We start from the raw sequence: 57671 nt of genomic DNA on the forward strand, positions 1-57671 counted from the left end.
CGCCGGGAGCGGCGCGGCGGCTCGGGCGGGCGGTAGCTGTCGAAGTCGGAGACGGTCACCCGCGGCCTCCCGTCAGGAAGGCGGCCGTGGCCGCGGCCAACATGCCGGCCGCGGCGATGCCGGCCCGTTTGAACATGCGCGGCAGGTCCGCCGTGGGCACGCGCGGGTCCGGCGGCAGCCCGTACACCTCCGGTTCGTCGAGCAGCAGGAACACGGAACCGGTGCCGCCCACGCCGTCGGCATCGTTGGCCCCGTAGAGGCGTGCCTCGGTCAGCCCCTGCGAGTGGAGTTCTGCTACCCGCTGCTTCGCGGTGGCCACCATTTCCTCGCGCTCGCCGTACTTGATCGACGTCGTGGGGCACGCCTGGGCGCAGGCCGGCGTCTGGCCGTCGGTGATCCGGTCGTAGCACAGCGTGCACTTCTGGGCGACACCGACGTTGCGGGTCGGGGCCTGTTCCCCCGGGGTGAAGTCGCGCTGTGTCTTCGGTCCTGCCGTGCCGTCGCTGCGCCGTTCGATCACGCCGAACGGGCATCCCGCGACGCAGGTGCCGCAACCGTTGCAGACGTCGTCCTGCACCACCACGGTGCCGTGCTCGGTGCGGAACAGCGCACCGGTGGGGCACACGTCCAGGCACCCGGCGTTGGTGCAGTGCTTGCACACATCCGAGGACATCAGCCAGCGGAAATCAGGCGTATCGGGGGGCGTGGTATCCACCCCCGGAGGCTTCCCTGCTGCAGCCGCGCTTCCCGGCGGGCCGATGCCTGGCATGCCGAGGCTGACGAGTGCGCGCCCGGAGTCGCGCGCCTTTTCGATCCGCCCGCGGTCCTGCTCGACGAAGGCGACGTGGCGCCACGTGTCGGCTCCCAGCGAGCCGGTGTTGTCGTAGGAGGACTGCAGCAGCTCGTGCTGCGGGTCGGCGGGATTGCGGTTCCATTCCTTGCAGGCCACCTCGCACGCCTTGCAGCCGATGCAGATCGAGGTGTCCGTGAAGAAGCCCTTGCGCGGGTGTCCGGTGTGCGGAATGTCCCCGGGCGCTTCGGTCAGCCGGTTCATGAGCCTTCCCTCGTGGTGTCATCGCCCGGCACGGGGCCGGGGTGGGTGATCTTGTCGCTGCCGGTCTCGGGTGTCACCCCGGCGCGGGCCTGGTATTCGGCGACCAGGGCGAGCAGTTCCGGGCCCCGGGGACGGCGGCCCGGGAGGATGTCGCACGATCCGGCCTTGGATTCCTGGATCTGCACGTTGGGGTCGAGGGTCACGCCCAGCAGATCGTTGGCTGCGTCCCCGCTGATGACCGCTTCCTGTCCGACGCCCCAGTGGTAGGGCACCCCGATTTGGTGCACCGTGCGCCCGCCGATGACCAGCGGCTTCATCCGTTCGGTCACGAGCACCTTGGCCTCGATGGCTGCCCGCGGCGAGACGATTGTCGCCCAGCCGTAGGGTTCCAGGCCGCGTTCCGCCGCCAGTTCCGGCGACACTTCGCAGAACATTTCCGGCTGCAGCTCCGAGAGGTACGGCAGCCACCGGCTCATCCCGCCGGCCGTGTGGTGTTCGGTCAAGCGGTACGTGGTGAACACAAAGGGGTAGATGTCCGCACCGGGCACGTTGGCACTCGGGGCGCTGAGATTGTCTGCGCGCGGGAAGGTGAGCCGGGCGGGATTCTGCTGCTGCCCGTAGAGCGGGTTGGCGACCGGAGATTCCTGCGGCTCGTAGTGGGTCGGCAGCGGCCCGTCCACCATGCCCTTGGGCGCGAACAGCCACCCCTTGCCGTCGGCCTGCATGATGAACGGGTCGTCGCCGGCCAGCCCGGCGGCGCCGCCGGCCGTCGGATCCGGCCTGCTCCCGGGAGCGCGGTCCAGCGGGAAATCGGGGACGTCCTCCCCGGTCCACCGGTTCTGCTCCGGGTCCCACCAGACGTACTTCTTGCGTTCGCTCCAGGGCTTGCCGTCGGGGTCCGCCGACGCGCGGTTGTAAAGGATCCGCCGGTTCGCCGGCCAGGCCCAGCCCCACTCGGAGGCGACCGGCCCTTGTTCCTGGCCGGGCTTGCGGTCGGCGGCGTGGTTGATGCCGTCGGCATACACGCCCGTATAGATCCAGCATCCTCCCGAGGTCGAGCCGTCGGGGCGCATCTCGGTGTACGACGAGAGGGGCATGCCGGCGCGGGGACCGGTGAGATGCCGGCCGTTGATTTCCGCGAGCACCGCCTCCCCGTCGGGGTCGCCGTGTTCGTCGGTGGGATAGTCCCACGTGAGGTCCAGCAGCGGCCGGTCCCGTTCATCGGTCGAATCCGCCAGCTTTGCCCGGAGGCGTTGGCCCAGCTCGTAGAAGAACTGCAGTTCGCTGCGGCAGTCCCCCGGCGGCTGGATGGCCTGGTGCCGCCATTGCAGGAGCCGCTGGGTCTGCGTGAAGGTTCCGGCCTTTTCCACGTGCGTCGCCGCCGGCAGGAAGAAGACTTCGGTGCCGATGTCCTCGGTCCGCAGCTCGCCCGTGGCGATCTCGGGGCCGTCCTTCCACCACGTCGCCGACTCGATGAGGTTCAGGTCGCGCACCACCAGCCATTTCAGATGGGACATGCCAAGGCGCTGCATGCGCCCGTTGGCGGATCCGACCGCGGGGTTCTGGCCGAACAGGAAGTAGCCCTCGACCTCATCGGCCAGCATGCCCATGACTGTCTGGTAGGTCCCGTGCGGGCCGTTGATGCGCGGAAGGTAGCCGTAGCCCCAGTCCGAGTCCTCACGGGCCGCGTCGCCCCACCAGGCCTTGAGCAGGCTGATGGTGTAGGCATCGGCGTCGGCCCAGTAGCCCTTTTGGTCCGGCGACGCGATGCCGCCGAGGTAGTCCTGCAACGTCTCCATCTCGGCCTTCGGCATGGGGAGGTAGCCGGGCAACAGGTTGAACAGGGTCGGGATGTCGGTGGAGCCCTGGATGCTGGCATGGCCGCGCAGCGCCATGATTCCCCCGCCCGGCCGGCCCATGTTGCCCAGCAGGAGCTGCAGGATCGCCGCGGTCCGGATGTACTGCGCGCCCACGGTGTGCTGGGTCCAGCCGACGGAATACGCAAAGCAGGTGGTCCGGTCGCGTCCGGAGTTCTCCGTGACCGCCCGCGCCAGGTAGTCGAAATCCGCCAGGGAAATGCCGCAGGCGTCCCGGACCATCTCCGGGGTGTACCGGGCATAGTGCCGTTTCAGGATCTGGAACACCGTCCGCGGGTGCTCCAGCGTGGGATCCTGCTCGAAATCGGGGTGGGCCAGGGTCGGCCCGCCGCTGCCGTACTGGTGCCCGGCCGCCCGGTCCGCGGTGTCGGCGCCGTGTTCGTGGCCGCCGGCTTCTCCGGCCTCCGCCTTCCGTTCATAGGCCCAGGACGCGAGGTCGTACTGGCCCGTTTCCGGATCGAATCCGGAGAACAGCCCGTCCAGGTCCTCGGTGTCACGGAACTCTTGGTTCACCAGGGTCGCCGCATTGGTATAGGCCCGCACGTAATCCTTGAACCACAGATCGTTGCTGATCACGTAATTGATCAGGGCGCCCAGCAACACGATGTCCGAACCGGCCCGGATGGGCACGTGCCTGTCTGCCACCGCGCTGGTGCGGGTAAACCGCGGATCCACATGGATGACCTTCGCGCCGCGGGCCCTGGCTTCCGTCACCCACTGGTAGCCCACGGGATGGCACTCGGCCATGTTGGAGCCCTGGATGACGATGCAGTCGGCGTTGGCCATGTCCTGCAGCGATTGCGTCGCGCCGCCGCGTCCGAACGAGGTTCCCAAACTGGGAACCGTTGCGGAGTGTCAAATGCGGGCCTGGTTCTCGAGCTGGATGGCGCCCGCAGCGGTGAAGAGTTTCTTGATCAGATAGTTTTCTTCGTTGTCGAGGGTCGCCCCGCCCAGCCCGGCGATGCCCATGGTCCGCCGGAGCGGCCGGCCGTGCTCATCGCTTTGCTGCCACGTGTTCCGGCGCGCGTCGAGGAACCTGTCGGCAATCATGTCGACGGCGGTGTCCAGGTCAAGGTGCTGCCAGTCCTTGGCGTGGGGCGCCCGGTAGAGCACCCTCGTCTGCCGGCCGGGCGCGTTGACCAACTGCTCGCTGGCGGATCCCTTGGGGCAGAGCCGGCCGCGCGAGATCGGCGAATCCGGGTCACCCTCGATCTGGACAACCTTTTCGTCCTTGACGAAGACACGCTGGCCGCAGCCCACCGCGCAGTATGGACACACGCTCTGCACCACGCGGTCCGCGGTGGACGTCCGGGGAGCGATTTCACGGGTCCGCTGCGAGGTCACGGCCTCGCCCCGCCCGAGAGAATCACTCGTGCGGAACTGCCGTACCACCGGCCACTCCAGGAAGCTGAACCGCGACATGGGCCCACCCTAACCCATCCAATTCACGGACAACAGGGGAAACGACGACGCCGGAGGATCGGCTCCGCGGGCACAGGCTGCTCCCCCAGCAGCGAGCGGGCGCCTGCGGGGAACGCCGCCTGGTACTCGTCCACGGTCTTCGGCTTGTCCCTGTCTCGAAGCTACCCGCCGCGGGCCAGACCGGGGCCGGTGTTTGCCGGTTTTGCGCGTGAGGGCCGGCAAGGTATTCCCTGCGGGCAGCGCGCGGTCCATACTCGGACACGTACGGGGCATCGGCGGGACGGAGCCGCCCCTGGCGCAGGCTCCGGCCGCAGATGCAGGCGCGAACATCGGAGTCTGGCATGGCTACTTGGAGCGGTTCCCAGTCCCTCCTCCGGCGCAAGCCGATCACGGAGCTGGCGGAGGAGAGCGGGGAAAGCCATCTGTCCAAAAGCCTGGGCGTCTGGCAGCTGACCGCGATCGGCGTCGGCGGGATCATCGGCATCGGCATTTTCACGTTGGCCGGGCTGGTGGCCAACGGCGGCCCCGAGGCGGCTCCGGTCGGCCCGGCGGTGCTCATTTCCTTCCTCATTGCCGGCCTGGCCAGCGCGGCGGCGGCCCTGTCGTACGCGGAATTCGCGGGCATGATCCCGTTTGCCGGTTCGGCCTACACCTATGGCTATGTGGCCCTGGGGGAGGTCATCGGCTGGTTCATCGGCTGGGACCTGCTGCTGGAATACACTGCCATCGTCGCCGTCGTCGCCATCGGCATCTCGGGCTATTTCAGCGCCTTTATGGAGGGCATCGGCGTCCAGGTCCCGGCGTGGATGGAGGGCACCGCCGACACGGTCGAGGGCGGCGTGGTCAACCTGCCGGCCATCGTGGTCTGCCTGCTGATTACCTGGATCCTCAGCCGCGGGACCCGCACCTTCGGCCGGTTCGAACTGATAGCGGTGGGGCTGAAGATCCTGCTGATCCTCTTCATCATCGGGCTGGGGTTCTTCTTCGTGAACCCGGGCAACTACAACCCGTTTATGCCCTCCGGATTCGGTCCGGTACTGGCCGGAGCCGCCACCGTGTTCTTCGCGGTGTTCGGCTATGACGCGATGAGCACGGCGGCAGAGGAATCCGTCGACGGCAAGAAGCACATGCCGAAGGCGATCCTGCTGTCGCTGGCCATCGCGATGACTCTCTATGTGCTGGCCACCCTGGTGCTGACCGGCATGCAGAACTACAGGGACATCAGCCCCACCGCGGGGTTCGCGTCCGCCTTCGAGTCGGTCGGGCTGCCGGTCGTGGCCACGATCATTGCCGCCTTCGCCGTTGTTTCGATCCTGACCGTGATGCTCACCTTCCTGCTGGGCGTGACGCGGGTGTGGTTCTCCATGAGCCGCGACGGGCTGCTGCCGTCCTGGTTTGCGGCGACGGACCGGCACGGCACCCCGCAGCGGGTGACCTGGATCGCCGGCATCGCGTCGGCGCTGCTGGCCGGAGTGTTCCCCATCCGGGCCGTGGCGGACCTCACCAACATCGGCATCCTGGCCGCCTTCGTGGTGGTTTGTGTGGCCGTAATCGTGCTGAGGCGCACCCGTCCCGAGGTGCCGCGGACTTTCCGGCTGCCGTGGATGCCGGTCGTCCCGGCCTTCGGGGTCCTGGCCTCCGGCTTCCTGATGCTCCAGCTGCACTGGGAAACCTGGCTGCGCTTCGTGGTCTGGCTGATCATCGGCCTGGCCATCTACCTGTTCTACAGCCGCAAGCACTCACTGATGAACCCGGACAGCCCGCGCCACCGGGCCGTACCCTGACTTTTCTCGGTACTGTGTCCTGAAACCGCGCGCCAACCTACGGTAGCCGCCGGTCCTCGGGATGCTGCAGGCGCAGCCACTTGTAGCCGAACCCCTCGAGGGGCAGGGTGCAGGTGCCGTCCTCGGCGATTTTCACGTCTGCGCCACCCAGCAGGTCCAGCAGCGGCACGGCCCGGAGCATTTCCGCGGGCCGGTCCTGCGTGGCCAGATTCAGCACGACGGTAACTGGATCGGACGAGAGGTTATGCAGCAGCACCATGCTGGACTCCTCCCAGGTGCAGCGGTGCGCCAGCACGGACTTCTCCGGCTGGTCGAGGATCTCGAAGTGCCCCCAGCCCAGCTCCGGGCACTCCCGGTAGCGCTTGATCAACGTGGCCATGAAGTTCCACAGGGACTCCGGGTCCCGTTTGGCCTGGGCTGCGTTGACGAACTGCGGGCCGAAGCCGCCGTCGGCCAGCGGCGAGATCAACTGTCCGGGCTCGGCGGTGGAGAAGCCCGCGTTCGGACCGTTCGTCCACTGCATGGGGGTGCGGACCGCCAGGCGGCCTTCCGCGTCCAGGTTCTCCCCCATGCCGATCTCCTCGCCGTAGTACAGCACCGGGGTGCCGGGCAGGGAAAACAGGAGCGAATACACCATCCTGATCCGGCGCGGGTCTCCGCCCAGCATCGGGGGCAGGCGGCGTTTAAGACCGCGGCCGTAAAGCTGCATCTGTTCCTCGGGCCCGAAGGCCGCGAAGACCTCTCGGCGCTCCTCCTCGGTGAGCTTGTCCAGCGTCAGCTCGTCGTGGTTGCGCACGAAGGTGGCCCACTGGTTGTCCGGGTTGATGGCCGGCCTGCCCTGCAGGGCCTTCGCCAGCGGGCCCGCGTCCTGCCGGGCCAGGGAGAGGTACATGTTCTGCATGGCGATGAAGTCGAACATCACGTTCAGTTCGTCGCCGTCGCTGCCGCCGAAGAAGATCAGCTGGTCCTCGTAGGGCAGGTTGACTTCGCCGAGCAGTATTCCATCGCCGCGGCGACGGCTCAGGAAACGGCGAAGGTCCCGCAGGAATTCGTGCGGATCCGGCAGCCCGGACCCGTCCTGCCCCGTGGTTTCAAGGAAGAAGGGCACCGCGTCAACCCGAAAACCGTCAAGCCCCAGCTCCAGCCAGAAGCCCATGGCCTTGGCGATATGGTTCCTGACCTCGGGGTTGGTCACGTTCAGGTCCGGCTGATGCCTGTAGAAGCGGTGCAGATACCACTCCCCCGAGGGCGAATCCTGGGTCCAGATGGACCGCTCCTGGTCCGGGAACACAACCTCCCGGGAGGTGTCCGGCGGCGGGTCGGACCGCCACACATAGTAGTCCCGGTAGGGACTGTCCGTGGACCGGCGCGCGGACTGGAACCATGGATGCTGGTCGGAGGTGTGGTTGACCACCAGGTCCGCGATGACCCGCATGCCGCGGTCCCGGGCCGTGCGGAGGAACTCCACCAAGTCCCCATGGTCTCCCAGCCGCCGGTCCACGCCGTAGAAGTCCGTGACGTCGTAGCCGTCGTCCCGTTCGGGCGTCGGATAAAAGGGCATCAGCCAGATGCAGGTGACGCCCAGCTCGGCCAGGTAATCCACGCGCTGGGCCAGGCCGGCGAAGTCGCCCACGCCGTCGCCGTCGGAATCGAAGTACGTTTCCACGTCCAGGCAGTAGACAACAGCTGTCTTCCACCACAGGTCGGACGTGTCGGTAATCCTCACTGGCTACTCCTCGCTTCCCGTCCATGCGGTCCGGTCCGTCAGCGCAGTTTCGGCAGGACCTCGCCGGCGAACGTCTCGATGAAGGGCCGCTGCTCCTGGCCCACGAAGTGCAGGTACAGCTCGTCGAAGCCCAAGTCCAGATACTCCTGCAGCCACTCCACATGCCGGCCCGTGCTGGCCGATACGTTGACCGCCTTGCGCAACTGGTCCTCGCCGACGTGCTCGCTCACGGCGTCGAAGTGGCCTGCCGTGGCCAGGTCCGCGGCCACGTGCGGGGCGAAGGTGTTGGAGCGCCACTGGTCCAGGCCGATCTCGACGGCCGCCTCCTCCGACGGCGCCCAGGACAGGTGCACCTGCAGCGCGGCCTTCCCGCGGCCGCCATGGTCCCGGTAGCCGGCGAGGACCTTCCTGAGCTGCTCCGGCGCCTGGTTGACGGTGATCAGCCCGTCCGCCCAGCGCGCGGCACGGCGGGCGGTCTCCACGCTGATGGCGGGGGCGATCAGCTCGGGCTTGGGCTCGGGCACCTCCCAAATCCGGGCGTGCTCGACGGTGACCAGTCCGCGGTGGGTGACCTCCTCGCCGTCGTGCAGGCGGCGGATCACCTCCACGGACTCCTCCAGCCGCTGCTGGCGCACGTCCTTGGCGGGCCAGGCGTCGCCCGTGATGTGCTCGTTGGAGTTCTCGCCACTGCCCGGCGCCATCCAGAACCGGCCCGGAAACATGACGGCCAAGGTCGCCGCGGCGTGGGCAATGATCGCCGGATGGTAGCGCTGGCCGGGGGCGGTGACCACGCCGAACCGCAGCGCGGTGGTGGCCAGCGCCGCACCGAGCCAGGACCAGGCGAAGCCGGAATGACCTTGGCGCGCGGACCACGGCTCGATGTGGTCCGAGCACATGGCGGCGTCGAACCCCGCCTCCTCTGCCAGTTTCACGTCCTGCAGCAGCTGGGCGGGCGAGATCTGTTCGTGGGATGCGTGGAATCCGATGACAGGCACCCCTCCATCCTTATGGTGCCTTGGCGGGTTGTCGAGGAATGTATCGCAGGTACGCGATGCCGTTGTCGAAGATTCTGTGTTCGGTAAGGCTCAGGTCGAGGTGCACGTCGTCGGGCAGGGCGCGCAGGCCTCCCCCCACCATCTTTGGCACCACAAAGAACCGGAAGTCGTCAACCAGGCCCGCACGGATCGCGTCTGCCGCGACCGTGGGCCCGAAGATCTCGACTACACCCTTCGCACGCTCCACGACCCGCTGCAGCTCGACCAGGCTCAGGCGCGGCACGATGCGTGCCCGGTCCGAGGTGAGCTCTTCGACCGTCATGGTCGACGACACCACGACCTTGTCCAGGCCCCGCCAGCGCCGGGCGAACTCCCGCTCAGCCACAGGACGGTCCTCGCCGTCCGGATAGGTGTCCCAGTACCCCATCAACGCATAGGTTCTCCGCCCGAGCACCTCGGTGGACACCTCCGCCATGCGCTCGAGGTGCACGGCGAACACGGCATCGCTCGGGCCCGTCCACTGGAAGTCGCCGTCGGCATCGGCGACGTAGCCGTCGATGGACGTTGTTGCCACAAAGGCGAGGGTTCCCATGATCGTTCCGCCCCTTCACGCTGGGTGTGCCGGTGCCGGAGCGACGCCGGCACCGGTCAGTTCTTCTTCAGTTCCTCGGCGAGCATCACGATGATGCCGCTGGGACCGCGGACGTACGTGAGCCTATAGGCGTCCTCATAAGTCGCCACCCCGCGAAGCGGCCGGCAGCCGTGTTTCGCGGCTATTTCGAGGGCCTTGTCCAAATCGTCTACCGAGAAAGCGACCCGGTGCATGCCGATCTCGTTCGGGCGGGTGGGCGAAGACTCGATCGCTTCGGGGTGGAGGTACTCGAAGAGTTCGAGCCGGCCGTGACCGTCCGGGGTCTGGAGCATCGCGATGTTGGCGTGGTTGCCGTCGAGCCCGACGGCGGTGTCGGTCCAGTCACCGCTGACCGTGTCACGGCCGAGGACCGTCAGGCCGAGGTCAGTGAAGAAGGCGATCGCTGCTTCGAGGTCGCGAACGGCGATACCGACGTTCTCCAGTTTGATGGCCATGCGCGACATGCTAGCGAGCCGGGAGGACAAAAAAGAAGCCCCCAGCCAGCTGCGCCGCGTCGGAGTTGCGGCACAATAAATCGTGTGGACGACCTGCATGTGCCCCCGGGACCCGGCGCGCCCCGCGGCCTCCGGGTGCCGGCGGGAGAGCTGGTCGAGCAGTTCTCCCGAGCCTCGGGCCCTGGCGGCCAGAGCGTCAACACCGCCGACTCACGTGTGCAGCTCAGTCTCGATCTGGGGACCACGACGGCGCTCAGCGAGATCCAACGCGATCGCGCCGTCGCCAGGCTCTCCGAGAGGATCTCGGGCACGGTGCTCACCATCAGCGCCTCCGAACACCGCTCCCAGCGGCAAAACAGGGCTGCGGCGCGGCAACGCCTCGTCGCACTCCTGCGGGACGCGGTGACTCCGCCTGTCGTCCGGCGGGCAACCCGGCCCACGGCTGGCTCGCGGCGCCGCCGGCTCGAATCGAAACGGTTGCGCTCGGAGACCAAGCGCAACCGCAGGCGCCCAAACTCCGAATAAGCTGACCATTTTGCGCTCTTGGAATGGGGTGAGCATGGGTAACGGTGCCTCGAGAGCCGAACCGGCGCCATCTCCCCGCGGAGGTCCTGCGGGACGCCTGATCGCCCGGCATCCGGTAACTGCCTTTGTGGTCATTGCGATCGGGCTGACGTGGGCGGCGCAGGCGATATCGATCGTTTTGCTGGGCAACGTTGTGCCCGGGCTCCTGGCAGAGCTGCTGATCCTGCTGGGTACGGCGGTCCTCGTGACCGCAGCCTCCGGCGGCGGGAAGGCGGTCCGGGGCCTTTTTCGGCAGGCTGTCCGCTGGCGGGTAGGCGTCGGCTGGTATATCGCCGCCCTGCTCGCCATACCCGTGCTGACCCTGCTGATCGCCGCGGCGACCGGGTCTTTTCGGCAACCGGAAGCCGGCTGGGCCGCTGAAACCGGCAACTATTTCCTCAATGCCATCCTCGTCGGGGCTGTGCTGGCGAATATCTGGGAGGAGCTGGCCTGGACCGCCGTGGTACAGCACCGGCTGATGGAGCGGTGGGGCCTGATCGCCGGCTCGCTGCTGACAGCCTTACCCTTTGCCCTCATCCACCTCCCCCTCGCCTTCGCGGACAAAGGCTTCACGGGGACGCCCGTCCGGGAGGTGCTTTTCTATTGGGCGGTCCTGTTTCTCTTCGCCCCGATTTTCAGGCTCTTGGCCGGCATGGTGTATCTGGGCGCGGGCGGAAGCATCCTCATCGTCGGCCTCCTTCACGGGTCCTTCAACGCCTCCGGCTCGGAAAAGCTCAAGGCGTTCGAGGGAGAGTGGCAGCAGATCGCCGCCGCAGCCATGCTCGCCGTCGTCCTAGCGCTCTACCAACAAAGCGGGGCACGCGCTAAGGGGCGCCGAACAGGATCCAGACCGGATCGCTACTCAGCATTCCCGGACGACACCTGAACTGGACTCGGTGCAGCGGCGGCGTCTTGTTGGAACAAGCATTGAGGGAGCCCGGAATTCAAGTGGACACGATACGAGTAGCCTCAGGTGGCATCACGTCCTAGAGCAGGGGCATTCCAAGCGGGCGGGTCGAGTCCCTTAGGCGCGGGCAGAGTCCTTGGGCAGTCGGGCCGCCAGCTTCCACGCGGCCGGCATGGCGGCTGCCGCGATCAGCGACTTCACGATGCCGCCGATGATGAACGGGTATAGGCCCCACTCGAGCGTCTGCTGCAGGTCGGCGCCCAGGGAAATGGCCAGCCAGGCCATGCCGAAGACGAAGGTGATCACGGTGCCCGCCAAGAATGAAACGGTGGCGCCCAGGAACTTTTTGTCCCAGTTGCGCTTGGCCAGCCAGCCGGTCAGCCCCGCGGCGGCGATGAAGCCCACCAGGTAGCCGCCGGTCGGGCCAACGGCGGCGGCCAGGCCGGAGGAGGCGTCGCTGAACACCGGCATGCCGGCCACGCCGGCCACCCAGTACAGTGCCATCGACAGCATGCCGCGGACCGGGCCCAGCGTGCTGCCGACCAGCAGGACGGCCAGGGTCTGGCCGGTGATCGGGACCGGCCACAGCGGTACGGCCAACTGCGCCATGACGGCGGTCAGGCCTGCCCCGCCGACAACCAGCGCGGTGTTGGCCAAGGCGGTGCTGGGGACCAGGGCGTCGGCCAGGACACCCTGTCGCGCAACGGCGGCTGATGCTGTGCTCATGGTTGCTCCTTGTGTTTTCGGAAAATCATCAAGAACCGCGCCCCGGCGGATTGAGCGGTGCCTCCGCTCAAATCCGCGGTATCCCACCTCTGACACTAACTTGATCGACGATTGTTGACAATAAAATAATGTGACGCGCATCATGGGACGCATGGCCTCCCTTAGCCCTCTGTTGAAGCAGGCGACCCCACTGACAGTCGATCACGCCCTGGGCAGTTGGATCTACGCGACCGATGGAAAAACGTACCTTGATTTCACTACCGGCATCGGGGTGACGAGCACGGGTCATTGCCACCCGCGGGTAGTGGAGGCGGCCCGCGGTCAGGTGGGAAAGATCATTCACGCCCAGTACACCACGGTGATGCACAAGCCGTTGCTGGCGTTGACCGAGAAGCTTGGCGAGGTGCTGCCGGAAGGCTTGGACTCGGTGTTTTATGCCAATTCCGGATCGGAGGCGGTGGAGGCTGCGATCCGTTTGGCCAGAATGGCCACGGGCCGGCCAAACCTCGTAGTGTTCCAGGGCGGTTTCCATGGTCGGACGGTTGCGGCGGCTTCGCTGACCACCGCCGGAACGAAGTTCTCCGCAGGGTTCTCCCCGCTGATGTCGGGGGTGCACATGTCCGCCTTCCCCTACGCCTACCGCTACGGCTGGGATGAGGCGGCCGCCGTGGAATTCGCATTAAAGGAACTGGACTACCTGCTGCAAACCCGCACCGCGCCCAACGACACCGCAGCATTCCTGATCGAACCGGCCCTCGGCGAGGGTGGGTATCTGCCCACTCCGGCGGCGTTCCTGGAGGGACTGCGCGAACGTGCCGACCGGCACGGCATCCGGCTGATCTTCGACGAAGTCCAGACAGGCGTAGGCCGCATGGGCAAGTTCTGGGGGCACCAGTACTCCGCCGCCATCCCTGACATCCTCATCACTGCGAAGGGCATCGCCTCCGGATTTCCGATCTCCGCAATCGCCGCTTCCACCGAACTGATGTCCAGGGGCTGGCCCGGGTCCCAGGGCGGGACCTATGGCGGTAATGCGGTCTCTGCCGCCGCCGGCGTCGCCACCCTCGATGTCATTCGTGACGAAGGGTTAGTGGAAAACTCACGGATCCGCGGCGAGCAACTCCAGGCCGGACTAAAGGAAATCCAGGCCCGCGTCCCCGCCATTGGCGACGTCCGCGGCAAGGGCCTGATGCAAGGCATTGAATTCACCACCGAAGCCGGCGGCCCCGACGGCGCCACCGCGGCAGCAGTCCAACAGGCCACGACCCGCCACGGCCTGCTCACCCTCACGTGCGGGCCCGCAGGCAATGTCGTCCGACTGATCCCCGCCCTTATCGTCACCGCCGAAGAAATCGCCACCGGCCTCGAACGCTTCGAAAACGCCGTCGCCACCGTCACCGCGGCCGTTTCCTCGAAATATTGAGCCCACCCATGACGGATGCTGTTCGCTCCCCCGCAGGCCCGGCAACGGGCACCCGCCGAACAGGCGCACCGGATGCAGGCCTCCCCGCGGTGCTTGCACGCCTGGCATCCGCGGGCGTGGCTGCCGACGTCTCGCCACGCCGCGTGGCGGAATACTCCTATGACGCTTCCAACTACCGGGTACCCCCGCTTGCCGTGGTGTTCCCCCGGACGGTCGAGGACGTGCTCGCGGTCGTTGCTGCATGCCGGGAAACGGCAACCCCGCTGATCGGGCGCGGCGGCGGGACGTCCATGGCGGGCAACGCCATGGGCCCAGGCGTGATACTTGACTTTTCCCGCCACATGAACGCGATCCACGAGATCGACGAGGTGGAGGGCACCGTGAGCGTCGAGCCCGGCGTCGTGCTCGCGGTCCTCTCCCACGAGGTGGAGAAAACCACCGGTGACCGGTTCACCTTCGCCCCGGACCCGTCCTCCAAGAACCGTGCCACCGTGGGCGGCTCGCTGGGCAACGATGCGTGCGGCAACCACTCCGTTCGCTACGGCCGGATCTCCGACCACGTCGTGGAGATTGACGTCGTCACTTCGGATGGCGCGCGCCTGACGGCCACGGCCGGCGGGCTGCGTGCCACAGATCCCGGCGACAACGACTCCGCAGCGCGCGCGGGTGCACTGACCGCCTCCTTTAAAGACTTGGCCCGCAGTCACCTGTCCGAGTTCCGCCTGGAACTCGAACGGATCCGACGTCAAGTCTCCGGCTATCATCTGGCGCATCTTCTTCCGGAAAACGGGTTCAATATCGCCCGAGCCCTCGCGGGGTCCGAGGGGACCTGCGCCATCATTGTCGGCGCCCGGATGAAGCTTGTGCCTAAGCCGGCCAGCGCCCTGCTGGTGTGCCTGGGTTATGCGGACATAGTCGACGCGGCTCGGGACGTCATGACCATCCTGGAGTTCTCCCCGGCTGCCGTCGAAGGTATCGATGAGGCGATCGTGGACACCATGCGCTTCCGCCGCGGCAAGGGCTCGGTGACGGGTTTGCCCACAGGCAAAGCCTGGCTGTACGTGGACCTCGACGGCGGGAATCCGCACCAGGTCAGGGCGGAAGCTGACCGACTGCTCGCCCGACTCAGGGAAAACGGCCGCTTGGTGGATGGGCACGCCGTGCCGGACCTGCAGGAGCGAGCCGCTCTTTGGCGTGTCCGCGAGGACGGCGCCGGGCTCTCAGCCCGCCTCTCCACCGGTGGAGAATCCTGGCCAGGATGGGAAGACTCTGCAGTCGCACCCGAGAACCTTGCGGAGTACCTCTCAGACTTCCGCGACCTTCTGGGCCGCTACGACCTGACGGGCGTAATGTACGGACACTTCGGTGCCGGCTGCATGCACATCCGGATCACCTATGACCTGCGCACCCCAGCCGGCCGCCGCGTCTTCCGCGACTTCACACAGGAAGCTGCCCGGCTGGTGGTCCGCCACGGCGGTTCGCTCTCCGGCGAACACGGCGACGGCAGGGCACGATCGGAACTGCTGCCCCTGATGTACTCCCCGCGCCTGCTGGCGGCCTTCGCCACGTACCGGCGCACCTGGGACCCGGCAAGAATCCTCAATCCCGGATCCCTCACCGATCCTGACCCCCTGGACGTCAATCTGGCGCTCCAAGGCATTCCCGAGCGGCATTGGCGCACGAGCTTCGACCTGCGCCCGGTCAGCGCCGGAGGCGGAGCGACCGCCGAAACCGACACCCCCGGGACCTCCACCGGCAGCGGTACAGACCCATGGGTCCACGCGCTTCAAAGCTGCATAGGCGTGGGACGGTGCCGCACGGACGCGGGCGGCGTAATGTGCCCGAGCTACCGCGCCACGAAGGACGAGAAGGACTCCACCCGGGGCCGGTCCCGGGTACTCCAGGACATGGTCCGCGGCGCCCGCACCGTGGAGGAAGGCTGGAAGTCCGAGGAGGTCCGCGAGGCGCTTGATCTCTGTCTTTCCTGCAAGGCCTGCTCCACCGACTGCCCCACGGGCGTCGACATGGCCACCTACAAATCCGAATTCTTCTCGCACTACTACAAGGGCAGACTCCGCCCCATTTCCCACTTCTCCCTGGGCTGGCTGCCCCGCTGGCTTAAGCTCACCGGCCGCTCCGCGCCTCTGGTCAACGCCGTGATGTCCACCCCGCTGGCGAAGGTCGCCTCCGTCCTGGGCGGGCTGACCACCCGGCGTGCGATGCCACGTTTCGCCGGAGCCGGCGAGTGGCGTCGCGAAGTAGCAGCCGCCGGCATCGGTCCGGCAACCGACCACAGCGGCGGCCTTGCTCCGGATGAACACGGCGTGGTGCTTTTCGTGGACACCTTCACCCGCGGCTTCCGGCCGGAGGTGGCCGGTTCCGCTGCCCGCGTTCTGGCCGGCTCGGGCTCCGTGGAATGCTCAGCCGAGTCCTGCTGCGGCCTGACCTGGATTTCCACCGGCCAGCTGGACACCGCAAAAAAGCACATGGCCTCGGCAGCGGAGGTTTTGGATGACGGGACCGATCGGCCCATCGTGGTGGTGGAACCCAGTTGCGCGGCGGCGCTGCGCAAGGACCTGCCCGAGCTGGTCCACACGGAACGGGCCCGCCGGGTTGCCGCCCGGGTGCGAAGCTTTGCGACGTACGTCGACGAGCTGTCCAATGCCGGATGGAAACCAGCGCCGGCCCGCCCCCTTCCAGAACAAGTGGTACTGCAGACGCACTGCCACGAATACTCGGTCTTCGGAGCCGGTGTCCAGCGCTCGGCACTCAGGGCCGCGGGCGTCAAGAGTGTGGTGGATGCGCCCGGCTGCTGCGGCGTGGCCGGAAACTTCGGCTTCGAGAAGGATCACTACGGCATCAGCATGCTGGTTGCCGAGCAAGCGCTGGCCCCGGCCCTGCGTCAGACCGATTCCTCTTCGGTGATCCTTACTGACGGATTCTCCTGCGCCATGCAGGTGAAACAGATCGATGGCTCCCGGCCGGGTCGTCACCTGGCCCAACTATTGGACCCCGGCGAATGAGCAGCATTGATTTCCCAACGCAACGCCGGCCACAACACCTCCAACCAAGAAAAGGATCGCTCATGAGCATTCAGTCAGCCGGCTCCCGAACGTCACAAAAGGCGCTCAACGCCGTCGCAAAGGTCAGCACGAACCTCTACATTGACGGGGAGTGGACCGAAGCATCGTCCGGTGCCCGGTTCGATGTCGTCAATCCTGCCACCGAGGAAGTCATCGCCAGCGTCGCCGACGGGGGCCCCGAAGACGCGCGCCGGGCGATCGAAACCGCCGGCCGGGTCCAGAAACAGTGGGCCAAGACCCCGCCCCGGGAGCGCAGCGAAATCCTGCGCCGCGCGTTCGACCTGATCATGGCCCGCCAAGACGAACTGGCATTGATTATGACCACGGAAATGGGAAAACCCTTGGCCGAGTCAAGAGGCGAGGTGGCGTACGCCGCCGAGTTCTTCCGTTGGTTCTCGGAGGAAGCCGTCCGCATTAGCGGAGATCTGACCACCAGCGGCGACGGCAAGAACCGCATCCTCGTCTCGAAGGAACCCGTTGGACCCTGCGTCTTGGTCACGCCCTGGAACTTTCCACTGGCGATGGGCACCCGGAAGATCGCCCCTGCCATTGCGGCCGGCTGCACCATGGTCTTCAAGCCTGCCAACCTCACTCCACTGTCTTCGCTGGCACTGGCGGACGTCCTGGCAGAGGCTGGCCTGCCCAAGGGTGTGCTGAACCTGGTCACGACCTCCAAAGCCTCCGAGGTGGTCACCCCATGGATGGAAAGCGGCATTGCCCGAAAGGTTAGCTTCACCGGGTCCACCGGCGTGGGCATCCGCTTATTGGAGCAGGCTGCCAAAAACGTCATGCGTTCTTCCATGGAACTGGGCGGGAACGCCCCTCTCATTGTGTTTGATGACGCGGACTTGGACCGCGCCGTTGAGGGAGCTTTCGCCGCAAAGATGCGCAACATGGGTGAAGCCTGCACCGCCGCCAACCGGATCTTCGTGCAGCGCTCCGTGGCCGCTGACTTCTCCGTCCGCCTCGCCCAGCGGCTGAGCGCCTTGAAGGTCGGTGACGGCGCAGTGAGCGGCACGGACGTCGGCCCGCTCGTGGAGGAAAAGGCTCTCAACAAGGTCCAGGAACTTGTGGACGACGCCGTTTCCAAGGGCGCCAAGGTGGTCTGCGGCGGCTCCCGCCCGGAGGGCAGCGGCTACTTCTACTCCCCAACAGTGCTTGCGGACGTCGGCCCCGACGCCGCGCTGATGAACGAAGAAATTTTCGGCCCGGTGGCGCCCGTCATCCCCTTCGACGCCGAAGACGAGGTGGTGCGGTGGGCGAACGACACCCCTTGGGGCCTTGCCAGCTTTGTGTTCACCCAGGACCTGGACCGCGCCTTCCGCGTCGGCGAGGGTCTGGAGTCGGGCATGGTCGGCCTTAACACGGGCATCGTTTCGAATCCGGCGGCGCCGTTCGGCGGCATCAAGGCCTCCGGTCTGGGCCGCGAGGGCGGGCGCGTGGGCTTGGATGAATTTCTGGAGATCAAGTACATGGCCATCCCGCGGGTCTAGGGATTGGCAACCTCGTCCCACGACGCCGCCTCGCGAATGGCTCCCCCACTCATCGGCGGGAAATATGGAAGGTGAGGGAGCACTGGCGCAACCCGAGGGGACGGCTAGGGGATCAGCCGCATCAGTGCGTCCTCCATGTGTTCGGCCATCAGCTTCTCGGCGAGGTCTGAATCTCCCCTGGAGATGGCTTCCGCGATGCGTTTGTGCTCGGCGATGCGCTTGTCGGCGGTAGCGTACGTGCTTTTCAGGGCATTGAGGCACATCCGTGTTTCCGTCAGGAGAGTGTCGTGCATCTTCTTCAGGCGAGGGCTGCCGGCGAGCTCAACCAGGAGGGCATGGAAGCTCATGTCCGCTTCGGTCATGGCTTCGCCGCGGGGGCTTTCCGCCGCATCCTCCATGGCATGCACGGCTTTCATTAGCCGGGCCGCGCTGTCCTCCGGGTTTGTGCTGACCAGGCGGCGGATGGCGGCTGCTTCCACCGCGGTTCGGGCCAGGTAGATGTCCCGAAAATCGTCCTCGTCCATACTGACGACGAAGAGGCCCCTGTTCCGGTAACTGACGAGCAGCCCTTCCTGGGTGAGCCGCTGCATGGCCTCCCGCAGGGGCCCCCGGCTGACCCCCAGTTCTTTGGCAAGCTCGGCTTCACCGAGTTGGAGGCCTGGAGCGAAATCACCTCGGGCGATTGCATCGCGGATACGGCGGGCAATAATGGCCGGCGTAGACTCCTGCACTATCGGGTCGAGCACTCCCCTTTTCATCCTGATTTCCATCCTCGCTGCCATTGAGCCCCACCAACTCGTTCTGGTCGAACCCGAAACCATCGCTGTCCATGTCAGATGTCTTTAGTCGACAATTGCATAGTTTACTCCGTAGCCCTGAGTTGGCCCGGAAAGCCTGCCGGTCGGCGCGAAGAAAGCGCGATTGACAGGGGTCCACCCGGCCGGCCCGGCGAGACCTGAAGCGCTCGCGATAGGTGCGGCAGGTCCAGGCCGTCCTTCAGCACTGAACTTCAAGCGATGCAGAAACAGCGCGAAAAGTGTTGATGTGATCCCCGTCACGGACTATGCTGGCAACACCCGCTGCAGATTGTGTACAAAAGGCAATCGACTTAATCGGCCTCTGCCGGGCGGGCCTTCGGCTATCGGCGCTGGGAGAAACACATGAAGCTAAACAGGAAAGCCAACACCATCGGCGCGCTTGCACTGGCCGCCACCTTGGCGGCAACCGGGTGCGGGGCAATGGGAGGCTCCGGAGACGGGCAGACCGGGGAAGCCACGGGCACCGGTTCCGCGGAGAACTGGACTACGCCCGCCCTCAATACGGCTCTGAACGGCAAGACGACGGAAACCACCTATGAGCCCATTGCAAACGACAAAATTACCAAGCAGTGGAAGATCTGCGTCCTGTTCCCTCACATGAAGGATTCCTACTGGGCCGCCACGAACTACGGGACGCTGATCGAGGCACAGAGGGACAAGGTTGAGTACAGCATGTTCGAGGCTGGAGGCTATACCAACCTCGACAAGCAGCTAAGCCAGATGCAGGACTGCATCAACGGCGGCTACGACGCGATCGTTCTGGGCGCCATCAACGCAACGGGCGTATGCCCCCAGGTGGCCGCCGCGCTGGAAAAGAAAATACCGGTGGTGGACTTCATCAACGGTACGGACTGCCCCGAGTCCAAGGACAATCCCCTCTTCTCCCACGCGCTCGTGAGCTTCCATGATCTGGCAGTGACGACGGCCGAGTACATCATCGATGACACCAAGGGGTCACCCGCCCTGGTGGGTTTCTTCCCCGGGCCGGAAGGCGCCGGATGGTCCGATGCGGCAGTCAAGGGTTTCCAGGACACCATCAAAGGAACCAACGTCAAGATGGCGGAGATGCGGCGCGCCGATCCGGGCCTGGAGATCCAGCAGAACCTCATTGAGGACACCCTCAAGGTCCATCCCGACATCACCCACATCGTGGGAGTTGATATTGCTGCCGAAGCCGGTGTGAATGCGGTGCGGAACGCCAACATGACGGGAAAAGTTGACGTCTACGCCTTCGACATCATCCCGCCCGTGTACGACGCGATCGTGGCCGGCGACGCCGTAGGTTCGCCAACGGACTTCACCACCATCCAGGGACGTATGGCCGTTGACCAAGCCGTCCGCATGCTGGAAGGCGAGAAGCTGGAGGCGCCCACCTCCGGACCGGTGCCCAAGATGATCACCCAGGAGAACGCCGCCGACGTGCCCTACAACGAGATGTTCGCGCCGCGGGACTTCAAGACGGTGACGAGCTGGACACCGAAGAGCTGATTCATCCACGCGGGGCCGGGCCCCGCGTGGGTTCCCGGTTCGTGGGCACTCGCATCTGAAGGGAGTGAAGCTGGCATTGGAACAGCATCCGATCGTTGCACTTGGCAATATCGTCAAGACCTTCGGGCCCGTGAGGGCACTCAAAGGGATGTCCCTCGACCTTTACCCCGGCGAAGTACACATCCTGCTGGGCGAGAACGGCGCGGGAAAATCCACGCTTGTGAACATCCTCCTCGGTAACTACCAGCCGGACAGCGGCACCATTACCGTCCGCGGCTCGGACGTCGCCCACCACTCACCGGCGAATGCCCGGAAACTGGGCATCAACGTCGTCCTGCAGGATTTCAGTTTGGCTCCAACGCTGTCCGTCACCGAGAATCTGTTCCTCGGCCGTGAGGTGAAAACCTTTGGGTTCGTGAACCGCACCAAGATGCGGGCCATTGCCCGGGAGAAGGTCGGCCAGCTTGGGGCAGCCATCGACCCGGACGCTGAGGTTGGGACGCTGCCAAGGGCCGAACAGCAGCTCGTGGAGATCACGAAAGGGCTGCTCGGGACACCGGGCATCCTCCTTCTCGATGAGCCCACGGCTGCCATCAGCGAACGGGAAGCGGACCGGCTTTTCCGGATCATAGACCGGCTCCGGGACGAGGGCTGGGCGCTTCTCTACATCACCCACCGGATGGAGGAGGTCCGGCGCCTGGGCGACCGGGTCACCGTGATGCGGGACGGCACCTTCATTTCGACCCATACCCTCGACCAAGTTTCCGAAGAGCAGTTGATCACCGACATGGTCGGCCGGGAGCTCGCGGCCGTCTATCCGGAAAAGGCCGAAACCAAGGGTGAACCCCTGCTGGAGATCGAGGATGCATCCACGGCCGACGGCAAGGTCGCCCATGCATCCCTTCGGGTGTGTCGGGGTGAGATTGTCGCCGTGGCCGGGCTCGTGGGTTCGGGCAAAAGTGAACTCGCAAAGGCCGTCCTCGGTCTCATCCCCCTGTCCAGCGGTTCCGTCTCGGTCAACGGCAGGAAATTCAGTCGCCCCAACCCCCGCCAGATGATCCAGGCGGGTATCGGCTTCATGCCGGAGGACCGCAGGCGGGAAGCCCTGGCGCTTGACCTCAGCGTTCAGGAGAACATTGCTCTTGAAGTCAACCGGATTAAGAAGTACAGCACGCTGGGGCTTATCCACGGAGCACGGATCCGTTCCCTCGCGCAGGCACTGGCCGAGCGGCTCGATATCCGGCCGCGGTCCGTAACTGCCGAGGCCCGGGCCCTGTCGGGCGGCAATCAACAGAAGGTCGTTCTGGCCCGCGCCCTGACACGGGAACGGAAGGTTTTCGTGGTGGCCGAGCCTACTTCCGGGGTGGATGTCGGGGCCCGCCAGGAGATATATGCCAATCTCCGCAAACTGTGCAGTGACGGTGCCGGCGTCCTCATGGTTTCCTCCGACCTCGAGGAGGTCGTCGGACTTGCCGACCGGGTCTATGTGATGAACGGCGGGCGCGTTCAGGCCGAGCTCGTTGGCAACCAAATCACAAACGAAGCCGTTGTCGCTGGTGCCTTTGGGCATGCAGTAGGCGCATCAGCATAAGGACTGCCATGTCAACAACCGAAGTCAAGGGCCCGGCGACCGCCGTCCGAGGTACCAAGAAACCAAACCGCCAGTTCTGGCTCAGGTTTTTCAGCAGCGTCGGACCGCTGCCGCCGCTGCTGATCGTCATGGTGGTCGTCTTTGCCGTGGCAAACGACCGCTTCTTGCAGCCCGACAACCTGCTATCCGTCTCCCAGCAATCCGTCACGCTCCTACTGATTTCCCTGGGACAGATGCTGGTACTGGTAACGGGCGGATTTGATCTGTCCGTAGGGGCAACCGTCGCGCTGTCTTCCATCGTGTCTGCCACGATGATGCAGAAAGTCTATGGCGGCATACCGGAATTCTCAGGCCAGTCCATGATCATGGGTTTCGTCGTCTGCATCGCAGTCGGACTGGTCGTCGGGATGGCCAACGGCCTCGGCGTGGCTTTCCTGAAGGTCAACCCGTTCATCGTGACACTTGCCACCGCCACCATCGTCACGGGCATCACGCTGGTCTACAGCGGGGGCGCCACCGTGTCCGGCCTGCCGAGGGACTACATAGTCGGCCTCGGGTCAGGTTTCACCCTGGGCATACCCAACCTGGTTCTCGTAGCACTGCCGATCCTGGCAATTGTTTTCGTCGCACTGAAATGGACAACGTTCGGCCGCCACCTGTATGCCATCGGCGGAAATGCCCTGGCAGCAAAAACCGCGGGCATCCAGGTGCGGCGGAACCTGATTGCCACCTACATCATCTGCGCCGTTCTGTCCTCTATCGCGGCCTACCTCCTGACTGCCCGCAGCGGCTCAGGGCAACCGACCTTTGGGGGAGCATTCGCGCTTCAATCCATCACCGCGGCCGTCATCGGCGGCGCCTCGCTCCAGGGCGGCCGCGGCGGCGTCGGCGGCACTGTCCTGGGCGTCATCTTCATCATGCTGCTGGGCAACGGAATGAACTTCATGCGGCTCGATACCAACATGCAGAGCATCGCCCTGGGGTTGGCGCTCGTTCTCGCGGTCCTTGCAGACCGCTTCCGCGCCTCGGCCAAGGCGCGCCTCATCGCCAAAGGAGTCGTCAAATCATGACCACGCCGTTATTTGAATCCCTCTTGGTCACCAACCGCGGCGAGATCGCCCGGCGCATCATCCGCACAGCGAACGCCCTGGGAATCCGGACCATCGCCGTCTGCTCGGATGTGGACACAGAGCTGCCCTTCGTAAAGGAAGCCTCGGAATTTTTCTCCCTGGGTCCGGCCAATCCTGCCGAATCCTACCTGAACGTCGACAAACTGATGGAAGCAGCCCGTACCGTCCGGGCTTCGGCCATCCACCCTGGCTACGGTTTCCTCGCCGAAAATTCCGGCTTCGCCCGGCGGGTTATCGAAAGCGGCATCACGTGGGTGGGACCTTCACCGGACTCCATGGACATGGTGGCGGACAAGATCAACGCCCGCAACCTGATGCAGGCCGCAGGCGTGCCGGTGGCCACAGGATCGGCCGAACCGGTAAGCGACGCCGCTGAGGCAGTAGAGATCGCCAATTCTGTCGGCTACCCGGTCATCGTTAAACCATCCGGAGGCGGCGGTGGCATCGGAATGATAGTCGCCGACAATGACGAAGACCTGCGGGCAGCCTTCGACACTGCACGGTCGCGTGCAGAGCGCTTTTTCGGGGACTCGCGGATCCTCATTGAACAGTTCATTCAACACGCCCGCCACGTCGAGGTCCAGATCCTCGGACTCGCGAGCGGCAAGGTGATAGCGCTCGGAGAGCGGGACTGCTCGGTCCAGCGCCGTCACCAGAAGGTCGCCGAGGAGTCGCCGTCGCCGGGCATCACACCGGAACTAAGATCCCGCATGCTGGACGGCGCGGTAAGAGCGGGGACTGCTGTCGGTTATCGCAATGCCGGTACGGTCGAATGCCTGGTCGATCCAGTGCGGCAGTCTTTTGTTTTCCTGGAGATGAACACCCGGCTGCAAGTGGAGCATCCTGTCACCGAAGCCGTGTTCTCCATCGACCTTGTCGAGGAACAACTCCGCGTAGCCGCCGGCCAGGACGTCAGCTTCGACGCCGGCAACCTCCAACCGACAGGACATGCCATCGAGATGCGGATCTATGCCGAAGATCCGCAACGCTTTCTGCCGTCGCCCGGGCTCATCAGTGAGTGGACGGAACCCGCAGGAGAAGGTGTCCGCATCGACAGCGGCTATGCAGCCGGCAATACCGTGACCACGGCCTACGATCCGCTCCTGGCAAAACTCATCGTTTGGGGGCAGGACCGGGAAGAAGCACTCGCACGTGCCGGATCCGCCGTCGAAGCCTTCCAGGTGGCCGGGCTAAAAACCAACCTTCCATTTTTCCGGATGCTTCTCAACGATCCGGCCTTCAAGTCGGGCCGCTACAGCACCGGCATCGTGACCGAAGTCCAGCACCGGGCCGCCGAATCAAAAGCACGGGGCGAAACAGGTCAGGAGGAGCACGCACGATGAAGCCGCACGAGGTTTCCAAACAGTACATCTCGGAACGCTGGGCAGGAGTTCCGTCCGCACTTTACGAGCGCCGGGCGGCCACCGATGGCAAACCCGCGCTCACGTACCGCCTCGCCGGCGACAGTTACCTCCTCGCCGAGTTCGGTGACATGCATTTTGACCTGAACCTGAACTTCTTTGTCCACAACATCAACACCGAGGTGAACCGGTCCCGCCCACCTGGACTGGTCGAAACATCCCCCGGTTTCCGTTCCATACTGCTCTCCTACAACCCGGCGGAAACAAACGTGGCGAACCTCGTTTCGGCATTGGACGAGGCCTATGACAACGCAGCCGGTACGGAAAACCTGGTCCTTCCCAGCCGACGAGTGAATCTTCCTGCCGCGTTTCACGATTCGACCTCCAAGGAAGCCGTTGCCCGCTATGTGCGCAGCATCCGCTCCGACGCCCCCAACTGCATGAACGATAACAACGTCGATTACACGATCGCCTACAACGGGCTTCGGGACGTCGACGAGCTGGTCGAAGTCGTCACCGGGACCGACCTCTGGGTCGGATTCATCGGGTTCTTCCCCGGGCTGCCCTTCACGTTTCCTTTGGATCCGCGGAAGGTTCTCTTCGCGCCCAAATACAACCCGACCCGTACCTGGACAGCGGAAGGAGCTATCGGCCTGGGCGGACCGTGCTACTCGATCTACCCCGTGGAATCGCCTGGCGGATACCAACTGCTCGGCAGAACCCTGCCCGTGTACGACATCCAACAGCGCAACCCTGCTTTCGCCCAGTCGCCTCTGCTGCTGCGCCCCTGCGACCGGGTCAGATTCCATGCCGTTTCCGAGCAGGAACTGACCGATTCCTTCGAAGCCGTCCACCGGGGCGAATACGTCTACGACATACAGGACGAAGACTTTGACGTCGCCGGCTATAACGCCTGGTGTGCTTCGCTCGTGGCCGAGGCCGCAGACTTCACCGCCAAGCGGGACACCGCTGCCGCCGCAACCGCCGTCCCGTGAGGAGCCACGTATGTCCATTGAAGTTGCGCAACCCGGCATCCAGACAACCGTCCAGGACTGGCCTGGACGAATCGGAATGCTGTCACGCGGTTATTTCCCCGCCGGTCCGATGGATGATTTCGCGTTCCGGCTCGGCAATGTCGCCGTCGGCAACAGCCCCGACGCTGCGGGCCTGGAAATCACACTGGGCAAGACCAAATTCCGGTTCCGGTCCCCCGCCACGGTGGCCGTAACCGGCGCCGCAGGTGAAGTGACCGTCGACGGAAGCCCGGTGCCACAATGGGCTGCCGTTGACGTTCCCGCGGGTGCCGAACTGAAAATCGGTTTGGCGTCATCCGGGTTCAGGTTTTATCTGGCGGTAAGAGGCGGAATCGATGTCCCCCAAATCCTCGGTTCCCGGTCCACCTACACCATGGGTTCACTCGGAGGAGTGGAAGGACGGGCGCTCGTCAAGGGAGACGTCCTGGACATCGGAAGCTCGGATACCTCATCCATAGCGGAACTGCCGCAGGAACGGATCCCCGAGTATCGGCACGACTGGGAACTGGAAGTAGTGCCAGGGCCATTTGCCTCACCCGAGTTCTTCACGGAAACGGACGTACAAAACTTCTTTGCTCGCTCTTGGACGGTTGACCAGAATTCAAACCGTACCGGTATCAGGCTGGACCCGGTGAGGTTGCAGTGGGCCCGGCCCGACGGCGGGATTGCCGGCGGACATCCATCCAACATCCTCGACACCGGCTACCCTGTCGGCGGAATCAACCTCAATGGTGACACTCCCGTGATCCTCGGACCTGACGGGCCCACGTCCGGCGGCTTCGTCGTCTTCGGAGTCGTGCCGAAGGCGAGCCTATGGAAAACCGGCCAGATGCGGCCGGGGACCGACAGGATCCGGTTCAAGCCCATTTCCATCGACGACGCCTATGCATTGGATGAGGAACGTTCGATGCTCATGTCTGCAGCAGGAGGAACCGGAAAATGAACACAGCCATCGAAATCAACTGCGACATGGGAGAAGGTTACGGCCGCTGGCGCTTCGCGCCGGACGAGGAGTTCATGCCCTATATCAGCGCCGCCAACATCGCCTGCGGCTTCCATGCCGGGGACCCAAGAACCATGCGCCGCACCGTCCGGGCGGCGGTCGACCAAGGCCTCCAGATCGGAGCGCACGTCGCGCTGCCGGACCTTCTGGGCTTCGGACGACGACGAATAGCGGTCTCGGCAGAAGAGCTTCAGGACTACACGCTCTATCAGATTGGCGCCCTGAAGGGCTTCGTGGAGGCTGAAGGGGCGAAACTATCGCATGTGAAACCGCACGGGGTCATGTACCTGATGTCGCTGGAGGACGAAGAGCTGGCCGAAGCTGTCATCGCGGCGGTCGCCGAAATAGACAGCTCCCTGCCTCTCTACTGCTTCGACAAGCGCCACACGGAGCTCGCCGCCCGCTACGGCGTCCGGTTGGTCCAGGAAGGATTTGTCGACCTCGGCTATGACGACGCCGGCAACCTCCTTATCGAGCGGGAAAAGCTCGCTTGGGACCCGGCACTCGTCTCCTCACGTGCGATCAGGTTCGTGCGGGAAGGGAAAGTAGCCACCGTCTCCGGGCGGGATCTTGAAATCTCCCCGGAAAGCATTTGCCTGCACGGGGACGCGCCGAACTCAGTGGAGGTTATCCGCACGGTCTGGCAGTCCTTGCAGGATGCCGGCATATCTGTGCGTCCGTTGACGGAAGCCGAAAACGCGGCGCCGGCACCGGACTGATCCCGGTGTGCATCGAGCTGACCGCCGGATAGGTAGGAGCAACGAGTTGAGTGAGCCTGTACTGGAGCCGATCCTCATCGACGGGACGGTGGACACCATTGTCAACCGGCTGCGGGGCGCGATCGAAAAGGGCGCCTACAGGCCCGGCCAACAGCTGCGCGAAACCAGTCTTGCCCGGCAGCTGAACGTCAGCCGTTCGCCGGTGCGCGAAGCAATGCAGCGGCTCATACAGGAAGGCCTCCTGCACCGGGTACGCAACCGCGGGGTTTTTGTCCTGGAACTGTCCGAGGCGGATATGGATGACATATCCGTCGCCCGCCATTCCGTTGAAAAGGCAGCAGCCGAGGAGCTGGCGAAGAATCCAAGGAAACAGATTTTCGATGAACTTCGCAGCATCGTCGTCGACATGAAGGAAGCCTCGGAAAGAGGTCATCCGTGGTCGGATCTGGTCGACTTGGACCTGGCGTTCCACACGGTCTTGGTCGGGAGTCTCGGTAACAAACGCCTCACGGTTTTCTATCAGACCCTCCTCACTGAAACGCGCCTGTCGCTCATGATGCTGGAGAACCTGTATCCCCATCCGGAAGAGATAGCGGCCGAACACCAGGAGCTCTTGGCAAACGTGGAAGGTGGAAACATTGAGGACCTAGACGAGCAGATTAAGAAACACATGGACCACACGGGCCAGCGCCGCCGGTCCACGACGAACACAACACCTTAAAGGCCGGGCTATTCGAGGAGGAACAAAAATTGAGCGAAGTACGGTCGGATCTGGCTGCCAACGTTTGGAAAATCCTCGTGGCGCCGGGAGCGTCTGTTGAGGAAGACGAAACCATCATGATCCTCGAATCCATGAAAATGGAAATTCCGGTTGAAGCGCCCGAATCGGGTGTTGTTGCGGACATCTCCGTGTCCGAAGGAGACGCGGTCACGGAAGGGCAGCTGCTCGCCGTCCTCGATTAACCGGCGCGGCACATGCCGCAACCGGATGTTCAAGTGCAATTTCACCTGAACGAAAGCTGGCTCCGCGCCTGACTCCCGCAACCGATGCAAAATCGGGGGCTGCCGACGAGGTACAGGGCAGTCCGGCGGTGTCTTCTACATGGAATCGCCCCCTATTGGCCTGCCTAGGAGAAAAACAATGGCTACCGACGCAACCGTTCTTGATCCGGCAAACCCTACCAAGCTCGTTGGCGAGTCACTGTGGAGCGCCCAGGCGCACATGCCCTCGGTTCTGCAACGCCGCATCGTCATTACCGAAGGCCACGGCGCATACCTGACCACCTCGGACGGCCAGCGCCTGCTGGATGCCACCGCCGGACTGTGGCACGCAAACATCGGCCACGGCAGGGAATCAGTGGCGAAAGCGGCCTATGACCAGATGTGCAAACTGGAGACTTACCACGTTTTTGGCCGGTTCTCGAACGATGTGGCACTCTCCCTCGCCGACCGGCTCGTGGCCCTGGGGCCGATCCCGGACGCCAAGATAATTTTCAACAGCGGCGGGTCTGACTCCGTCGACTTGGCCTGCAAGATTGCGCGGCGCCATTGGCAGCTTGAGGGCATGCCGGACAAGAAAACCATCCTCAGCCGTACTTACTCGTACCACGGGCTCCACGCCTTTGGCACCAGTATCGCCGGGCTTGATTTTAATAGGGACGGCTACGGGACGGATTCCCTCGTCCCCGAGACGGCCCTCGTTCCGACCAACGATCTGGAAGGCGTACAGGCAGTCGTCGACGACATCGGGCCGGAGAATATTGCCGCCATCTTCACCGAGCCAATCATAGGGACCGGTGGGGTGATTCCGCCTGCCCCCGGTTATCTTGAAGGCCTGCAGCAAATCGCCCGGAAGAACGACATTCTTCTAATCGTCGATGAAGTCATCACCGGATTCGGCCGGGCAGGCTTAATGTTCGCCTCCGAAAGGTTCCATCTCGAGCCCGACATGATTCTGCTGGCCAAAGGAATAACATCCGGCTACGCCCCGCTGGGCGGGGTCCTCATATCCAACCGGATCTGGGGACGGTTCTATCAGGGACAGGACGCCCCCGTATCGAGGCACGGCATGACGTACTCGGGGCACGCCACAGCTTGCGCAGTTGCACACGCCAACCTCGACATCCTCGAGAACGAAAATCTCGTTGCGCGGGCCTTGGAACTGGAATCCGTCCTCGATAAGGCCCTTGCACCTCTTGCCTCGCATCCTCTCGTGCAGGAAATCCGCAGCGGCGTTGGATTTCTCGCCGGCGTCCAGCTCGCAGACCAGGCGGACGCCGAGGCTGTGGCCAACTCATGCATCGACAACGGCGTCGTCGTGCGGCCCCTGCGCGGCAACACCCTCCAAATCAGCCCGCCGTTCGTCGTGAGCGACGAGGACGTTCACTTGATCGCGAAGACCATCGGGCAGGTTCTGGACGCACGCACCAGTACCCGGCCGGCATCACCAGAGCTGTCGGGAACATGATGTTAAACCGATAGTCCTTCGCCGATTGCTGTTCGTCCCGTCCCTGGGCAAAAGCCACGCGACCTCACAAATGCTGGGCACTTATCACTCGAACCTCTTCCACTGTCCTTCGGAAACCACCTCGACGGAGCCGTCGACGACCTTGATCGCTGTCTGTTCGTCGATGGCGTAGGCAGGGGCGCCTATGTCGGCGGCCCACCGCTCTGCGTGGGCCAGGGTGTTGCTCGGGAAAGCGTTCAGGTGCGGAAAGATTGAAAATTCCACCACCCCCAGAGTCCGGTCATCCGGAGCGGACGGCCACTCAACGAAGACTTCCCCGATCCGGGGCGTCATCACCATGCTTCCGGCACTCACTCCCACCCACACCATGTCGGGAAGTGACGGGAGCAGTTCGGCCAGCCCGGACTCCCGCACCCAATGGGACAGGTACGTCGCCTCGCCGCCGTCGACCAAGAGCACGTCGGCCTCCCGAAGCCACGGGACCCACCGATCCGCGCCAATGGTGGGCAGCGCGGTAAGCTCGAGAACCCCGAGCGACGCCCAGCCCAGGCCGGACAAATGACGGAAGTCATTCTCGGCGGCCAGGAGGTTCCGCACCGATGCCGGTCCGCACAGCGGGTGACCCCACTGCGCTGTCGGGATGACCAGGGCGCGGCACTGCGACACCGGCTTGTCGAGAAGCTGCACGAGCGCAGAGTGAATGCTCGGGTTCGTCACGCCGCCAGAAGTCAGCAAGAGCTTCAACGTGCCTCCAGAGTCCCCGCGTGGATGGTGAATGTGCCCGGAGCCGTGGGAACCGGCTGGAACTCACCGACAGATCCGGTAAGAACGCCCGTCTGCTGCCCGGACCTTCAATAGGTACACACCCAGTCAAACTTTGTCCACAGTTCGACGTGGACGCAGACCTCAGGTTGGTCTGTCCATTCATGAAAGCGTTATTGGTCTGTTCGACGCGCGACCCTCTGCGGCTCACACCGCCGTCGAACGGGTGGTTAGGCTGGGTGGATGGCGACAGTCCTCCTCGTGCGGCACGGCCGCACCACAGCCAATGCCACCGGCCTGCTGGCCGGTCGGGCCGGCGGCGTCTGCCTCGACCAGGTCGGGCGGGATCAGGCGGCCCTGACCGGAGACCGGCTCGCGGCGGTGCCCGTAGTCGGGGTGGTGTCGAGCCCTCTGGAGCGTTGTCGGCAGACCGCGCAGTTCATCCTCGACCGCCAGGCTGGCTCGCCGTACGCGCCGGTCGACCTAGACCTCACCGAATGCGATTACGGCGAGTGGCAGGGCCGCACGATCAGTGATCTTGAGACCGAGGAATTGTGGCCGGTCGTGCAGTCGCAACCGTCCGCCGTCGTCTTTCCCGGCGGTGAATCCCTGGCCTCGATGCAGGCTCGGTCGGTGGCAGCGATTCGACGCCACGATGCAGCCTTCGAGACGGAATACGGGCCAGGGGCCGTGTGGGTGGCGGTGAGTCACGGTGACATCATCAAGTCGATCCTCGCCGACGCGCTCGGCATGCACCTTGACCTGTTCCAGCGAATCACTGTGGGCCCGGGGTCCGTATCAATCGTGCGTTACGGCGTTAGTCGGCCAAGCGTCTACGCGACCAACACCGACGCCGGTGATCTGTCGTGGCTGTCGAACGGCATTCGCTCTGCCGATGCGCCGGTGGGCGGCGGTGCAGGGCAGCAGGAGCCATGAACCTCATGTGCCTAAAATACTGACATGCCTGCACGTGTTCACGAGTTCGCCTGGCCCGATCGGGTCGTCGTTGGCACCATAGGCCTTCCGGGGGCGCGTACGTTCTATCTGCAGGTGCGTGCGGGGACGCAGATCGTGAGTATTACCCTGGAGAAACAGCAGTCGGCCCTGCTCGCAGAGAAGATCGACGAAATTCTCGACCAGCTCATGGCCCTCGAAGGCAACCCCTTCAGCGTTCCCGCGAGTACTCCAACTGAGCTCGTTGACAATGATCAGCTTGAGGCAGTTCAGGAGCAGTTTCGCACCGGCTCCATGAGCTTAGGTTGGGACCCGACGACCGCGCAGGTCGTGATAGAGGCCTACCCCATCACCGACGTCGATGCCGACGACGACGAATCGCTTGATGAGGGCGGGGCTCAGGCGGCCGAAATGCTGCTGGTGCGCATGCCGGTCGGCACCGCCCGCGCATTCACCAAGCGCACCCGTGAGATCGTGGGCGCCGGACGTCCGACGTGCCCGCTCTGCGGCTTCCCCATAGACGCCGACGGGCACACCTGTACCCTTCCCGAGGCCTGATGCCGGCGCCGGACCTGGTGACCGCCGAGCTGACGCTCACCGGACGCATCACGACGGCTTCAAACGCTACATTTCTGGGCAGCATCGGCGACGTGGCCGTGGTCTATAAGCCGATAGCGGGGGAAAGTCCGCTGTGGGATTTTCCCCACGGCACCCTGGCTCACCGGGAGGTGGCCGCCTACTTGGTCTCGCAGGCCTTCGGCTGGGACATCGTGCCGCACACCTGGCTGCGCGATGGTCCGTTGGGCGAAGGAATGGTACAGCTCTGGCAGGAGCAAGACCCCGCCCAAAGCGCCGTGGACCTGGTCGCGGCGGACCAGGTGCCGGAGACGGGCTGGAGACACGTTCTCAAGGGTCGAGATGATAACGGACGGATGGTCGCCCTCGTTCACGAAGACTCGCCGGCGCTGAGACGCATGGCGGTGTTCGACATCATCGTCAACAACGCCGACCGCAAAGGCGACCACATTCTTGCCATGACGGACGGACACCGGCACGGCGTGGACCATGGGCTGACCTTTCATCGTGACCACAAGTTGCGCACGGTGCTGTGGGGATGGTTGGGAGACGCTCTAACCGCCGAGGAACGCGACGGCATAGACCGTGTCAGCGAAGGACTGCACGGCGGGCTGGGCCGAAACCTGGCAGACCTGCTCAGCGCCGAAGAAATCACATCGCTCGCCGCGCGCTGCGCCAAGTTGCGCTTGGCAGGGCGGTTTCCGGCTCCGAGCGGTGAGATGTCCGCGGTGCCCTGGCCGCTGTTCTAATTCGTAAATCAGCGAAGCACAAGTGTTGCGTCCACTCGCCGCCAGCCTGGTTGAGACAACGCTGCCTCCGGGGCAAAAGGTTTTAAGGATTCCGCCTAATCTGTCTACTCCCTCACATTAGTTGACACGTCAACCTTCACGGGCCCATGGTAGATGCATACGCATATAAGTTGCGTCTCGGACACTGACGAGGTCACTACCCCACCCGCCTTTGTCCCCGCCTGGTAAATCACCACAAGGAGAAGACAATGTCGCAGCGCGTTCTGGTCACGGCCGGAGCAAACGGAATCGGCCTGGCCATCGCCAAGGCCTTCGCCGCCACAGGTGCACACGTGCACATCGCGGACATTAACGCCGACGCCGTAGCCGCGGTTACCGCGGAGTACTCCAACATCAGCGGTTCGGTGGTCGATGTCAGCGCCCCGGAGGCCGGGAAGGTGCTCGCTCAAGACGTCAACACGAGGCTCGGCGGTTTGGACGTGCTGGTGAACAACGCCGGCATCGCCGGCCCCACCGCCCCTGTCGACAAGTACGATGCGAACGCCTTCGCCGCCGTCGTAGGTGTGAACCTGCAGGGCACGTTCAACGTCACGCAGGCGGTCATCCCGCTGCTCAAGCGGTCGGAGGCCGCCTCGATCATCACAATGTCGTCGCTGGCCGGCCGCTTTGGCTACCCGAACCGGGTTGCCTATTCCACTACCAAGTGGGGCCTGGTCGGTTTCGCCAAGACCCTGGCCTTGGAACTGGGCCAGTTCGGCATTACCTCCAACACCATCCACCCGGGCGCCGTCGACGGCCCGCGCATCATGAGCGTCTTCGAAGGCCGCGCTGCGGTCTCCGGCCGTACCGTGCAGGAGGAGATCGACAGCGCGATGGCCAACCAATCGGTCAAGCAGTTCATCAACCCCGACGACATCGCCCAGCTGGTCCTCTTCCTCGCCGGACCGCACGCCCGCACCATCTCGGGCCAGATGTTCCCCATCGATGGCGACTCCAAGGCGGCCGTCTGATGAGCACCACTTCCCAATCCCAATCCACACAGGCAGCCCCGGTCCGGAAACCCTGGCGGGGGCGGATTCTCTACTTCGTCGGCCTGATCCTCATGGCGTTTTCCCTGCGCCATGCGGTGACCGGCATCTCGCCGATCCTGGGCCGGATCCAGGACGACGTTGCCCTCGGTACCACTGGCGCGACGATCCTCGGCATGCTGCCCACGATCGCCTTCGGCGTCGCCGGTTTCGTGGCCCCGGTCTTCATCCGGCGCCTCGGCCCGGCGAAGATGGCCGTGGTGGCCATGGCCCTGGGCGTCCTCGGCACCGTGCTGCGGGTGATCGGGGATTCGGCCATCGGGTTCCTAGCCTTCGGAGCGATCGCCCTGTTCGGCATGGGCATCGGCAACGTGGTCGGCCCGCCGCTGGTCAAGCGGTACTTCCCGGACCGGCAGGGCACCGCCATGACCGTGCTGACCCTCATGACCCAGGCCGGAGCCACCGTCCCCGCCATGCTCGCGGTCCCCATGTCTAACGCCGCCGGCTGGCGGGCCTCGGTCGCCTCCTATGCCATCCTCATGGTGCTCGCCGCACTCCCGTGGATCCTGGCCGCCGTGCGCTCCGGACGCCAGGACACCGCGACCCAAGGAACCGGCACGGGCCCCGCAGCGCAGAAGGTCGGCATCGCCAAGCTGTTCACCAACCCGATCTCTCTGGGCGGGGCTATCTTCTACGGCATGGCCGCGTTGAACACCTACGCCATGCTCGCGTGGCTGCCCACCATCTTCCAGGCCCAGGGCCTCGATGAGGCGGGCGCGGCCGGAATGTACTCCATCTACACGTTCCTGACCCTGCCGATGGCCCTGATCACCCCGATCATCGCCACCCGCATGAAGAACCCGTTCTGGCTGGGCATCCTCTTCCCCGTGGCCTCCATCATCGGCTACACCGGCATCATGGTTGCTCCCGGCGCGGCCGGGCTATGGGCCGTCATCGCCGGCATCTCCGGCGGCGCGTTCCCGTTCGCGATGGTCATGTTCAACCAGCGCACCCGGACCCCCGAGGGCTCTTCCACCGTCACCGGATTCAGCCTGGGCATCGGCTACGCCTTCGGCACCGTCGGCCCCTTCCTCGGCGGAGTGCTCTCGTCCCTATCCGGAGGGTGGACGCTCCCGCTCCTGGTCTTCATCGCGGCCGCAGTGGTCATGATCGTCGCCGCCAAGATGCTCACGAGCAAGCGGATCTTCGAGGACATCCGGTAGCACCCGGACAAGCAGCCTCACAAACAAGCAGTACCTGAAAGGACAATCACCATGAGCATCACAAGCAACTCCAACCGGACGATCGCCGTCGTTGGAACCGGCGTCATCGGCGCCAGCTGGGCCGCGTACTACCTGGCTCAAGGATTCACGGTCGTCGCCTCTGACCCCGCAGACGGGGCCGAGGACCGACTGCGCCGCTGGGTCGAGGACTTTTGGCCAGCCCTGGAGACCATCGGCCTGGCCGAGGGTGCCACCAAAGACAATCTTCGGTTCACCGCCTCGATCACCGAGGCCGTGAGCGGCGCCGAGTTCATCCAGGAGAATGGACCGGAGCGTCTGGAGGTCAAGCACGCCATGCTGGCCCAGATCGAAGCCGGCGCCAGCGACAAGGCCATCATCGCGACCTCCTCGTCCGGGCTGCTGATCACAGACGTCCAGCAGGGCATGCAGCACCCCGAGCGCATGGTCCTCGGGCACCCGTTCAACCCGCCGCACCTGATCCCGCTGGTCGAAGTGCTCGGCGGTCGGCAGACCTCGCCCGAGACCGTGGACCGGGCCCTGGCCTTCTACACCGAGATCGGCAAGAAGCCCATCCGCATCAACAAGGAAGTGCCCGGCCACGTAGCCAACCGCCTCCAGGTCGCCCTGTGGACCGAGATGTTCCACCTGGTCTCTACCGGGGTGACCAGCGTCGAGGACATCGACACCGCCATCTCCTACGGCCCCGGCCTAAGGTGGGCACTGCTTGGCCCCTTCCTCAACCTGCACGCCTCCGGCGGCGACGGCGGCATCACCCACGTCCTCGAGCACATCGGCCCGGCCCAGCGCGAGTGGGCCAGGACCCTGGGCACCTACCCGGAGACCGACGACTACATCCCCGTCATGGCCGACGGCGTCACGCAGGAGCTCGACGGTTACGACTGGTCACAGACCCTGAACCAGCGCGACCAGCTCCTCATCGACCTCATCGTCGCCAAAAACGCGAAGCCCCAGATCCCCTGACCAAGGGCGGTCCCGGACAGCCAACGCGTTGGCTCCCACCGGCAGCTGCCGATTAAACGGCGATTCAAATTCCGCCTGCTGATCCGGCCCGCACATTGCTGCGGAACGGAAGCCCATGAGCTTCCGTCCCGCAGCAATCTGCTCCCCCAGCTCCCCCATCGACCACGAAGCCGGAGGGCACCGCATCAGTGGCGGCCGCCCACACACCAGGCAAGTAGCAGGTCAGGTCCTTGCCTTGGCGGGAGAAGAACGCGGTGCGTTCCCTGGACCGACGTTAGGCTGCAGAAACCGGGCGTCACAGATATTCGAGGTGGCGGAGCTGATTGTCCGCCGCCTGCTGCCGCTGGCCGCCGACGGACTGGCCGATCTTCGTGTGGGCCCGGATCTGATCGACAGGTACGTGGAGATCCTGCGCGCCCGCGCCTAGACGGAACAGAACGGCGCCAGCTGGCAGATCAAGACCCTGCGGCTGTTTGTAGGAGGCTGGCTGGACCGTCCGGCAGCGCAGGCCGAGATGACGCGGCAGAATTCGCACAACATGCATACCAACGAGGCGGTGCACACCTGGCCGCTGGAGGGTGCGGCGGGTTAGGTCTGCGGTTAGCCCTGCGCGCCTGCCACGGTTGCCTCGGCTTCCGGCCGGCTGCTGTTAGAACCGTCTACCTCTGCTTCCCCTTCCGGTTGGACGGGGAAGACCACGTCCCGCAGATAACGCAGCACCACAATTCCCACCGCTGTTGTTGGTACCGATAGGAAAGCTCCGACGATGCCGAACAGGGTGCCGCCGACTGTTACCGAGGCCAGCACCACGGCCGGGTGGATCTTCAGCTTAGTTCCCACCAGGAACGGCTGCAGCAGGTTGCTCTCCAGTTGCTGGACCACAATCACCACGCCGAGCACGATCAGGGCCGTGACCCAGCCGTGGGAGATCAGGGCGATCAGGGCGGCGAGCAAACCTGTTGCCACCGCACCGACGACGGGGATGAAGGCCGCGATAAAGATCAGGATGGTCAGCGGCAAGGCGAGCGGAATGCCCAGGATGAAAAGGGCGGCGCCGATGAAGACAGCATCGACCAGGGCGACGGCGGCCTGCGCCGCGATGTAGCCGGACAGAGTCTGCCAAGCCCGGGAGGTCACGGCGGCGGCGTGTACGTAGACCTTGGCGTCCGTCCATCGGCTGGTCCAGGCGAGGAAGCGGTCGCCGTCTTTGAGGCAGAAGAACGTGAAGACCAGGACCAGCACAAAGATGATGGTGCCCGAAGTGATGGCCCCCAGTCCGGTGGTGATCCCGGAGGCGATGTCTCCGGCGTGCTCGCGGATCTGGGATACCGCGCTGTCCATCAGGGAATTCAGGTCCGCGTTTTCAAGATTGAACGGTGGCCCGGCCAGGAACTGGGTGATCTGCCCGAGGTTTTCGCGTGCCTTCCCGGCCAGCCCCGCGGTTCCCGAGGCCAGCGACGGAATTACCAGTATCAGCACTCCGACGACGGCAGCCAGCGCAGCGAGCACGGTGACAAAGGCCGCCAGCGCCTTGGGCATGAGGCGGCGGGCCAGGCGGTTCACCGGCCACAGGATGCTGGCCAGCAGCAGGGCCAGGATCGTCGGGAAAACCACCGACCACAGCGAACGGACCAGCCACCAGGCCAGCACTAAACCGATAGCGATGACAACGGCCCGTCCAGTCCACAGAGCCGTGCGGTCAACGCCGGCGGCGAAAATCCCGCGCGGTTCCTGCGGCTTCACTCCGGGTCCGGTGGCGGATTCCACCGCCTCGGGATCAGCCTTGAGAGTGCTCGACACCGAGCGAGCGGTCGATGCCTGACGCTTCGGAATAAATCGCATGCTTCCTATCCTGCCCCACTTGGGCAACTGATCCCGCGCCCACACCACAGGCCATGCCGCAGATTCAACTTGGCAGGCATCGTGCGTGGACCGTTCCGATGGGATGGCTCCGCGGTACTTGAAGATTGCCGGGAAATGGCATGGCCACAACCTACGGGGTGCGTCTCCGGGACTGGGTAGTGCTGTCCCTCTTAGGTAGCGCGCGCCGCCGCAGGAGCACCGACATGGCGACAATAAAGAAAAGGATGTACAGCCATGCGGGGATTAGCCGCGCCCAGACGGGGGCGGATACGAGGATCAGAATCAGATTCGCCACGGTCAGCCCGAGTAGACAGATCGCAAAGGGCCACCACAGGGGGTCCGGCTTCCATGTCGCCATGCCCCGAGCCTAAACCTGAGGAGGAGGGAGGGGTACCTCCTTCGGCCGGCTATGGTCCCGTCCGCCTGCATAGCCATCGCGAAAGCGTGCGGCCACACCCTACAGCACAGGAAACCATGATGACACCGAGGACAATTGCGGCATGCCGGGCAGCCTTCGCCTCGACTGCTGCGCCTGGCCGCTAAGAACACGTGTTCTTAGCGGCTATCGCAAAAGGTCCGAGGGAGATCAGGAACTACACATTGAATCTAAATTCAACCACGTTCCGTAACCGAATAACCTCTTGGAGTGCGGCCTTCGGAAAGTCTTCAGGTGGCTAATGTCCTGCTCGCTCCCCACGGAGTTCGTCAAACTTTGAACGGTCCTCGGGCAGTCCTTTGATCAGACTAGCCGACACCTGGCTCGACGCCTCCAGAACATCATCAGGATCTGTGTCGCGTCGATCTCGGTAGAGGTCTTACCGGGCGTTACCTCCGCTCCGCCGTAATGCAAAGTCTCAGCCAGGTTGCGAGGCTGAGACCGGCGCTTATAGCAGCGGCGCTCTGTGTTAACCCCAGCTCGATACGTCGATCAGTACGAGAGTTCACAGAAGCAGCCTATTGAGTACTCAGTAAGCACTCAATAGGGTGCTTCACGAATTTAGGGTTTGCGCTCTAACATCTGGTGACGGTTTTGTCACAAGAGCCGCCAGCGTCGGGGCTCGTCTCACTGGGCTGGGAGAACGTTCCGTAGCCGAACAACCTTGAGTTCATGCACCCAGTCATGTGCGGAACCTGCCACCGGGACTAGGCTGGTTCCCCCGGTACTGATCACGGAAACCGCGTCGGAACCACAACAGCACTGAGCGAGGTTTAATGCGAACGTGCCATCGACAGGCTCCGGCGATCAAGCAGGCGCACGAGTGGCTCGCGGCGTGGTCGGCTCCGAAGGAAAACGCCGGCGCGACGTGGCCGCATGCGACCAGGGCCCGGCTGACCTGTCTCCTTGCGCGGATCGCCGCGCACTCTCTCAGACGTTGACAATAACGGGCTTACACCGGACCCGACGCGGCCGCCAGAGTCGTCGAGCCGTCTTTTAATCGTAGACCTTTCGCCACAGCCAGGCCGGCCGGACCGGTCTGAGTTTTTTCAGCCGGGACCGGCCTGCCAACTTGATAATCCCTCTCTCACTGCGGAAGTACGAGGCTGATACCTGGTTGCTGGCTGCCGCCGTGCCGGCCACCGCCGATCCGTTGGAGCACCTCGCCAGCCGGCGTCCCGCCGTCGGGGCCCATTCACAGCCGTTTCGCCTCGGCGGCCGTCCGGCTGACCTGGCCTTCGCCGAACTCTGGCAGTTCCCGCTGCCCACTGCACTCCCCTCCCTGCTGCCACAGTCCTACTCCGCCGGGTGAGACGGCGACCGGACAGCACCACGCCGACACGTGCTCATCGACACGGCCGGGCCGTGCAGGTCCTCGTCACTCAGTCCAGGACGGCCGCGACCGCCGCCTGGGGGTCCCGGTCCTGGGCGGCTGGCGCGAGGACGATGTCGAATCGCACCGAGCTCCAGTCTCGGTCGCCGAGCTCCCGCCCGTCTGGGGTGGGAGTGCCGGCCGGTTGGATCACGAAGTCCTTGATCAAGGACTCCTTGACGCCGAACACCGAGTCTTGGTCCAGGTAGTCACAGCCATTGACGAAGATGTGTGTCACCAAGGTCCGGAGGTTCTCAGCGGACACCATGAAATGCAGATGGCTGGTGCGCATCGGCGACCGTCCGACCGATTGCAGCATCTTCCCGACCGGACCGTCATGAGGGATCGGATACGGCGTGGGGGTAATCCCCCAGAACCGGTAGGTGCCGTCAGGTTCGCTGAACAGGTGGGCGCGGGCTGCTGTGCGACCGTCCCCGTACTGCACGTCATAGAAGCCGGCCTCGTCCGCTTCCCAGACCTCGATACGGGCGCCCGGCACCGGGTTTCCGTCAGTGTCTGTCACGCGGCCTTCGACCCAGCACGGCCGGCCATGGGCGCCGAAGGCCATGTCTTCACCGTTTAGGATGAGCGGCGCGCCATCCACGAAGAACGGGCCGAAGACGGTGGCCTCCGTCGCGTCCCCGTGGGCCTCGTTGTTGATGGCAATCGTCTGCATGGACAGGCCCAGAGTGTCCGACAGAAGGACGAACTCCTGGCGCGCGTCCGTGGTAATGTGACCCGCCTCGGTCAGGAACCTTACGGCGGCCTCCCATTCCTCCTCACTCAGGCGGACTTCCCGGGCAAAGGCGTGGAGATGCCGGACTAGCGCCTGCATCAGCTGCCGGAGCCGCGGGGATGGTGTCGATTCGAAGGACGAGACGACTTCATCCACCAGCGCCTGTTCACGCGCGGCTTGCTCGCGGGACACCGATACGGTGCGGCCGCCCTCATCGTTTCCTCCTCGGGAGGGCGAACGGCTTTCTGACGTGTCGGTAGTGGTCTCAGCGGTCATCTCGGTCCTTTCGTCGGCCGGAGCCGGTTCGATCATGGCGGGTCATTAGGAAGCCGGGACAGCGAGGTCCCGGGACTCCCGGTTGAGGACAGGAGTGAACCCTGCCCACGCGGCATAGAGCAAAGAGGCCAGTGACTCCTCAGTGACCCTGACAGGGTTGGAATCAGGCATCGCGGGCAGGCAGCGCGCCACGGCATCGAGCAGGTGGTTTTTGTCCAGCCCCACGGTGGCCAGGCTCCGCGGCGCATCGAGCCGAGTGCGGAGGTCCTCCAGGGCATCCACAGCGGCCTGACCAGGATCATGCCCCACGCTGGCCCCGGTGGAACCCAGTGCAAGGGCCAGCCGGCCAGCCTCTGTGGGAACGGACGGCGCGTTGTGGGCCAGGACGTGGGGCAGCACCGCAGCGTGCATCGGGGCATGGGGCAGTCCGAAGGCCCCGCCGAGCACGTGACAGATCTTGTGGTGCATCCCTGATCCGGCGCCGGCGAAAGCCACGGCCGCAAGGTAAGCCCCGTGCAGACAATGCTCACGCCCCCCGAGATCCTCAGGGTCAGCGGTGACAGCGGACAAGCCAAGTGCCAGCATCCGGGCCCCGTCCAAGGCCATGGCCTGGCTGATGGGATCAGTCCGTGGTGCCCAGAGCGAATCCACGCAGTGGGCGAGCCCGTTGAGTCCCGAGGCCACCGTGAGGCTGACAGGCAATGACATCGTCAGCTCCGCATCGTAGATGACGACGGCAGGCAGGACGCGGGCATGGGTTCCGGTTGTCTTGACGCCGTTGTCCGTCAGGCCCCAGACATGGGTGGCCTCCGAACCGGCATAGGTCGTCGGAACAGCGACGATGTCCACGTCGAGCTCCATGGCGATCGCCTTGGCTAGACCGATGGCAGAACCGCCGCCGACGGCGATCACGAGGTCGATGGCCTCAGCGGCCGCTGCTGCCCGTGCCCGGAGGGCCAGTTCGAGGGGGACGTGCTCCCGCACCTCGTCCCAGCGCAGCACCACTGATTGGCCGGCGGCGATCCTGTCTGCCACCGCGGCCCCCGACTGTCCCGCGATGAGCATGGTCCGCCGACCCCCCAGGCGGTCCGTTTCCTCGGCGACGACGCGGACCGCCTGGCCAGTGCGGAGGACGACGCGTTGCGCGAGGGTGTCATGAGCGTAGGCCAGCCGACCGAGGTCCCGCCTCACCGGTCACACCGACCGTTCTTCACGGACCCAGGCGGCAATGGCCTCCACGGTCTGCAGGCTCGCGGGCAGGACGTTGATGAGACCGAAGAAGGTGTGCATCTGCCCGGACACCGGCCGATGCTCGACCGGTGTGCCGTTCTCCAGCAGCTTAGATGCGAACTCCTCACCCTCGGTGCGCAGGATGTCATGCTCGGCTGTGAAGACGAGCGTCGAAGGAAGACCGGCGAGATCTGCAGTATGCAGTGGAGCGACCCGTGGATCCCTCCGGAGATCCTCGTCGGGAAGATACAGTCGCCAGAACCATTCCATCAGCGACCTGTTGAGGATCGTCTGCTGCTCCGGGTCATGGAACGAGGGACGTGATGTGTCGGAGTCGACCGCGGGCACGACGAGTACCTGCCCGTCGATCTTCGGCGCGCCGGAATCCCGGGCCCGGATCACGGCGCCGGCGGCGAGATTAGCCCCCGCGCTCTCACCGGCAACGACCAGCCTCCTACCCGCGGCACGTTGTCCGGCCCATCGCACGGCGGTCCACGCGTCCTCCGTGGCGGCGGGAAAAGGGTGCTCGGGGGCCTTGCGGTAGTTCACCAGGACGACTTCGGCCCCACTGCGGGCCGCCAACTCACGCCCGAGGGTGTCGTAGCCATCGATGTCATCGAGCACCCACCCTCCGCCGTGGAAGAAGACGACCGTCGCCGTGACCGTCTCGGCGGGACGGAGGACGCGCACCGCGAACCGGGAGGAGTCGTCGTTCTCCAGGCTCAGGTTTTCAACGGCGTGCATCTCCGGCCCGGTGCCCAGTTGTGCACGCCCACTGGAGGCCATGGCACGTGCCTGTTCGACCGGCATTTCCCACAGGGGTGGGGCTCCGGCGGGGATACTGTTCGCCATGGTCCTGAGGAAGGTCTGGGTCGGCTCATCGAGGGCCATCTTGCACTCCAATCTCGGGGGTCAGGTGACTGCGGGGCGCAGTCCTCACGTCAGCGGCGGTCGTCACTCAAGGCGGCTGCCCTCAGACAACCGGTGCCACGAGCGGTTGTGGTAGACGAGGGGGTCCCCGGCGGTGTCATCTCCACGGACATTGGCCTCAAGCACCTCCAGGGCCACGATGATGGAACCGGCAACGTCCATCCGCTCGATGACGTGTCCACGCAACCACGCCGTGGCATCCAGGAGGACCGGCTCTCCCGTGCGGAGCCGCCCCCACCGGGTCGGTGCGGCGAATCGGTCGATGCCGCGGGTGGAGAAGGTCTGGGCCAGCTGCAGGTGCGAGGACTCCATCAGGTGGACTACGAGGGTCTTGGACTCCCTCAATTTCTCCGTCGCCGAGGAGAACGCCGAGAGGGAGAAGACCACCACCGGGGGGTCAGCGGACACGGAGATTACAGAGGTGGCGGTGAGCCCGACCGGCCCGTCACCAGCGTCGCCCGTGATCACCGAGACACCGGCCGGGTAGTGGCGGAAGGCGTTCTTGAAGGCATCGACCGCCTTCGCGGAACGGCTCTTGTCCACATCGACAACGATGGTCATCTCAGGCCTCCTGCCGAGGGTCCGAGAGGGAGAAGAACACCCAGTCCGCCCCCTCTGCCAGACCGGCGAGCTGCTTGCCGACTTGCTGGAGCACGACCGCCCCGGAGCTCACGTGCTGGGTGCCGGCGTGCATGTCGCGGAAGTAGCGCTGCAGGTCTCCTTCGCGGAGCGCGGCTGTGGCCGCCCACTTGTACACCGTCATGCAGACCTCGTGCGCGGTCCACGTGGCGTTGTTGAGTGACAGCCGGGTCAGGCTCTCCTGGTGCGTGGACAGTGCCTCGCCACGGTCGAGCGTTGCTTCATTGTCCGCCCAGGTCTCCAGCAGGAACGCACGGGCTGCCCGCATCTTTGCCTCGGCCTGGGCGTACTCCGCATAGAACTGGTCGGTCGTGGTGCCGTCTCCCGGCCGCTGCGACTTGACCTTCGCCAGCTTGCGCATCTCCTCAAGCAGTCGGGCGCCCATCCCGAGTGCCCAGCCACCATGCTGAATTCCGGACATGTTGGCCAGCCCGACCTCGTAGATGGCCCCGCCATGCAGCGGCTCCTTGGTGGCCACGTGGTAGACGTGGCTCTCGGGCACGAACACATCGTCAATGCTGTAGTCGTCCGAGCTGGTGGCGCGAAGGCCCATCACGTCCCAGTTGTCGATCATCGTGCATTGCGATTTCGGGAGGGTGAAGATCAGGGCCTCGCCCTCGTCACTCATCGCCGCGGTGTGAATGACGTCCGCCAACTGGGAGCCGGACGCGAAGTGCCAGCGACCGCTGAGGCGGTAGCCGCCGTCAACCTTGACCGCTTGACCGAACTTGGTCCCGTGTCCGGCCATGAGCGGGTAATCCGGGTCGGAGAAGTACTCCCGGGCCGCTTCCTCACCGAGATACGCGGCCGTGGTTCCCGTGATCATCTGCACCGCCATGACAACCCAGCCGGTAGCGGCATCCATGGCGGTGATCCGCTCGATGACCCGGATGACCTGCCGCGGTGAGAACTCCATGCCCCCCAATTCCCGGGGAACACCAATGTCGAAGACCCGTGCGTTCTTTAACGCCTCGATCGTGCTGGGCGCGAGCCGTCCATACTTGTCGTGGTCTGCCGCGTTGGCCCGGACCGTTGCCTCGATGCCGTCCAGTCGAGCCATCATCTCGTCGAAGCTCTCGCTGACGTGCAGCCGGCCCGACCGGGCGCCCTGGCCAACCCGGATGTCGTCTGAAACTGCGGTCATGTCACTGCCTTTCTCGTGAACGCCCGGCGGCAGATGCCGTGGACGTTGCTCCAGTAAAGGCCGCGAGTGACGCGTAACACGTTGCGAGCAGATGCGTGTCCGATCTGGCACAGGATCATGTCGCTCTCAGTCAAGCCCGGACCTCGCGGACCGGGCGCCCTCCGGCCACATCTGACCCAATTTGGCCCCTGGCGCCCGGATCAGCCCGCGGGTCGTGTGCGGTAACGGACATACCTCCGGACCCCCTCGGTGTACTGGAGCGGACATCGGCCTTGCCTGTACGAGACGTAGTTAGGGCCTCCGGCCAGCGACCCGACACACCTGAGCATGATGTATGTCACATCTCAGGGCGCTTTTCGCAGCGCCCCGACCACCCGGCGCCTTTGCGGTAGTTCAGGGGTCGCAGCCCCAAAGGAGAGAGTATGACGGAGATCATCCATGCCGACTCGCAAGGTGACCGCGTCCTCGCGCCACCGGCGACCACGTCTGATCAAGCCCGGTCCGATCGGTCCGGCACCAGCAGTCCGGACCGCCCCTCTCGGGGAAAGCGCGGCTCAGGCATCCTGTCCGCCATCGCCAGGCAGGAGTACCTGGGCGTGGCGATCGCCATCGTGGTTCTGATCCTCTTGATCGGTGCGTTCCATCCACGCTTCCTGGCCTTCGACCAGCAGATGTCGATCCTCGGGAATGCAGCGTACATCGGCATCCTGGCGTGTGGCATGGCGTTCCTGCTCGCGATGCGCGAACTCGACCTGTCCGTGGGGTCCATGTTCGCGATGACCGCACTCGGGTGCGCCATTCTCATCCAGTCCGAGGTGAATCCATGGATGGCCGCCGTGCTGGCCCTCGCTTTGGGGTCGGCGCTCGGGTACATCAATGCCCTGCTCATCCGGTACGTCCGGCTGCCGTCGATCGTGGCAACGCTCGCGACCCTGGCTCTCTTCCGCGGCTTCGGCCTCGCCTTCAGCGAGGGCCGCCAGATCCTCGGCGCTCCGCTCGATCACTCCTTCACCCGGATCGTCGGCGGCTCGGTCCTGGGCGTCCCTGTTCCCGGGCTGGTGCTCATCGCCGTCGTGGTGGTGCTGACGCTCGTGCTCCGGGTCACCACGTTCGGCTACCGGGTGCGGGCCATCGGATCGAATCCCGAAGCCGCTGCCTTCAGCGGCATCCCCGTCCACCGTGTCCGGACCCAGGCATTCGTCCTCACCGGATTCCTCGGGGGCCTTGCCGGCGTGCTGAGCGTCGGGTACCTGGGATCAGCCGACCCCAACACCGGCACCGGCTATGAGCTGCAGGCCATTGCAGCGGCGGTGATCGGCGGAACCGCCCTCGCCGGTGGCCGTGCCACGATCGTTGGCGCCTCCCTCGGTGCCATCCTCCTCGGCGTCGTCGCCACTGGACTGGCCTACTTCCGGGTCCCGATCCAGTGGAACCAGTTCGCCCTCGGCGCCGTGATCCTGCTCGCCGTCACGCTCGACGCCTTCGTCCGCAATCGCCGCGCCAGGAGCGCGCGGCCCGCCCTCTGACCCGGCACACCACGTCCACCCATCACCCCACCAGTTCGCCCGGCAGGACCGGATGACATATCACCTGAGGAGAAACCCCATGAACCGCACCACGAAACTCACGGCGCGGCGCGCCCGCTTCGGTACGCTGGCGATCGCCGCAGTGCTCGCCACGACCCTGGCCGCCTGCGGCAGCCAGGCTGCCGGCCACGAGGTCGCCGGCAGCAAGACAGCAGATGAGATCCGACTGGCCTTCATCGGCGCCGACGGGAGCCAGAACTTCACCCAGGAGATGCTCAAGGGGGCGGAGGCCGCGGCCGAGGAATTCGGCGTCGACGTCCAGCTCCTGGCACCCACGTCGCTGGACGGACAGGCTCAGGTGCGCATGATGGAGGACGCCATGCGCACGGCCCCAGACGGCATCGCCATCATGAGCCTGACCCCGGACCTCCTCATCCGCACCCAGGCCACCGCAGTGAAGCAGGGCATCCCGGTCGTGTCCGTCGACGTCCCCGCCCTTGAGGGCAGCAACGTCACCACCCACCTCGGCAACGACAACGTCGCCGCCGGCGAGCTTCTCGCCAAGGAAGCCATCCGCCTGCTCAAGGAAGAGGGCGTCACGAAGGGTAGTGCCGTGGTCGCGAGCCCGATCCCGGGAGTGCCGACGCTTGACCTGCGCGCCCAGGGCATGAAGGACGCCTTCGAGGCCGCCCTGCCGGACTTCACCGTGGTGGGCCCCGTGGCGTCTGCCCCTGACCCGACCGGCAACTCGAGCGCCTGGAAGAACTTGGTCGATGCAAACAAGGACGCCACGGTCTTCATGGACGCCGGTGACGCCGGCCTGGCGTCCCTGGCCCGGATCAATCGTGAGAACGGCGGCAATTTGCTCACCGGCGCCTTCGACCTGAACGACGCCGGTCTGGAAGCCGTAGCCGATGGCACGAACTTCGCCTCGGCGGACCCGCAGCACTTCCTCAAGGGATACATGTCCACGAGGGCCCTGATCGAGAACGCCCTGGGTGAGCGCGAGCTCACGAAGGGCTGGTGGGTCCTTCCCACGCAGGTGATCACCCAAGACAAGGTGTCCGCGGTCATCGAGCGCCAGGCGGGCAGCAACGCGGAGAAGCTGGAGTACTTCCGCCCGCAGATCGAAGACATTGACTCGAACCCTGAGATCCGCGACCTGCCGTAGAGCCGATAGTAAGGAGCGAGGACATGCTGAAGGTAGAGGGAATCCGCAAGAGCTACGGCGGGATTGTGGCCTTGGCCGGCGTCGACCTGTCGGTCGACAGGGGCAGTATCCACGCCCTGCTCGGAGAGAACGGTGCCGGGAAGTCGACTCTCGTGAAGGTGCTCGTCGGTGCGGTGCGGCCAGACGGGGGTACCGTCCGGCTGGACGATAGGGAGAGCAGGCCGGAGGACTCCGCCGATGCCGTGTCGAGCGGGATCGCCGTGGTCTCCCAGGAGCTCAGCCTGTTCCCGGACCTGGATGCACTGGCCAACCTCTTCCCGATGAGGGAGATGCTCCGGTTCGGGATGGTTAACCGACGGGCAATGCGGGCACGCGCCATTCCCGTCCTGGCTGAGCTGGGCCTGGACGTGGATCTCGACGAAGCAGTCGGCGACCTGCCATTGGAACAGCGTCAACTCCTCGAGATCGCACGGGCGCTGTGCACTGATCCCCGGGTGCTGATCCTGGATGAGCCGACGTCGGCCCTGCACGAGTCGGCGACCGACCGGCTGCATCAGGTGCTGCGCCGGCTGGCCGACCGCGGCGTGTCCATCGTCTACGTCTCCCACCACCTGGAAGACGTGCTGGATGTCTGCGACACCGTCACCATCATGCGCGACGGCCGGGTGGCGGCGCCGAGCGTCCCTGCCGCGACCCTGACCGTCGACAAGATCGTGGCGCAGATGCTCGGCGACAAGGCCGCTGCCGCGATGGGCCGAACCGCAGCCCTGGCAAACGTCTCGGCCCACCTACACGAGGGGGCGCTGGAGTTCTCCGGAGTCACAGTGGCCGGGGAAATCGAGGATGTGAGCTTCTCGGCCCGGAGGGGGACGATCATCGGACTCGCGGGAGTGGCCGGCGCCGGGCACCGCACAGTGCTCGGCGTCGCGGCCGGCGTCGTCCGCAAGGATCGCGGAACGGTCAGCCTCCCGGACGGTCGCGCGCTGGGCCAGGGCCTGCGAAACACCATTCGCCAGGGCGTCGCGATTGTCTCGGGTGACCGCAAAAGATACGGCGTCATGCTCGACAAGCCGGTGTGGGAGAATATAGCCCAGGTCGGCTACATTGGACTGGGCCGCCGCGGGACCCTGGTCCAGGCAGGCTCCCTCAGGGAACGGGCGCGGGTCCTCGTGGAACGGCTCGGGATCAAGACAGCCTCGGTGGAGCAGCACGTCGGCACGCTCTCCGGTGGGAATCAGCAGAAGGTCGTCTTCGCGAAATGGCTGGAAGCGGACCCATCCGTGATCCTCCTGGACGACCCCACGCGCGGCATCGATGTCGGTGCCAAGACCGAGATCTACACGGTCATGCTGGAGCAGGCCCGAGCCGGTGCCGTCCAGGTCGTCGTCTCCTCCGATCCCCTGGAACTGTCCGCCATCTGCCACGAGGTCATCGTGTTCCATGCCGGCCGGGTTCGAGGTTCGCTGCGAGGGGACGAGCTCAATGCGCACAACATCCTGGAACTGATGAACTCCAATGAAGAGTTGACGCAGCTCGCTTCGGTATCATTGAGCAATTCCGACATGGACCCGGACAAGGCGGCCCTATGACACACCTGCTCCGCAATCGCAACGTGGATTCCGCCTTGGAGTCGGCATTGTTCATGGATGAGCATGGGGTCCAGACCGTCAGTACCCACCATGTCGCCCCCAACCTGCGCAATGCCGTGTGGGAGGCTCAGAACCGCAATCACCTGATCGGCCTAAAAGCCGGCTCACCCTCCACCACCGGTCTCATGGGGTCCATGCGCAGCGCCGTCGTTAACGGCATGTCGGTGGCAGACATCACCGGCAACGCGCACACCGTGGAGCGTACCCCGGCCATGGCGCAGCGCATGCAGGGCGAATCGTTGATGTTCACCTACGTCCTGTCTGGCGAGTCATTCCACTTCAACGGAACCTCTCCGGTGCTCGTCAAGCAGGGCGAGGTCGCGGTGTACGACTCCGACAGTCCGTTCATGCTGGGGTTTTCCGAGGGGATGCATGCTGTTGTGGCAACGGTCCCCCGATACCTCCTGGCCGACGTCGGGATGGAGGATGCGTTCCGGTCACTCAAGGTCATGCGGCACTCCGGGAGCAGTCTGGAGAGCCAAGCTACTCGCCGTCTCCTGGATGTCCTCCAAGGGGCGTTCGAACCGCCGGCCGGAATAGATCCGCACGATTTCGGCGACCTCTTTGTGGGTGATGCGCTGCGCGCAATGCGCCAGTTGTCCGGCAAGCATCGTGACACTTCGAATGACTACTACAGCGAGGCGATCGCCTATATCGATGACCATCTCGGTGCACCGGACCTGTCCGTGGTCGAGATTGCTGCAGCCCTAAACCTGAGTGCGCGCCATTTGAGCCGCGTCTTCGCCGCCGTTAATTCAACGGTGGCCCAGGAGATCCAGCACCGTCGGTTGAAGTGGGCGTGGTCGATGCTCACGTCACCTGATTGCCGCCTCATGTCGGCCGCCGAGATCGCCGAGCGCTCAGGCTTCACGTCGGCGTCGCACTTTTCCCGGACGTTCCGCCAACGCTTCGATATGAGCCCCACAGAGGCCAGGCGGGAAACCATCGCCTGATGACGGGCACCCCGGGCACCCGTCCGTAACGCGCGGTCATCGTCGTCCAATCCGGTGTCTTGCCGGCATTCCCGCCTCAACTCGCCGGGTTGGACGACGGTGATAAGATGCCCGCGGCCTTGCGGGACTGGACGGTCTCCGGCCAGGCACTGCAGAATGTACAGTTCCCCGTTCTTGCCCCTTTCAATGTCCATAGGCCAGCCGCAGTGGCCCCCGATCGCCACCACGCCGCGTGGCCGTGACCACGCCCGCGATGGCCATGAGAATGAGCGGCACGTCCTGGTGGGCGAAGTCCCGCCGCAGTTTCCCTGTTGCCTTGCGCGGTCCAGCAGTTCACTCAGCGCGTTGGCCGACCGGTCGCGTTCTTCCTCGAAGGCCTTGGCTGTCGGAAAGGTCATGGTCAGGACATCTGCGAAGCTGCGATCGTTCGCCTGCATCCGGCAGACACGCTCAATGTAGGTGCAGAAGCCTTCCCACGGTTCGGGGTTTGCGAGGGCTTCGTCGATCGCTTTGGAGTAGGCATGCATCTTTTCTGTGAAGGCGGCCGCCACCAGATCATCCCGCGTCGGGAAGCGTCGGAACAGGGTAGCGACACCCACGCCGGACCGCCGGGCGATCTCATTGGTTGAGACATCCCAGTTGCGCGTTGGGGGGCGTATTTGCCGTAGATGCGCGCGATAGCCTGTCCCCATCGCGATACTCCCCCACCGATACCCCGACAGCCGTTCAACCAGGAGGCAGTGACGGGCTGTGACAGCGAAACAAGCCCGGCGCGCCCTGTCTGTCTCATCAAACGGGTCAACCTCGACCGAATCGAGGTTGAGATCGTCTCAAAGCGCGGATCCGCGGTCTTGATGTCGAAGGACGAGAAGTGTCGACTCAGGGCATAACCGGCATCCGGTGCGACGGATCGAGCGTTTCAGCTCAAGGAGGCGGACCCCCACGGCCAACGCGGCTGGCCCGCCCACTCAACCGCGTTCAATCTAGCGCCGCTGTCACTGTCATACCTTTCTGCAAAGCTATGACACTGGCAGCGGAGGTGGTTTACCAAAAGCGTCGTCGGTGGGCAGGTCATTTTCGATCTCACGCTGAACGTCCCTCTCGGTTGACTTCGCCATATCGGCGTAGAAGCCTCTTTCGGTGAACCCAGCCTGCAAGTCCTTCGCGATAGCTCGCGACCAACGAGGCAAGGCCGCGGGGACACGATGAGCTTGCTTCCTCCATCCCCTTGAAAATGACGACCAAAGTAGCTCATTATTGCGCTTCACAGTGGAACGACCGGCCCATCAGCAGGCAAAGCGAGGAAAACGGTGAAGCAGTGTCATATCTCCGACGACGGCGCCGCGACCCGTCAACGCAGTTTAGATCCCAGCGATTCTCCCGGGACTCTTACGATCGACCAATTGCTACTTGAGAGCCGCATCGGGCTTGAGCGTGTTCACGCTTCGGATCTGGAGCGGGAGGTGGCAGCAGGCGCCCTTGTCGTTGACACACGACCGGTCGACCAGCGAGACCGCGACGGTGATCTTCCGGGAGCGGTCGTTATTGACCGAAACGTTCTCGAGTGGCGGCTCGATCCTTCCAGCCCCCACCGGCTCGCGACCGCTGACGACCCCGCTCGGCGGATCGTCGTCGTCTGCAATGAGGGCTACAGTTCCAGCCTCGCTGCACACCCTGCAGCGGCTGGGACTGACCCGTGCGACCGACCTTATCGGCGGTTTCCAAGCCTGGGCAGTACTGCGCAAGCAGCCCGACTAAAAAGCGTGTCAGGGCGGCGGACCGTTTCCTCGCCAAAGGTTGGCCGGCGCCGAGGCCCGGCCGCAGATAGCGCAGTTGACGACGCATCGACTGGTTCCGATGATCCAATTGTGGACAGGCCCGTCGACGACGAAACCTTGGTCCATTGTGAATGGCCGCGGGTCAGAGGACCTTTTTCACCACGCTGGACTTCAGTTGCATCCGCCCAAAGCCGGGAACGGTCGCATCAATGTCGTGATCGCCCACGCCATCCTCAATGAGTCTGATGCCGCGCACCTTCGTGCCGACCTTCACCACACCGCCACCGGCGCCCTTGACCTTGAGGTCCTTGACGATCGTGACCGTGTCACCATCGGCGAGCACATTGCCAACAGCATCCTTGATCGAAGCGGCCTCGGGCGTGGTCTCGGCCGTGGCCTCCTCCGAGTCTTTTGGCCACTCGTGCCCGCACATCGGGCAAACCAGCAATGCGCCCTGCTCGTAGGTGAACGCCTCGTGGCACTCCGGGCAAGCCGGCAGAGCGTCAGACATTGAAGCGGAACTCAACCACGTCGCCGTCGACCATCACGTAGTCCTTGCCTTCGATCCGCACCTTGCCGCGGGCCTTGGCCTCGGCCATCGACCCCGCCTCCACCAGATCGGCAAACGAAACCACCTCTGCCTTGATGAAACCGCGCTGGAAGTCCGAGTGGATCACGCCGGCCGCCTGCGGCGCGGTGTCGCCGCGGTTAATGGTCCAGGCGCGCGCTTCCTTCGGCCCGGCCGTCAGATAGGTCTGCAGGCCCAGCGTGTGGAAGCCCACCCGCGCCAGCTGGTCCAGCCCGGACTCGTCCTGGCCGTTCATCTCGAGCATCTCGCGGGCCTCTTCCTCGTCCAGCTCCACGAGGTCAGCTTCGAGCTTGGCATCCAGGAACACGCAGTCGGCGGGTGCTACCAGCCCGCGCAGCTCGGCCTGCCGCTCGGGGCTGCCGAGCACGGCGTCGTCGACGTTGAACACATAGATGAACGGCTTGGCGGTCAGCAGGCTCAGTTCCCGGAGGTTCTCCATGTCCAGTTTGTCGCTCTCGACGGAGGAAAAGACGGTGTCGCCGCGCTCCAGGACTTTCTGCGCCGCCTGCAGGGCGGCCAGCTCCGCAGCGTCGCGCTTCTTGATCTTGACTTCCTTCTCCACCCGCGGGAGGGCCTTCTCCAAGGTCTGCAGGTCGGCCAGGATCAGCTCGGTGTTGATGGTTTCCATGTCCGAACGCGGGTCGACCTTGCCGTCCACGTGGACCACGTCGGGGTCGTCGAAAACACGGATGACTTGGGCGATCGCCTGCGCTTCGCGGATGTTCGCCAGGAACTGGTTGCCCAGCCCCTCACCCTCGGAAGCCCCCTTGACGATGCCGGCAATGTCCACGAAGGACACGGTCGCGGGCAGGATCCGCTGCGACCCGAAGATCTCCGCCAGCTTCTCCAGCCGCGGATCCGGCAGCGAGACCACGCCGACGTTCGGCTCGATGGTGGCGAACGGGTAGTTTGCCGCGAGCACGCTGTTGCGGGTCAGTGCGTTGAAGAGGGTTGATTTGCCGACGTTGGGCAGTCCGACGATGCCAATAGTTAGAGCCACGGTAGTCAAGGATACCGTGGCCCGGACACATCGGTCCGCGTGCCGGATTTTGTCCGAGGCGGCTGGCATGGTGAAGGTATGGATGCATCGCATGTACTTCTCGCCCTTCTGGCCCTGTTCGTGGGCGCCGCCGCCGGCGCCGCGGCCGTGGCCGTCCTTCTCCGCCGCCGGCTGGCGGATCTGCAGGACGCCGCGAAGGACGACGGCGACCGGCTGGCAGAGCTCTCGGCCCGCCTCGCCGGGGTGGAGGCGGAGCGCCGGATGCTCGCCGAGCAGAATACACAGCTCTACGCCCAGGACGAGCAGGAGAACACCGTGCTGCGCGCCCTGATCCCGGTCGGTGAGAAGCTCAAGCTCGTCCAGCAGCAGGTCAGCCTGCTGGAACGGGACCGGGTGGAGCAGTTCGGCCAGTTGGCCGAACAATTGCGTGCAGCCCAGCGCAGCGACGAGGCGCTGATGCGTTCCACGCAGACGCTCGCCTCCGCGCTGCAGTCGAATTCCGCCCGCGGCCAGTGGGGCGAGGTGCAGCTGCGCCGGGTGGTGGAAGCTGCCGGCATGCTCGCCCGGGTGGACTTTGACGAGCAGGTGCACCTCGCCGGCGCGGACCGGACCGGCCGTCCGGACATGATCATCCGGCTGCCGGGTGGAAAGTCCATCGTCGCGGATGCCAAGGTCCCGCTGCGCGCCTACCTGCAGGCCCAGGAAATTCCGGCGGCCGCATCGGCTGCCGAACAGCAGCAACGGGTGGATCTGCTGAACGCCCATGCCAAGGCGGTGCGCGCGCACGTGGACGCCCTGGCGGGGCGGAAGTATTGGGAGAACCTGCAGGCTTCCCCGGAGTTGGTGCTCTGTTTCCTGCCCTCGGAGGCGGTGCTCTCCGCCGCCCTGCATGCCGATCCCGGCCTGCTTGACCACGCCTTTGCCCGCAGCGTTGCGTTGGTCTCCCCCGTCTCGCTGCTGGCCACGCTGAAGTCGGTGGCCTTTACCTGGCGGCAGGAAGTGCTCAAGGACAACGCACGCGAGATCTTCGACCTGTCGCGCCAGCTCTACGAGCGGCTCGGAACGCTGGGCGATCATGTCACCCGGCTGGGCTCGTCGCTCAAGAGCTCGGTCGAGCGCTACAACTCGTTTGTGGGGACGCTGGAATCAAGGGTGTTGCCGACGGCGCGGAAGATCTACGCCTTCGACGGCACGTCCTTGGAGGAGCCCGCCGCCCCGGCGGCCCTGGAGAACACGCCCCGGCTGCTCTCGGCCCCCGAACTGATTGAAGGCCGGGACCCGGCCGCGTAACAGGGCGGGCAGCGCCAGGCCAGTGACGCTGCGGCCGGCGCCGGTCCTACTGACCCGGCAAAGGATGCCGGGCCCCGGGCTTGGCTCCCGGGCGCCGCCGGTGGCCGGGCGCTAGCGTCCCGGGCGGGTGACGCGGCCGCCGAGGCCGCGCGATTCGTCGCCGCGTTCCTTGAGCGTGGCTCGCAATTCCTTCGGCAGCGAGAAAAGGATGTCCTCTTCGGCGGTGACCACTTCTTCCACGTCGCCGTAGCCGTAGTCGCCCAACAGGCGCAGCACCTCGCGCACCAGGACCTCGGGCACGGAGGCTCCGGAGGTCACGCCGACGGTGGCCACGCCCTCGAACCAGGACTCGTCTACCTCATTGGCGAAGTCCACGCGGTAGGCCGCCTTGGCGCCGTACTCGAGGGCGACCTCGACCAGCCGCACGGAGTTGGATGAGTTTTCCGAGCCGACCACAATGACCAGGTCCGCCTGGGGTGCAATCTTCTTGATCGCGGCCTGGCGGTTGGACGTGGCGTAGCAAATATCGTCGCTCGGCGGATCCTGCAGAGCCGGGAAGCGGTCCCGCAGGATGGAGACGATTTCCATCGTCTCGTCGACCGAGAGCGTCGTCTGCGACAGCCAGATCAGCCTTTCCGGATCCCGCACTTGCACTGTCCGCGCCTCGTCCGGGTTGTTGACGATCGTGGTGTGGTCCGGCGCTTCCCCGTAGGTCCCTTCGACTTCTTCGTGTCCCTCGTGACCGATCAGCAGGATCTCGTTGCCGTCGCGGGCGAACCGCACCGCTTCCCGGTGCACCTTGGTCACCAAGGGGCAGGTCGCGTCGATGGTCCGCAGCTGGCGGTCCTCGGCGGACTGCACCACCGCAGGCGAAACCCCGTGCGCCGAGAAGACGACCAGGGCGCCTTCGGGCACCTCGTCGGTCTCTTCGACGAAGATGGCGCCCTTTTCCTCCAGCGTGGAGACCACGTGCACATTGTGGACGATCTGCTTGCGCACGTAGACGGGCGGGCCATAATGCTCCAGCGCCTTTTCCACCGCGATCACGGCCCGGTCGACGCCGGCGCAGTATCCACGCGGGGCCGCCAGCAGCACCTTCTTGTCACCGTCCACGGGTGCAGCAGCCCAGACCTCGTCCGGGGTGCGGCGCTTGCGGGGAATGGTAGGCATGGAAAGGGAAACAGCAGTACTGGCCATGCCTCTATGCTAGCCCGTGGGCCCGGTCCGCCGGGCCCCGCCCAGCACCGCCCGCAGGGTGAAACCGGCCACCGCGACCCCCAATCCGGCGGCGCCAAAGACGGCGGCCCAGGGCCGGAAGTCGGCGACGGCCAACTCGACCAGCCTCCCCAGGAACACCTGGGCCAACGCACTTTCGCCCGCCGCATTCACCGCCAGCGGCGGTGCAAGCCCGGAGGCCAGCCAGAGGACCCCGCCCAGTAATCCCGCGCCAATACCGGCCCAGGCCAGCGCCGTGGCGGGACGCCGGGCGGCCAGCAGCATCAGCACCAGTGCCGCGGCCGCTGCCACCGCGGCAACCCACCACTGCGACGGCAGGTCCCGCACCGAGGCCAGGACGCCGCCCGCCTCGGCCGAGCCCAGCGGCAACAACACCTGCTCGGGGCTCCGGATATTAGTACCCAGCGCGTCCGCTACCCGCGAAACCGCCAACTCCACCATGGGGGCGATATCCAGCGTGACGGCCGCCTCTCCCCCGGAAGTCCCGGAGAACGTATGCGCGTGAGACAGGGCCAGCGACTCCTTCAGGGCCCGCGGGAATCCGGCCAGTTCGGTCATCGCTCCCGCGGTTCGCTCCACGATGGGCCGCACGAGTTCCTGCAGGCCGGCCGGCAACTCGGCACTGCCGGCAACTTCTTCCGTGATGGTGGCGGCCAGCGCCGACCGGAACCCGGCGTCGTCGCCCAGCGGGGCGGCCAGCGACACGAAGCCCCCACGGTCAAGCACCCGTTGGTTGGCCCAGGCCCCGCACAGCGCGGCTCCGGCGAGGAGCACGGCCAGCAGCCCGCCGACCGCAGCCAACAACGTCCGCACGGTCTCCTCCGTTTCCTTGCTTTGCTTCAGGCAGATCCGGCGGGCCTCGAGGAGCGCCGCCTACCCCTACCCAGTACAACAGAGAATCGGTTTGACAGAGATAACTGGTAAGAATGGAGGGTCTCCGGCAGCCGTCGGAATCACACCTCCGGAAGGGGCAATTCATGGAGTCAAGCGCGGTCCAAGGCGCCGGCACCGGACAATCGACCCTGCCCCCGACTGCCAACCAGACGACGGCGGACAACCCGTGGCCGCTGCGGCTGCTGTCCCAAAAGCTCAAGATGCACATCGACCGCGTGCCGCCCACCTGGGTCGAAGGCCAGGTCATTGAGCTCAACCGCCGGAACGCCACCACCTACCTGACGCTGCGGGACACCGACGCCGAGGCATCCTTCAGCCTGGTGGTCTGGGGCAGCGTGATGGCGCGCCTGGAGCTGCCGCTGGAACCGGGCTCCCGGGTGGTGGCCCAGATCAAACCGGACCTCTACGTCAAGACCGGGCGGCTGACCATGCAGACCCGGGACATCCGGCCGGTGGGGCTCGGCGACCTGCTGGTCCGGTTGGAGCGGCTGCGCCGGGCGCTGGCCGCCGAAGGGCTCTTCGATCCGTCCCGCAAGCGGCGGCTGCCCCTGCTGCCGCACCGCATCGGCCTCATTACCGGCCGCGATTCCGACGCCATGAAGGACGTCATCCGGAATGCCTCGCTGCGCTGGCCCGCCGTCGAATTCGAGGTCCGGGAAGTTGCCGTCCAGGGCGTGAATGCCGTGGCGCAGGTGATGCAGGCACTCGCCGAGCTCGACGCCCGCAACGATGTGGACGTCATCGTCATCGCCCGCGGCGGAGGTTCACTGGAGGACCTGCTGCCCTTCAGCAACGAGGATTTGGTCCGGGCGGTGGCCGCCGCCGCCACGCCGGTGGTGAGCGCCATCGGACACGAAGCGGACCGGCCCCTGCTCGACGACGTCGCGGACCTGCGTGCCTCCACGCCGACGGAC

The 57671-nt window shown here is 65.2% G+C and carries 48 protein-coding genes and 2 pseudogenes (1 of these 50 running past the window's edge); 30 read left to right on the plus strand and 20 right to left on the minus strand.

Annotated elements, in window-relative coordinates; all coding sequences use genetic code 11:
- Positions 1-55: 55 nt before the first annotated feature.
- Positions 56-1054, minus strand: coding sequence for a 4Fe-4S dicluster domain-containing protein (locus AC5RUH_RS09270; protein WP_494022604.1), 999 nt, complete (start codon positions 1052-1054; stop codon positions 56-58).
- Entirely contained in the window at positions 1051-4353 is a 3303-nt protein-coding gene (gene fdh, locus AC5RUH_RS09275; RefSeq protein ID WP_494022603.1) for a formate dehydrogenase, read from the minus strand. The genes AC5RUH_RS09270 and fdh overlap by 4 nt, the downstream gene beginning before the upstream one ends.
- Positions 4354-4694: 341 nt before the next feature.
- Here fdh and AC5RUH_RS09280 point away from each other — a divergent pair, with 341 nt between their 5' ends.
- A complete protein-coding gene (locus AC5RUH_RS09280; RefSeq protein ID WP_494128408.1) occupies positions 4695-6137 on the plus strand; it encodes an amino acid permease in 1443 nt (480 codons plus the stop codon).
- A gap of 37 nt (positions 6138-6174) precedes the next feature.
- Here AC5RUH_RS09280 and AC5RUH_RS09285 read toward each other — a convergent pair whose 3' ends face one another.
- From AC5RUH_RS09285 to AC5RUH_RS09300, 4 genes are all read right to left on the minus strand, one after another.
- The gene (locus AC5RUH_RS09285) at positions 6175-7863 is read right to left on the minus strand and encodes an alpha-amylase family protein (protein WP_494128409.1); all 1689 of its coding nucleotides are present in this window, start codon (positions 7861-7863) and stop codon (positions 6175-6177) included.
- Positions 7864-7901: 38 nt separating this feature from the next.
- Positions 7902-8858: a TIGR03885 family FMN-dependent LLM class oxidoreductase gene (locus AC5RUH_RS09290; protein ID WP_494128410.1), complete on the minus strand. Its 957-nt coding sequence runs from the start codon at positions 8856-8858 to the stop codon at positions 7902-7904.
- A gap of 10 nt (positions 8859-8868) precedes the next feature.
- On the minus strand, positions 8869-9432 hold the full coding sequence (locus tag AC5RUH_RS09295; protein WP_494128411.1) for a dihydrofolate reductase family protein: 564 nt from the start codon (positions 9430-9432) through the stop codon (positions 8869-8871).
- Positions 9433-9506: 74 nt separating this feature from the next.
- On the minus strand, positions 9507-9944 hold the full coding sequence (locus tag AC5RUH_RS09300) for a VOC family protein (RefSeq protein ID WP_494000331.1): 438 nt from the start codon (positions 9942-9944) through the stop codon (positions 9507-9509).
- Positions 9945-10028: 84 nt separating this feature from the next.
- On the opposite strand from AC5RUH_RS09300, the gene arfB reads away from it, so the two are divergent.
- Together arfB and AC5RUH_RS09310 are read left to right on the plus strand one after the other, a co-directional pair.
- Positions 10029-10469: an alternative ribosome rescue aminoacyl-tRNA hydrolase ArfB gene (gene arfB / locus AC5RUH_RS09305; protein WP_494128412.1), complete on the plus strand. Its 441-nt coding sequence runs from the start codon at positions 10029-10031 to the stop codon at positions 10467-10469.
- Positions 10470-10596: 127 nt separating this feature from the next.
- Positions 10597-11394: a CPBP family intramembrane glutamic endopeptidase gene (locus AC5RUH_RS09310; RefSeq protein WP_494110083.1), complete on the plus strand. Its 798-nt coding sequence runs from the start codon at positions 10597-10599 to the stop codon at positions 11392-11394.
- A 138-nt stretch (positions 11395-11532) separates the two neighbouring features.
- Here the strand turns inward: AC5RUH_RS09310 and AC5RUH_RS09315 are convergent, their stop codons facing one another.
- Positions 11533-12141 carry a biotin transporter BioY gene (locus tag AC5RUH_RS09315; RefSeq protein ID WP_494075572.1) on the minus strand — a complete coding sequence of 203 codons (609 nt, stop codon included), beginning with the start codon at positions 12139-12141 and terminating at the stop codon, positions 11533-11535.
- Positions 12142-12292: 151 nt separating this feature from the next.
- Here AC5RUH_RS09315 and AC5RUH_RS09320 point away from each other — a divergent pair, with 151 nt between their 5' ends.
- The 3 genes from AC5RUH_RS09320 to AC5RUH_RS09330 all read left to right on the plus strand — a co-directional run bounded on the left by AC5RUH_RS09320 (position 12293) and on the right by AC5RUH_RS09330 (position 18140).
- The gene (locus AC5RUH_RS09320) at positions 12293-13564 is read left to right on the plus strand and encodes an aspartate aminotransferase family protein (protein WP_494128438.1); all 1272 of its coding nucleotides are present in this window, start codon (positions 12293-12295) and stop codon (positions 13562-13564) included.
- A gap of 8 nt (positions 13565-13572) precedes the next feature.
- Positions 13573-16587, plus strand: a complete 3015-nt coding sequence (locus tag AC5RUH_RS09325) for an FAD-binding and (Fe-S)-binding domain-containing protein (protein WP_494128413.1) — start codon at positions 13573-13575, stop codon at positions 16585-16587.
- Positions 16588-16649: 62 nt separating this feature from the next.
- On the plus strand, positions 16650-18140 hold the full coding sequence (locus AC5RUH_RS09330) for an NAD-dependent succinate-semialdehyde dehydrogenase (RefSeq protein ID WP_494128414.1): 1491 nt from the start codon (positions 16650-16652) through the stop codon (positions 18138-18140).
- A 104-nt stretch (positions 18141-18244) separates the two neighbouring features.
- Here AC5RUH_RS09330 and AC5RUH_RS09335 read toward each other — a convergent pair whose 3' ends face one another.
- The gene (locus tag AC5RUH_RS09335; RefSeq protein ID WP_494128439.1) at positions 18245-18898 is read right to left on the minus strand and encodes a GntR family transcriptional regulator; all 654 of its coding nucleotides are present in this window, start codon (positions 18896-18898) and stop codon (positions 18245-18247) included.
- Between the two features lie 402 nt (positions 18899-19300).
- Between AC5RUH_RS09335 and torT the strand changes: the two genes are divergently transcribed.
- From torT to AC5RUH_RS09385, 10 genes are all read left to right on the plus strand, one after another.
- A complete protein-coding gene (gene torT, locus AC5RUH_RS09340) occupies positions 19301-20446 on the plus strand; it encodes a TMAO reductase system periplasmic protein TorT (protein ID WP_494000338.1) in 1146 nt (381 codons plus the stop codon).
- Between the two features lie 64 nt (positions 20447-20510).
- Positions 20511-22037, plus strand: a complete 1527-nt coding sequence (locus tag AC5RUH_RS09345) for a sugar ABC transporter ATP-binding protein (RefSeq protein WP_494014828.1) — start codon at positions 20511-20513, stop codon at positions 22035-22037.
- Between the two features lie 8 nt (positions 22038-22045).
- The gene (locus AC5RUH_RS09350) at positions 22046-23107 is read left to right on the plus strand and encodes an ABC transporter permease (RefSeq protein ID WP_494000340.1); all 1062 of its coding nucleotides are present in this window, start codon (positions 22046-22048) and stop codon (positions 23105-23107) included.
- A 23-nt stretch (positions 23108-23130) separates the two neighbouring features.
- Positions 23131-24510, plus strand: a complete 1380-nt coding sequence (locus AC5RUH_RS09355; protein WP_494128415.1) for an acetyl-CoA carboxylase biotin carboxylase subunit — start codon at positions 23131-23133, stop codon at positions 24508-24510.
- Positions 24507-25523, plus strand: coding sequence for a carboxyltransferase domain-containing protein (locus tag AC5RUH_RS09360; protein ID WP_494000342.1), 1017 nt, complete (start codon positions 24507-24509; stop codon positions 25521-25523). The genes AC5RUH_RS09355 and AC5RUH_RS09360 overlap by 4 nt, the downstream gene beginning before the upstream one ends.
- A 10-nt stretch (positions 25524-25533) precedes the next feature.
- A complete protein-coding gene (locus AC5RUH_RS09365) occupies positions 25534-26505 on the plus strand; it encodes a 5-oxoprolinase/urea amidolyase family protein (RefSeq protein ID WP_494128416.1) in 972 nt (323 codons plus the stop codon).
- Complete coding sequence (locus tag AC5RUH_RS09370; RefSeq protein ID WP_494074131.1) at positions 26502-27284, plus strand: LamB/YcsF family protein; 783 nt, start codon at positions 26502-26504, stop codon at positions 27282-27284. Before AC5RUH_RS09365 ends, AC5RUH_RS09370 begins: the two co-directional genes overlap by 4 nt.
- Before the next feature lie 46 nt (positions 27285-27330).
- Entirely contained in the window at positions 27331-28005 is a 675-nt protein-coding gene (locus AC5RUH_RS09375) for a GntR family transcriptional regulator (RefSeq protein ID WP_494022597.1), read from the plus strand.
- Positions 28006-28034: 29 nt separating this feature from the next.
- Positions 28035-28247, plus strand: a complete 213-nt coding sequence (locus AC5RUH_RS09380) for a biotin/lipoyl-binding carrier protein (RefSeq protein WP_494000346.1) — start codon at positions 28035-28037, stop codon at positions 28245-28247.
- 178 nt (positions 28248-28425) lie between these two features.
- On the plus strand, positions 28426-29751 hold the full coding sequence (locus AC5RUH_RS09385) for an aminotransferase family protein (RefSeq protein ID WP_494000347.1): 1326 nt from the start codon (positions 28426-28428) through the stop codon (positions 29749-29751).
- Between the two features lie 84 nt (positions 29752-29835).
- Here AC5RUH_RS09385 and AC5RUH_RS09390 read toward each other — a convergent pair whose 3' ends face one another.
- Positions 29836-30495 carry a Type 1 glutamine amidotransferase-like domain-containing protein gene (locus tag AC5RUH_RS09390; protein WP_494000348.1) on the minus strand — a complete coding sequence of 220 codons (660 nt, stop codon included), beginning with the start codon at positions 30493-30495 and terminating at the stop codon, positions 29836-29838.
- Positions 30496-30756: 261 nt separating this feature from the next.
- Between AC5RUH_RS09390 and AC5RUH_RS09395 the strand changes: the two genes are divergently transcribed.
- The 6 genes from AC5RUH_RS09395 (at position 30757) to AC5RUH_RS09420 (ending at position 36045) form a co-directional block, all read left to right on the plus strand.
- Positions 30757-31449, plus strand: a complete 693-nt coding sequence (locus AC5RUH_RS09395) for an MSMEG_4193 family putative phosphomutase (protein WP_494128417.1) — start codon at positions 30757-30759, stop codon at positions 31447-31449.
- Between the two features lie 24 nt (positions 31450-31473).
- Positions 31474-32025, plus strand: coding sequence for a DUF3090 domain-containing protein (locus tag AC5RUH_RS09400; RefSeq protein ID WP_494128418.1), 552 nt, complete (start codon positions 31474-31476; stop codon positions 32023-32025).
- Positions 32025-32792, plus strand: coding sequence for an SCO1664 family protein (locus AC5RUH_RS09405; RefSeq protein ID WP_494128419.1), 768 nt, complete (start codon positions 32025-32027; stop codon positions 32790-32792). Before AC5RUH_RS09400 ends, AC5RUH_RS09405 begins: the two co-directional genes overlap by 1 nt.
- A gap of 248 nt (positions 32793-33040) precedes the next feature.
- A complete protein-coding gene (gene fabG / locus AC5RUH_RS09410) occupies positions 33041-33802 on the plus strand; it encodes a 3-oxoacyl-ACP reductase FabG (RefSeq protein ID WP_494128420.1) in 762 nt (253 codons plus the stop codon).
- Positions 33802-35043, plus strand: a complete 1242-nt coding sequence (locus AC5RUH_RS09415) for an MFS transporter (protein ID WP_494128421.1) — start codon at positions 33802-33804, stop codon at positions 35041-35043. Before fabG ends, AC5RUH_RS09415 begins: the two co-directional genes overlap by 1 nt.
- Positions 35044-35094: 51 nt before the next feature.
- Positions 35095-36045 (plus strand): 3-hydroxyacyl-CoA dehydrogenase NAD-binding domain-containing protein, encoded by a 951-nt coding sequence (locus AC5RUH_RS09420; protein WP_494128422.1) that lies wholly within the window; start codon positions 35095-35097, stop codon positions 36043-36045.
- A gap of 600 nt (positions 36046-36645) precedes the next feature.
- Here AC5RUH_RS09420 and AC5RUH_RS09425 read toward each other — a convergent pair.
- Positions 36646-37887 carry an AI-2E family transporter gene (locus AC5RUH_RS09425; RefSeq protein WP_494025492.1) on the minus strand — a complete coding sequence of 414 codons (1242 nt, stop codon included), beginning with the start codon at positions 37885-37887 and terminating at the stop codon, positions 36646-36648.
- A gap of 1529 nt (positions 37888-39416) precedes the next feature.
- Here AC5RUH_RS09425 and AC5RUH_RS09430 point away from each other — a divergent pair.
- Positions 39417-39656 carry a hypothetical protein gene (locus tag AC5RUH_RS09430; protein WP_494128423.1) on the plus strand — a complete coding sequence of 80 codons (240 nt, stop codon included), beginning with the start codon at positions 39417-39419 and terminating at the stop codon, positions 39654-39656.
- 70 nt (positions 39657-39726) lie between these two features.
- On the opposite strand, the gene AC5RUH_RS09435 is transcribed toward AC5RUH_RS09430, so the two are convergent.
- From AC5RUH_RS09435 to AC5RUH_RS09455, 5 genes are all read right to left on the minus strand, one after another.
- On the minus strand, positions 39727-40764 hold the full coding sequence (locus tag AC5RUH_RS09435) for a dioxygenase family protein (RefSeq protein ID WP_494128424.1): 1038 nt from the start codon (positions 40762-40764) through the stop codon (positions 39727-39729).
- A gap of 9 nt (positions 40765-40773) precedes the next feature.
- On the minus strand, positions 40774-41919 hold the full coding sequence (locus AC5RUH_RS09440) for a maleylacetate reductase (protein ID WP_494128425.1): 1146 nt from the start codon (positions 41917-41919) through the stop codon (positions 40774-40776).
- Between the two features lie 3 nt (positions 41920-41922).
- Positions 41923-42849: an alpha/beta hydrolase gene (locus AC5RUH_RS09445; RefSeq protein WP_494128426.1), complete on the minus strand. Its 927-nt coding sequence runs from the start codon at positions 42847-42849 to the stop codon at positions 41923-41925.
- A 63-nt stretch (positions 42850-42912) separates the two neighbouring features.
- On the minus strand, positions 42913-43449 hold the full coding sequence (locus AC5RUH_RS09450) for a flavin reductase family protein (RefSeq protein WP_494128427.1): 537 nt from the start codon (positions 43447-43449) through the stop codon (positions 42913-42915).
- A 1-nt stretch (position 43450) separates the two neighbouring features.
- Complete coding sequence (locus tag AC5RUH_RS09455) at positions 43451-44671, minus strand: acyl-CoA dehydrogenase family protein (protein WP_494128428.1); 1221 nt, start codon at positions 44669-44671, stop codon at positions 43451-43453.
- A 422-nt stretch (positions 44672-45093) separates the two neighbouring features.
- Between AC5RUH_RS09455 and AC5RUH_RS09460 the strand changes: the two genes are divergently transcribed.
- The 4 genes from AC5RUH_RS09460 to AC5RUH_RS09475 all read left to right on the plus strand — a co-directional run bounded on the left by AC5RUH_RS09460 (position 45094) and on the right by AC5RUH_RS09475 (position 49970).
- Positions 45094-46197 carry an ABC transporter permease gene (locus tag AC5RUH_RS09460; RefSeq protein ID WP_494128429.1) on the plus strand — a complete coding sequence of 368 codons (1104 nt, stop codon included), beginning with the start codon at positions 45094-45096 and terminating at the stop codon, positions 46195-46197.
- A 79-nt stretch (positions 46198-46276) separates the two neighbouring features.
- Positions 46277-47368, plus strand: a complete 1092-nt coding sequence (locus tag AC5RUH_RS09465; RefSeq protein WP_494128430.1) for a sugar ABC transporter substrate-binding protein — start codon at positions 46277-46279, stop codon at positions 47366-47368.
- A gap of 23 nt (positions 47369-47391) precedes the next feature.
- Positions 47392-48957 (plus strand): sugar ABC transporter ATP-binding protein, encoded by a 1566-nt coding sequence (locus AC5RUH_RS09470; protein WP_494128431.1) that lies wholly within the window; start codon positions 47392-47394, stop codon positions 48955-48957.
- Positions 48954-49970 (plus strand): helix-turn-helix domain-containing protein, encoded by a 1017-nt coding sequence (locus AC5RUH_RS09475; protein WP_494128432.1) that lies wholly within the window; start codon positions 48954-48956, stop codon positions 49968-49970. Before AC5RUH_RS09470 ends, AC5RUH_RS09475 begins: the two co-directional genes overlap by 4 nt.
- Positions 49971-50521: 551 nt before the next feature.
- Here the strand turns inward: AC5RUH_RS09475 and AC5RUH_RS09480 are convergent.
- Positions 50522-50662, minus strand: a pseudogene (locus tag AC5RUH_RS09480) (helix-turn-helix domain-containing protein); the annotation flags it as partial.
- Positions 50663-51433: 771 nt separating this feature from the next.
- Between AC5RUH_RS09480 and AC5RUH_RS09485 the strand changes: the two are divergent.
- Positions 51434-51598 (plus strand): annotated as a pseudogene (locus tag AC5RUH_RS09485) (rhodanese-like domain-containing protein); the annotation flags it as partial.
- 292 nt (positions 51599-51890) lie between these two features.
- Here AC5RUH_RS09485 and AC5RUH_RS09490 read toward each other — a convergent pair.
- Both AC5RUH_RS09490 and ychF read right to left on the minus strand, forming a co-directional pair.
- Positions 51891-52259 (minus strand): zinc ribbon domain-containing protein YjdM, encoded by a 369-nt coding sequence (locus AC5RUH_RS09490; protein WP_494128433.1) that lies wholly within the window; start codon positions 52257-52259, stop codon positions 51891-51893.
- Positions 52252-53337: a redox-regulated ATPase YchF gene (gene ychF / locus AC5RUH_RS09495; protein ID WP_494000361.1), complete on the minus strand. Its 1086-nt coding sequence runs from the start codon at positions 53335-53337 to the stop codon at positions 52252-52254. Before ychF ends, AC5RUH_RS09490 begins: the two co-directional genes overlap by 8 nt.
- 78 nt (positions 53338-53415) lie before the next feature.
- On the opposite strand from ychF, the gene AC5RUH_RS09500 reads away from it, so the two are divergent.
- On the plus strand, positions 53416-54627 hold the full coding sequence (locus AC5RUH_RS09500; RefSeq protein WP_494128434.1) for a DNA recombination protein RmuC: 1212 nt from the start codon (positions 53416-53418) through the stop codon (positions 54625-54627).
- Between the two features lie 111 nt (positions 54628-54738).
- Here the strand turns inward: AC5RUH_RS09500 and AC5RUH_RS09505 are convergent, their stop codons facing one another.
- Positions 54739-55824 carry a 4-hydroxy-3-methylbut-2-enyl diphosphate reductase gene (locus tag AC5RUH_RS09505; protein ID WP_494000363.1) on the minus strand — a complete coding sequence of 362 codons (1086 nt, stop codon included), beginning with the start codon at positions 55822-55824 and terminating at the stop codon, positions 54739-54741.
- A 9-nt stretch (positions 55825-55833) separates the two neighbouring features.
- Positions 55834-56676, minus strand: coding sequence for a hypothetical protein (locus tag AC5RUH_RS09510; protein WP_494128435.1), 843 nt, complete (start codon positions 56674-56676; stop codon positions 55834-55836).
- 164 nt (positions 56677-56840) lie between these two features.
- On the opposite strand from AC5RUH_RS09510, the gene xseA reads away from it, so the two are divergent.
- Positions 56841-57671 carry the 5' portion of an exodeoxyribonuclease VII large subunit gene (gene xseA, locus AC5RUH_RS09515; RefSeq protein WP_494128436.1) on the plus strand. 426 nt of this gene lie beyond the right edge of the window, so 831 of the gene's 1257 nt are visible here — the first part of the coding sequence; it begins with the start codon at positions 56841-56843; its stop codon lies off the right edge, out of view.

The organism is Arthrobacter sp. Y3223166 (genome assembly GCF_059090935.1).

Bases quoted from the DNA above. Each gene is read 5' to 3' on its own strand.
- AC5RUH_RS09270 (WP_494022604.1), bottom strand. From the start codon at position 1,054: ATGAACCGGCTGACCGAAGCGCCCGGGGACATTCCGCACACCGGACAC.
- AC5RUH_RS09280 (WP_494128408.1), top strand. From the start codon at position 4,695: ATGGCTACTTGGAGCGGTTCCCAGTCCCTCCTCCGGCGCAAGCCGATC.
- AC5RUH_RS09300 (WP_494000331.1), bottom strand. From the start codon at position 9,944: ATGGCCATCAAACTGGAGAACGTCGGTATCGCCGTTCGCGACCTCGAA.
- AC5RUH_RS09315 (WP_494075572.1), bottom strand. From the start codon at position 12,141: ATGAGCACAGCATCAGCCGCCGTTGCGCGACAGGGTGTCCTGGCCGAC.
- AC5RUH_RS09320 (WP_494128438.1), top strand. From the start codon at position 12,293: ATGGCCTCCCTTAGCCCTCTGTTGAAGCAGGCGACCCCACTGACAGTC.
- AC5RUH_RS09325 (WP_494128413.1), top strand. From the start codon at position 13,573: ATGACGGATGCTGTTCGCTCCCCCGCAGGCCCGGCAACGGGCACCCGC.
- AC5RUH_RS09330 (WP_494128414.1), top strand. From the start codon at position 16,650: ATGAGCATTCAGTCAGCCGGCTCCCGAACGTCACAAAAGGCGCTCAAC.
- AC5RUH_RS09335 (WP_494128439.1), bottom strand. From the start codon at position 18,898: ATGAAAAGGGGAGTGCTCGACCCGATAGTGCAGGAGTCTACGCCGGCC.
- torT (WP_494000338.1), top strand. From the start codon at position 19,301: ATGAAGCTAAACAGGAAAGCCAACACCATCGGCGCGCTTGCACTGGCC.
- AC5RUH_RS09350 (WP_494000340.1), top strand. From the start codon at position 22,046: ATGTCAACAACCGAAGTCAAGGGCCCGGCGACCGCCGTCCGAGGTACC.
- AC5RUH_RS09360 (WP_494000342.1), top strand. From the start codon at position 24,507: ATGAAGCCGCACGAGGTTTCCAAACAGTACATCTCGGAACGCTGGGCA.
- AC5RUH_RS09365 (WP_494128416.1), top strand. From the start codon at position 25,534: ATGTCCATTGAAGTTGCGCAACCCGGCATCCAGACAACCGTCCAGGAC.
- AC5RUH_RS09370 (WP_494074131.1), top strand. From the start codon at position 26,502: ATGAACACAGCCATCGAAATCAACTGCGACATGGGAGAAGGTTACGGC.
- AC5RUH_RS09385 (WP_494000347.1), top strand. From the start codon at position 28,426: ATGGCTACCGACGCAACCGTTCTTGATCCGGCAAACCCTACCAAGCTC.
- AC5RUH_RS09395 (WP_494128417.1), top strand. From the start codon at position 30,757: ATGGCGACAGTCCTCCTCGTGCGGCACGGCCGCACCACAGCCAATGCC.
- AC5RUH_RS09400 (WP_494128418.1), top strand. From the start codon at position 31,474: ATGCCTGCACGTGTTCACGAGTTCGCCTGGCCCGATCGGGTCGTCGTT.
- AC5RUH_RS09405 (WP_494128419.1), top strand. From the start codon at position 32,025: ATGCCGGCGCCGGACCTGGTGACCGCCGAGCTGACGCTCACCGGACGC.
- fabG (WP_494128420.1), top strand. From the start codon at position 33,041: ATGTCGCAGCGCGTTCTGGTCACGGCCGGAGCAAACGGAATCGGCCTG.
- AC5RUH_RS09415 (WP_494128421.1), top strand. From the start codon at position 33,802: ATGAGCACCACTTCCCAATCCCAATCCACACAGGCAGCCCCGGTCCGG.
- AC5RUH_RS09420 (WP_494128422.1), top strand. From the start codon at position 35,095: ATGAGCATCACAAGCAACTCCAACCGGACGATCGCCGTCGTTGGAACC.
- AC5RUH_RS09425 (WP_494025492.1), bottom strand. From the start codon at position 37,887: ATGCGATTTATTCCGAAGCGTCAGGCATCGACCGCTCGCTCGGTGTCG.
- AC5RUH_RS09435 (WP_494128424.1), bottom strand. From the start codon at position 40,764: ATGATCGAACCGGCTCCGGCCGACGAAAGGACCGAGATGACCGCTGAG.
- AC5RUH_RS09445 (WP_494128426.1), bottom strand. From the start codon at position 42,849: ATGGCCCTCGATGAGCCGACCCAGACCTTCCTCAGGACCATGGCGAAC.
- AC5RUH_RS09450 (WP_494128427.1), bottom strand. From the start codon at position 43,449: ATGACCATCGTTGTCGATGTGGACAAGAGCCGTTCCGCGAAGGCGGTC.
- AC5RUH_RS09455 (WP_494128428.1), bottom strand. From the start codon at position 44,671: ATGACCGCAGTTTCAGACGACATCCGGGTTGGCCAGGGCGCCCGGTCG.
- AC5RUH_RS09460 (WP_494128429.1), top strand. From the start codon at position 45,094: ATGACGGAGATCATCCATGCCGACTCGCAAGGTGACCGCGTCCTCGCG.
- AC5RUH_RS09465 (WP_494128430.1), top strand. From the start codon at position 46,277: ATGAACCGCACCACGAAACTCACGGCGCGGCGCGCCCGCTTCGGTACG.
- AC5RUH_RS09470 (WP_494128431.1), top strand. From the start codon at position 47,392: ATGCTGAAGGTAGAGGGAATCCGCAAGAGCTACGGCGGGATTGTGGCC.
- AC5RUH_RS09475 (WP_494128432.1), top strand. From the start codon at position 48,954: ATGACACACCTGCTCCGCAATCGCAACGTGGATTCCGCCTTGGAGTCG.
- AC5RUH_RS09490 (WP_494128433.1), bottom strand. From the start codon at position 52,259: ATGTCTGACGCTCTGCCGGCTTGCCCGGAGTGCCACGAGGCGTTCACC.
- AC5RUH_RS09500 (WP_494128434.1), top strand. From the start codon at position 53,416: ATGGATGCATCGCATGTACTTCTCGCCCTTCTGGCCCTGTTCGTGGGC.
- AC5RUH_RS09505 (WP_494000363.1), bottom strand. From the start codon at position 55,824: ATGGCCAGTACTGCTGTTTCCCTTTCCATGCCTACCATTCCCCGCAAG.